The sequence below is a fragment of the Kitasatospora sp. NPDC023118 genome (genome assembly GCF_055560875.1).
Genome location: NZ_JBVHHW010000020.1, coordinates 1 through 54,619, shown reverse-complemented (window position 1 = coordinate 54,619; position 54,619 = coordinate 1). Strand labels below are relative to the sequence as shown.

At 72.4% G+C, this 54,619-nt stretch carries 52 protein-coding genes and 2 pseudogenes (1 of these 54 cut by a window edge); 22 read left to right on the top strand and 32 right to left on the bottom strand.

Annotated features, from left to right (window positions below):
- The 8 genes in view from ACZ3UD_RS25215 to ACZ3UD_RS25180 are tightly spaced (at most 48 nt apart) and all read right to left on the bottom strand, a layout consistent with a single transcriptional unit that may run on beyond the window.
- A protein-coding gene (locus ACZ3UD_RS25215) for a hypothetical protein (protein WP_465591883.1) crosses the window boundary here: on the bottom strand, positions 1–1,707 show its 5' portion. Its footprint begins 21 nt before the window's first position; 1,707 of the gene's 1,728 nt are visible here — the first part of the coding sequence; it begins with the start codon at positions 1,705–1,707; its stop codon lies beyond the left edge, outside the window.
- Positions 1,704–2,075, bottom strand: coding sequence for a hypothetical protein (locus ACZ3UD_RS25210; protein WP_465591880.1), 372 nt, complete (start codon positions 2,073–2,075; stop codon positions 1,704–1,706). Before ACZ3UD_RS25210 ends, ACZ3UD_RS25215 begins: the two co-directional genes overlap by 4 nt.
- A 12-nt stretch (positions 2,076–2,087) precedes the next feature.
- Positions 2,088–2,594, bottom strand: coding sequence for a hypothetical protein (locus ACZ3UD_RS25205; protein WP_465591877.1), 507 nt, complete (start codon positions 2,592–2,594; stop codon positions 2,088–2,090).
- Positions 2,591–2,866: a hypothetical protein gene (locus ACZ3UD_RS25200; protein ID WP_465591874.1), complete on the bottom strand. Its 276-nt coding sequence runs from the start codon at positions 2,864–2,866 to the stop codon at positions 2,591–2,593. Before ACZ3UD_RS25200 ends, ACZ3UD_RS25205 begins: the two co-directional genes overlap by 4 nt.
- Positions 2,867–2,869: 3 nt before the next feature.
- Positions 2,870–3,262: a hypothetical protein gene (locus ACZ3UD_RS25195; protein ID WP_465591871.1), complete on the bottom strand. Its 393-nt coding sequence runs from the start codon at positions 3,260–3,262 to the stop codon at positions 2,870–2,872.
- Between the two features lie 43 nt (positions 3,263–3,305).
- A complete protein-coding gene (locus ACZ3UD_RS25190) occupies positions 3,306–4,445 on the bottom strand; it encodes a hypothetical protein (protein WP_465591868.1) in 1,140 nt (379 codons plus the stop codon).
- A 48-nt stretch (positions 4,446–4,493) separates the two neighbouring features.
- A complete protein-coding gene (locus ACZ3UD_RS25185; RefSeq protein WP_465591865.1) occupies positions 4,494–4,706 on the bottom strand; it encodes a hypothetical protein in 213 nt (70 codons plus the stop codon).
- Between the two features lie 20 nt (positions 4,707–4,726).
- Entirely contained in the window at positions 4,727–5,539 is an 813-nt protein-coding gene (locus ACZ3UD_RS25180) for a hypothetical protein (RefSeq protein ID WP_465591862.1), read from the bottom strand.
- A 273-nt stretch (positions 5,540–5,812) separates the two neighbouring features.
- Here ACZ3UD_RS25180 and ACZ3UD_RS25175 point away from each other — a divergent pair, with 273 nt between their 5' ends.
- Together ACZ3UD_RS25175 and ACZ3UD_RS25170 are read left to right on the top strand one after the other, a co-directional pair.
- Positions 5,813–6,025 (top strand): hypothetical protein, encoded by a 213-nt coding sequence (locus ACZ3UD_RS25175; RefSeq protein ID WP_465591859.1) that lies wholly within the window; start codon positions 5,813–5,815, stop codon positions 6,023–6,025.
- A 160-nt stretch (positions 6,026–6,185) separates the two neighbouring features.
- Positions 6,186–6,689 carry an LURP-one-related/scramblase family protein gene (locus tag ACZ3UD_RS25170; RefSeq protein WP_465591856.1) on the top strand — a complete coding sequence of 168 codons (504 nt, stop codon included), beginning with the start codon at positions 6,186–6,188 and terminating at the stop codon, positions 6,687–6,689.
- Positions 6,690–6,747: 58 nt separating this feature from the next.
- On the opposite strand, the gene ACZ3UD_RS25165 is transcribed toward ACZ3UD_RS25170, so the two are convergent.
- Positions 6,748–8,439, bottom strand: a complete 1,692-nt coding sequence (locus tag ACZ3UD_RS25165; protein ID WP_465591853.1) for a PLP-dependent aminotransferase family protein — start codon at positions 8,437–8,439, stop codon at positions 6,748–6,750.
- Between the two features lie 161 nt (positions 8,440–8,600).
- On the opposite strand from ACZ3UD_RS25165, the gene ACZ3UD_RS25160 reads away from it, so the two are divergent.
- Positions 8,601–9,092 (top strand): Lrp/AsnC family transcriptional regulator, encoded by a 492-nt coding sequence (locus ACZ3UD_RS25160; RefSeq protein ID WP_387627240.1) that lies wholly within the window; start codon positions 8,601–8,603, stop codon positions 9,090–9,092.
- A gap of 22 nt (positions 9,093–9,114) precedes the next feature.
- On the opposite strand, the gene ACZ3UD_RS25155 is transcribed toward ACZ3UD_RS25160, so the two are convergent.
- Positions 9,115–9,771 (bottom strand): TetR/AcrR family transcriptional regulator, encoded by a 657-nt coding sequence (locus ACZ3UD_RS25155; RefSeq protein WP_465591850.1) that lies wholly within the window; start codon positions 9,769–9,771, stop codon positions 9,115–9,117.
- 91 nt (positions 9,772–9,862) lie between these two features.
- Between ACZ3UD_RS25155 and ACZ3UD_RS25150 the strand changes: the two genes are divergently transcribed.
- From ACZ3UD_RS25150 to lanL, 3 genes are all read left to right on the top strand, one after another.
- A complete protein-coding gene (locus tag ACZ3UD_RS25150) occupies positions 9,863–10,498 on the top strand; it encodes an NAD(P)-dependent oxidoreductase (protein WP_465591847.1) in 636 nt (211 codons plus the stop codon).
- 212 nt (positions 10,499–10,710) lie between these two features.
- Positions 10,711–10,878, top strand: coding sequence for an SflA family class IV lanthipeptide (locus tag ACZ3UD_RS25145; RefSeq protein ID WP_402948820.1), 168 nt, complete (start codon positions 10,711–10,713; stop codon positions 10,876–10,878).
- A 2-nt stretch (positions 10,879–10,880) separates the two neighbouring features.
- Complete coding sequence (lanL, locus tag ACZ3UD_RS25140) at positions 10,881–13,391, top strand: class IV lanthionine synthetase LanL (protein WP_465591842.1); 2,511 nt, start codon at positions 10,881–10,883, stop codon at positions 13,389–13,391.
- Between the two features lie 44 nt (positions 13,392–13,435).
- Here the strand turns inward: lanL and ACZ3UD_RS25135 are convergent, their stop codons facing one another.
- A complete protein-coding gene (locus ACZ3UD_RS25135; protein ID WP_465591838.1) occupies positions 13,436–13,687 on the bottom strand; it encodes a hypothetical protein in 252 nt (83 codons plus the stop codon).
- A gap of 325 nt (positions 13,688–14,012) precedes the next feature.
- On the opposite strand from ACZ3UD_RS25135, the gene ACZ3UD_RS25130 reads away from it, so the two are divergent.
- The 3 genes from ACZ3UD_RS25130 to ACZ3UD_RS25120 all read left to right on the top strand — a co-directional run bounded on the left by ACZ3UD_RS25130 (position 14,013) and on the right by ACZ3UD_RS25120 (position 16,138).
- Positions 14,013–14,660 (top strand): isochorismatase family protein, encoded by a 648-nt coding sequence (locus tag ACZ3UD_RS25130; protein ID WP_465591835.1) that lies wholly within the window; start codon positions 14,013–14,015, stop codon positions 14,658–14,660.
- Positions 14,661–14,700: 40 nt separating this feature from the next.
- The gene (locus tag ACZ3UD_RS25125; RefSeq protein ID WP_465591832.1) at positions 14,701–15,606 is read left to right on the top strand and encodes an LLM class flavin-dependent oxidoreductase; all 906 of its coding nucleotides are present in this window, start codon (positions 14,701–14,703) and stop codon (positions 15,604–15,606) included.
- Between the two features lie 73 nt (positions 15,607–15,679).
- Entirely contained in the window at positions 15,680–16,138 is a 459-nt protein-coding gene (locus tag ACZ3UD_RS25120; RefSeq protein ID WP_465591829.1) for a MarR family winged helix-turn-helix transcriptional regulator, read from the top strand.
- A gap of 85 nt (positions 16,139–16,223) precedes the next feature.
- Here ACZ3UD_RS25120 and ACZ3UD_RS25115 read toward each other — a convergent pair whose 3' ends face one another.
- From ACZ3UD_RS25115 to ACZ3UD_RS25090, 6 genes are all read right to left on the bottom strand, one after another.
- Complete coding sequence (locus tag ACZ3UD_RS25115) at positions 16,224–18,038, bottom strand: alkaline phosphatase family protein (RefSeq protein WP_465591826.1); 1,815 nt, start codon at positions 18,036–18,038, stop codon at positions 16,224–16,226.
- Positions 18,039–18,305: 267 nt separating this feature from the next.
- On the bottom strand, positions 18,306–19,064 hold the full coding sequence (locus tag ACZ3UD_RS25110) for a DeoR/GlpR family DNA-binding transcription regulator (protein WP_465591823.1): 759 nt from the start codon (positions 19,062–19,064) through the stop codon (positions 18,306–18,308).
- A gap of 121 nt (positions 19,065–19,185) precedes the next feature.
- A complete protein-coding gene (locus tag ACZ3UD_RS25105; RefSeq protein WP_465591821.1) occupies positions 19,186–20,088 on the bottom strand; it encodes an SIS domain-containing protein in 903 nt (300 codons plus the stop codon).
- A gap of 279 nt (positions 20,089–20,367) precedes the next feature.
- Complete coding sequence (locus ACZ3UD_RS25100) at positions 20,368–20,562, bottom strand: hypothetical protein (protein WP_465591819.1); 195 nt, start codon at positions 20,560–20,562, stop codon at positions 20,368–20,370.
- Between the two features lie 52 nt (positions 20,563–20,614).
- A complete protein-coding gene (locus ACZ3UD_RS25095; RefSeq protein ID WP_465591816.1) occupies positions 20,615–22,858 on the bottom strand; it encodes an RICIN domain-containing protein in 2,244 nt (747 codons plus the stop codon).
- A gap of 73 nt (positions 22,859–22,931) precedes the next feature.
- A complete protein-coding gene (locus ACZ3UD_RS25090) occupies positions 22,932–25,538 on the bottom strand; it encodes a glycoside hydrolase family 31 protein (RefSeq protein WP_465592058.1) in 2,607 nt (868 codons plus the stop codon).
- 281 nt (positions 25,539–25,819) lie between these two features.
- On the opposite strand from ACZ3UD_RS25090, the gene ACZ3UD_RS25085 reads away from it, so the two are divergent.
- From ACZ3UD_RS25085 to ACZ3UD_RS25075, 3 genes are read left to right on the top strand one after another with little or no spacing between them, the layout of a single operon-like run.
- Complete coding sequence (locus tag ACZ3UD_RS25085; protein ID WP_465591813.1) at positions 25,820–27,079, top strand: extracellular solute-binding protein; 1,260 nt, start codon at positions 25,820–25,822, stop codon at positions 27,077–27,079.
- A gap of 32 nt (positions 27,080–27,111) precedes the next feature.
- Complete coding sequence (locus ACZ3UD_RS25080; RefSeq protein WP_465591810.1) at positions 27,112–28,017, top strand: carbohydrate ABC transporter permease; 906 nt, start codon at positions 27,112–27,114, stop codon at positions 28,015–28,017.
- Positions 28,018–28,037: 20 nt separating this feature from the next.
- A complete protein-coding gene (locus ACZ3UD_RS25075; protein WP_465591806.1) occupies positions 28,038–28,859 on the top strand; it encodes a carbohydrate ABC transporter permease in 822 nt (273 codons plus the stop codon).
- Between the two features lie 64 nt (positions 28,860–28,923).
- Here ACZ3UD_RS25075 and ACZ3UD_RS25070 read toward each other — a convergent pair whose 3' ends face one another.
- Positions 28,924–29,082 (bottom strand): hypothetical protein, encoded by a 159-nt coding sequence (locus tag ACZ3UD_RS25070; protein ID WP_465591803.1) that lies wholly within the window; start codon positions 29,080–29,082, stop codon positions 28,924–28,926.
- 134 nt (positions 29,083–29,216) lie between these two features.
- On the opposite strand from ACZ3UD_RS25070, the gene ACZ3UD_RS25065 reads away from it, so the two are divergent.
- A complete protein-coding gene (locus ACZ3UD_RS25065; RefSeq protein WP_465591800.1) occupies positions 29,217–29,594 on the top strand; it encodes a 2-dehydropantoate 2-reductase N-terminal domain-containing protein in 378 nt (125 codons plus the stop codon).
- A 54-nt stretch (positions 29,595–29,648) separates the two neighbouring features.
- Here the strand turns inward: ACZ3UD_RS25065 and ACZ3UD_RS25060 are convergent, their stop codons facing one another.
- Positions 29,649–31,196 carry a long-chain-fatty-acid--CoA ligase gene (locus ACZ3UD_RS25060; RefSeq protein WP_465591797.1) on the bottom strand — a complete coding sequence of 516 codons (1,548 nt, stop codon included), beginning with the start codon at positions 31,194–31,196 and terminating at the stop codon, positions 29,649–29,651.
- A gap of 190 nt (positions 31,197–31,386) precedes the next feature.
- The gene (locus tag ACZ3UD_RS25055; protein ID WP_465591795.1) at positions 31,387–32,520 is read right to left on the bottom strand and encodes an FAD-dependent oxidoreductase; all 1,134 of its coding nucleotides are present in this window, start codon (positions 32,518–32,520) and stop codon (positions 31,387–31,389) included.
- 165 nt (positions 32,521–32,685) lie between these two features.
- On the opposite strand from ACZ3UD_RS25055, the gene ACZ3UD_RS25050 reads away from it, so the two are divergent.
- Positions 32,686–33,216, top strand: coding sequence for a GNAT family N-acetyltransferase (locus ACZ3UD_RS25050; RefSeq protein ID WP_465591792.1), 531 nt, complete (start codon positions 32,686–32,688; stop codon positions 33,214–33,216).
- A gap of 155 nt (positions 33,217–33,371) precedes the next feature.
- Here the strand turns inward: ACZ3UD_RS25050 and ACZ3UD_RS25045 are convergent, their stop codons facing one another.
- On the bottom strand, positions 33,372–34,100 hold the full coding sequence (locus ACZ3UD_RS25045; protein WP_465591789.1) for a dienelactone hydrolase family protein: 729 nt from the start codon (positions 34,098–34,100) through the stop codon (positions 33,372–33,374).
- Between the two features lie 283 nt (positions 34,101–34,383).
- Between ACZ3UD_RS25045 and ACZ3UD_RS25040 the strand changes: the two genes are divergently transcribed.
- The gene (locus ACZ3UD_RS25040; RefSeq protein WP_465591786.1) at positions 34,384–35,322 is read left to right on the top strand and encodes a hypothetical protein; all 939 of its coding nucleotides are present in this window, start codon (positions 34,384–34,386) and stop codon (positions 35,320–35,322) included.
- A gap of 116 nt (positions 35,323–35,438) precedes the next feature.
- On the opposite strand, the gene ACZ3UD_RS25035 is transcribed toward ACZ3UD_RS25040, so the two are convergent.
- Complete coding sequence (locus tag ACZ3UD_RS25035; RefSeq protein WP_465591783.1) at positions 35,439–36,080, bottom strand: TetR/AcrR family transcriptional regulator; 642 nt, start codon at positions 36,078–36,080, stop codon at positions 35,439–35,441.
- 108 nt (positions 36,081–36,188) lie between these two features.
- On the opposite strand from ACZ3UD_RS25035, the gene ACZ3UD_RS25030 reads away from it, so the two are divergent.
- The 3 genes from ACZ3UD_RS25030 (at position 36,189) to ACZ3UD_RS25020 (ending at position 38,385) form a co-directional block, all read left to right on the top strand.
- Entirely contained in the window at positions 36,189–37,229 is a 1,041-nt protein-coding gene (locus tag ACZ3UD_RS25030; protein ID WP_465591780.1) for a zinc-binding dehydrogenase, read from the top strand.
- Between the two features lie 222 nt (positions 37,230–37,451).
- Positions 37,452–37,916: a hypothetical protein gene (locus ACZ3UD_RS25025; protein WP_465591777.1), complete on the top strand. Its 465-nt coding sequence runs from the start codon at positions 37,452–37,454 to the stop codon at positions 37,914–37,916.
- 43 nt (positions 37,917–37,959) lie between these two features.
- Positions 37,960–38,385 carry a DUF6343 family protein gene (locus tag ACZ3UD_RS25020; RefSeq protein ID WP_465591775.1) on the top strand — a complete coding sequence of 142 codons (426 nt, stop codon included), beginning with the start codon at positions 37,960–37,962 and terminating at the stop codon, positions 38,383–38,385.
- Positions 38,386–38,495: 110 nt separating this feature from the next.
- On the opposite strand, the gene ACZ3UD_RS25015 is transcribed toward ACZ3UD_RS25020, so the two are convergent.
- The 4 genes from ACZ3UD_RS25015 to ACZ3UD_RS25000 all read right to left on the bottom strand — a co-directional run bounded on the left by ACZ3UD_RS25015 (position 38,496) and on the right by ACZ3UD_RS25000 (position 46,040).
- Positions 38,496–38,744, bottom strand: coding sequence for a hypothetical protein (locus tag ACZ3UD_RS25015; RefSeq protein ID WP_465591771.1), 249 nt, complete (start codon positions 38,742–38,744; stop codon positions 38,496–38,498).
- A gap of 860 nt (positions 38,745–39,604) precedes the next feature.
- The gene (locus ACZ3UD_RS25010) at positions 39,605–41,863 is read right to left on the bottom strand and encodes a SpoIIE family protein phosphatase (protein WP_465591768.1); all 2,259 of its coding nucleotides are present in this window, start codon (positions 41,861–41,863) and stop codon (positions 39,605–39,607) included.
- Between the two features lie 19 nt (positions 41,864–41,882).
- Positions 41,883–45,458 carry a HAMP domain-containing protein gene (locus ACZ3UD_RS25005; RefSeq protein WP_465591765.1) on the bottom strand — a complete coding sequence of 1,192 codons (3,576 nt, stop codon included), beginning with the start codon at positions 45,456–45,458 and terminating at the stop codon, positions 41,883–41,885.
- A gap of 192 nt (positions 45,459–45,650) precedes the next feature.
- Positions 45,651–46,040, bottom strand: a complete 390-nt coding sequence (locus ACZ3UD_RS25000; RefSeq protein WP_465591762.1) for an STAS domain-containing protein — start codon at positions 46,038–46,040, stop codon at positions 45,651–45,653.
- A gap of 263 nt (positions 46,041–46,303) precedes the next feature.
- Here ACZ3UD_RS25000 and ACZ3UD_RS24995 point away from each other — a divergent pair, with 263 nt between their 5' ends.
- Positions 46,304–47,062, top strand: coding sequence for a maleylpyruvate isomerase family mycothiol-dependent enzyme (locus ACZ3UD_RS24995; protein WP_465591759.1), 759 nt, complete (start codon positions 46,304–46,306; stop codon positions 47,060–47,062).
- Between the two features lie 28 nt (positions 47,063–47,090).
- Here ACZ3UD_RS24995 and ACZ3UD_RS24990 read toward each other — a convergent pair whose 3' ends face one another.
- The 4 genes and pseudogenes from ACZ3UD_RS24990 to ACZ3UD_RS24975 form a co-directional block, all read right to left on the bottom strand.
- Positions 47,091–48,356, bottom strand: a complete 1,266-nt coding sequence (locus ACZ3UD_RS24990; RefSeq protein WP_465591756.1) for an NAD(P)/FAD-dependent oxidoreductase — start codon at positions 48,354–48,356, stop codon at positions 47,091–47,093.
- Positions 48,357–48,510: 154 nt separating this feature from the next.
- Positions 48,511–49,302: an inositol monophosphatase family protein gene (locus tag ACZ3UD_RS24985; protein ID WP_465591753.1), complete on the bottom strand. Its 792-nt coding sequence runs from the start codon at positions 49,300–49,302 to the stop codon at positions 48,511–48,513.
- A gap of 71 nt (positions 49,303–49,373) precedes the next feature.
- Complete coding sequence (locus ACZ3UD_RS24980; protein WP_465592055.1) at positions 49,374–50,252, bottom strand: alpha/beta fold hydrolase; 879 nt, start codon at positions 50,250–50,252, stop codon at positions 49,374–49,376.
- An 87-nt stretch (positions 50,253–50,339) separates the two neighbouring features.
- Positions 50,340–50,561: pseudogene (locus ACZ3UD_RS24975) on the bottom strand (RICIN domain-containing protein); the annotation flags it as partial.
- On the opposite strand from ACZ3UD_RS24975, the pseudogene ACZ3UD_RS24970 reads away from it, so the two are divergent.
- Positions 50,536–50,619: pseudogene (locus ACZ3UD_RS24970) on the top strand (hypothetical protein); the annotation flags it as partial. The pseudogenes ACZ3UD_RS24975 and ACZ3UD_RS24970 sit on opposite strands and share 26 nt — an antisense overlap.
- A gap of 420 nt (positions 50,620–51,039) precedes the next feature.
- On the opposite strand, the gene ACZ3UD_RS24965 reads toward ACZ3UD_RS24970, so the two are convergent.
- Positions 51,040–51,252 (bottom strand): cold-shock protein, encoded by a 213-nt coding sequence (locus ACZ3UD_RS24965; protein ID WP_465591750.1) that lies wholly within the window; start codon positions 51,250–51,252, stop codon positions 51,040–51,042.
- Between the two features lie 434 nt (positions 51,253–51,686).
- Positions 51,687–52,880 (bottom strand): TIGR03364 family FAD-dependent oxidoreductase, encoded by a 1,194-nt coding sequence (locus ACZ3UD_RS24960; RefSeq protein ID WP_465591747.1) that lies wholly within the window; start codon positions 52,878–52,880, stop codon positions 51,687–51,689.
- A 162-nt stretch (positions 52,881–53,042) separates the two neighbouring features.
- Here ACZ3UD_RS24960 and ACZ3UD_RS24955 point away from each other — a divergent pair, with 162 nt between their 5' ends.
- The gene (locus ACZ3UD_RS24955; protein WP_465591745.1) at positions 53,043–53,804 is read left to right on the top strand and encodes a GntR family transcriptional regulator; all 762 of its coding nucleotides are present in this window, start codon (positions 53,043–53,045) and stop codon (positions 53,802–53,804) included.
- 4 nt (positions 53,805–53,808) lie between these two features.
- Positions 53,809–54,498: a phosphonatase-like hydrolase gene (locus tag ACZ3UD_RS24950; RefSeq protein ID WP_465591742.1), complete on the top strand. Its 690-nt coding sequence runs from the start codon at positions 53,809–53,811 to the stop codon at positions 54,496–54,498.
- Positions 54,499–54,619 lie beyond the last annotated feature (121 nt).

Below are 54,619 nucleotides of genomic sequence, written 5' to 3'. Positions count from 1 at the left end.
GCCGTCGAGGGCGAGGTTCACCTGGCCGTTGCTGAGTTTGAGTGAGGCGGAGGCGGCCGTGGTGATCGTGACGTTGCCGTCCTTGTCCACGGTGATCGTCGTCCCGCTCTGGTGCTCGATGGTGAGGGTGCTGTCCGACGGGGGCGTCGGCCGGGTGCCGAGGTCAGGCAGCTTGTCGGCGCCGACCTGCAGGTGCAGGCCCGCCGCCTGCACCACCCGGTGGCCGGTGGCGTCGGTCAGGTCGTTGGCGCCCTTGCCGGTCGGCAGGCCGTCCGGGCCGAGCTGGGTGGGCAGGGCGAGCCAGTAGTCGCCGACGTTGTTGGGCGGATGGGCCTGGGCGGGGTTGTCCGGCCAGACGAAGCCGGTCACCACCGCGTCGTTGACCAGGCCGCGGTTGTGTGCCAGGACGGCCCGCATCTTCGGGTAGACCGGGGTGATCAGCCCGCAGTTGTGGAACGCGAAGGGCGAGGCGATGGGCTTGTTGTGCAGGTCCACCGTGGTGTCGACCGGGGCGGCGACGCTGGGCGCGACCACCTCGGCCGCGGGCGACTGCCCGTAGTGGAGCGAGGCCAGGTGCTTGCCGTCCTTGCCCGGGGTGTAGTCGCTGATCTCGCCGACGTCGATCGCCGGGCGTTCGCGCTGCTGACGCTCCACCACGTCCCGCACGCGGTCCACCGCACCCTGGACGCCGCCGCCGAGCTGCGCGCGCTCGCCTCGTTCGGCCACCACCAGTCCCACCTCGGCGGTGTAGCCGGCCCGGGTGGCGAAGTGGTGGGTGACGGCGGTGATCCGCAGAGTCTGCTGGGGGATGCCGTTGACCCCGGTGACCGAGACGACCTGGCCGACCCGCAGACCGGGGTGCCCCAGGGCCACCAGGCGAATCGCCGCCCGCATCGGCACGCTCTGGGAGGTGGGCGAGGTCGGGTCCTGCCCCGGGACCGGTGCGCTCGGGGCCGAGCGAGCGCCGGCGTCCTCGGTGCGGCTCTGGTCGAGCGAGACCAGGTTCCGGTCCGGGTCGAAGACGACCGGCGCGCGGTCGCCCGGGTCTCCGACGGCAGGGCCGAGGTAGACCGTCTTGTCCCGGACCACGAGCGGGACGTCCGCCTTGGCCGCCATGGCCCGCAGGACGTCCAGGGCCGAGCCGCCGGCGGTGGTGAAGTCCCTCAGCTTGCCGGTCAGCGCGGAGCCCGCGGCCAGTTGTACGCCGGCCTGCGCGGCGACGGTCCGCGCGAACTCGGTGGCGTCGGTGGCCGGGGCGGTGCTCTTGGCGATCGCCGTACGGCGCAGCAGGTACCCGCCCTCCTCCTGACCGGTGATCACGGTACGGGAGGAACCGTCCTGGCCGACGCTGCTGTTGATCGCGGTGAGCCGCCCCTGCAGGACCGGCTTGGAGCCGAGGGTGGTGGCGGGCTCGTCGAAGTACCCGAGGTGGATCAGGACCTTCAGCGGGGTTGTCACCACCTTCGCCCGGATCAGCTCCACCGTCGGGTCCGGCAGGTTGACCAGGGTGAGCTCGAAGGTGTCGGCGGAAGCGCCCTCCGACATGGTGACCGTGATGTCCGCGTCCAGGATGAGCGAGCCGCTCAGCGCATCGTTGGAGACGGTCACCGGGAGTCCGGCGCCGACCAGGGAGGCAGCCGCCGAGAGCAGGCCGCCAGAGGGCTGGAGCTCGCCGATCACGACCTTGTACCAGATGACCAGGCTCAATTCAATGCCACCCCGCCCACCACCTCGGAACCGAAATCCCCGACCCCGTTGAGGTTCTGCCGGGCCACCCGCATGGTCGGGAAGGTCAGCGAGAGCTCGGCGGCACGGTACTCAACGCCTGGGACGAGCTTGCGGCGCAGGATCGTCCGCGGCCCCGAGGGCTCCTCCCGGGCGATCCGCAGCACCAGGAACGCGCCGGCCGTCGGCAGGTCCAGCACGGCGCCACCCGGCGAGGCGAGGAGGACGTCCTCGGCGACGTTCACATACAGGTGGAACTGGTAGATACCGGAGCCAAGTTGGAGGCGGAACGCCTGCGGGAAGCCCTCGGCGGGCTCGATCGGCAGCCGGAGATAGCTCGGCGTTGCCACGCATCCCTCCAGCTACATCGGGCCTGACGGCGTTCGGGGAATCGGGTTGGGCGGCGGGCCGCTGGGGAGCGCGGCCGTCTCCACGGCCAAGGCGAGGTCGGCGAGTTCCCCGACCACGGCGGTGATCGCCGACCTCGGCACCTGCTGCAGGGTCAGGCTGACGTCGAGGGCCTCCCGCTTCTGCACGTTCTGGGTGAACCGCAGGTCGGTGATCTGCATGTCCAGGCTGATGGTGAAGCCGGACACCACCGGGATGCCGGCCGCGGCCAGCAGCGGCGCCGCGGTGGAGACCAGCAGGCGCGAGGTCAGCGCCATGACCTCCAGGGCCTTCTTCTGCAACAGGCGCTTCGGCCCGATCAGCATCGCCTCGATGCCGATGGTCTTGGTGGTGGGCTGGGTGAGCTGGGAGAAGCGGCCGCCTGCGATCCGCTCGACCCGGTAGCCCTCGCTGATCGTCATCGACTGCACGTAGAGCAGCGGCACCGCGCCGACCAGCACGGGAACGTTTGCCCCGTTCACAGTCGGCTCGTCAGCTCACGCTCGAACTCGCCGAAGACGTACGTCGCGACCTGCTGGACGTGGTCGTCGCTGAGCTCGCCGACCACCCGAACCTCCACCGGGAAGTGGAAGTTGACCACCGTCCCGCCGTCACCGGCGGGCGACAGCACCGCCTCGGCGGACGCCGCCGGGACGACGTACTCGCCCTCGTGCACCAGCGCGATCCCGGTCCGTTCGACCCGCCCGCCGCCGTCGAAGGCCGGCAACGCGACCAGTTCCTCCTCATCGCCCACGGATCACGCCTCCAGCCCCACGGTGAGCGCCAGGCAGTTGAAGCTGGCCTGGGGAACACCCTCGATGACGACGTTGCTGGGGCTGGCCGAGGTGACGATGCAGCGGGCGAACTTGATCGACTTGAAGGCCCAGTCGGTGCCCTTCTTCTCGGCCACCGCGATCGAGAACTCCTGCCCGTTGGTGGCCATTTCGGTCAGGTCCACGACCGCGGAGGCCACCGCCGGCACGCCCATGGTGAAGCTGAAGGTCATCGGCTGCCGGACGTACCCGACGTTGTCCGCCTCGATGCTGTGGATCACGGTGTGGGGCACGTTGAACGTCGGGGTGAAGGTCGAGATCGGCGTGATGGTGGCGTCGCCGAGCTTGACCTCCAGCCTGGTGTTCCAGTCGGCCATGGGTGCTCTCCTCCTCTGCGTCCTGTTCTTGGTCCGCCGCGAACTACTGGAACTTGAGCGTGATGTTGAGTCGGTGCACCGCGGCGGCGTACTCGACCGAGACCAGGGCCGCCACCACCCGCTGGGCGTGGGCGTTGTTGATCTGGAACCCCTCCGAGGCCGTCAGGGTCGCCGGGTCCTTGTCCAGCAGACGCAGCAGCGGCATGTCGATGCTGTACGAGTCGAGCACTTCGGCCTGCTGCAGCGGATCCAGCACCGACTCCATCTGCCCGATCAGGGCGCGCAGTCCGGACCTGCTGATCCGGAGGTTGCCGATCGTCTTGATCATCTGCGCCTTGAGCCGGAAGGAGACGTCGTCGACCGTCCGCACGCTGTCGATGAACTTCTTCTTGCCGGGGGCGCTGCTGCCGGTGTACCCCTCACCGAGGTAGACCCCCTGACCAGGGATCAGCGACGGGGATGTGAGCCAGTTGACGCCGTGGCCGGCCGGGCCGCCGGTCTCGGCCTCGTCGCCGTTGAGGGTCTGGATCTCCGTCGGGGTGAACGGCGGGCTGGTGATCAGGACCTGCTTCAGCAGCATCGAGACGTGCGGCGGGTAGCCGGCGATCGTGCCGGCCACTGCGGCGGCGGCGTCCTCGTCGCTCTTGTGCGCGATGTACACCATCCGGTCGGTGGCCAGCGCCCCGGAGACGATCGTCGGATCGGCGGACGCCTTGGTCAGCATGGCCACGCCCATCCGCTCCTTGCCGTCACCGCCGGTCTGGGATACCGAGTCCACATGGGCGGCGAGCTTCGCGATCGGTCCCGTGGTCGTCCCGGTGGCACCGGACGTCGCGTCCAGCGGCAGGTTGGCGAGCACCACGAGCTGGACGTCGAGGCCGGCCACCGCGGTGAGGGCCGCGTCGTAGTCCGGGCTGGTGGAGTCGACCCGCACGCCCCACACCGTGCTGGGGCCGGGCGACTGCGCGAACGCGAGGCCGATCGACGTGCCGAGGTCACCGGGGGCTCGCCGGCTGGCCTCGCCCGGATCGGTGAACACGACCGGCACCCCGATGGTCAGCAGATCCGCCGGAGGTGTCGTCGGGGCGGTGACCTTGCCGATCACGGCGATGTCGCCGAACGCCCGGGTGACCGGCGCGAACAGGTCGATCTGGGGGGTGACTCTGATGTACCTGACGGCCATCCGCCGCCTCCGTTCTGTCGGGCCTGACTCAGGGGGACTTCGGCCGCCTCAGTGGAACTTCGCCCGCAACTTCTCCTGCAGGGCGCGCAACTCGCTCGGGGACAGCTCCGTCGGCGCCGCCGCGGCCTCGGGGACCCCGGCCGCCTCCAGCGATCCGGACGGCTCGGGTACCGCGGACGGCTCGACGGCGCCCTGGGGTTCCTCCGGCCGTGCGTCAAGGGGCGAGGCGCCGGGTTTGGACATGTCGCCGGGGGCTGACATCGGGACTCCTCCGGTCGTGGCTAGGGTGTCGGGAAGAAGAGGCTGAGGACGTCCTCACGGGCGAACAGCTTCGTCACGTCGCCCGTGGTCGGATCGGACGCCGCTCCGGGCTTCGGCAGGACCACCGCCACCGCGTACGGCGCGTTGGCCTCGCCCAGGACGGACGGCCGGGCGGGACTCAGGAGATGACTCGTCGCCGCGCGGAGTTCCTTGGCGGCCCGCAGCCCCGCGACCAGGTCGAGGGAGTCCATGACCAGGACGGCGACCGAGATGTCGACGCCGTACGCATTCGCCGGATCGGCTGGATCGAAAGCCGGCGGCGCGCGCAGCCGGATCTCGGCAACCAGGTCTTCGTAGGCGTCACGGAGGTCCTCGACCGTCACCAGCCGATGACGTTTCATGAATTCATCGAGGTCGAGGAAAGGGACCTGGGCGCGGAAATCATCCAGCGTGCCGATGTTGTCGACCAGACGCGTCACCATCGACTCCACACCACCCGGGTCGACCTCGGCGACCAGGTCGACCCGAATGCGGGCGAGGATGTCGACCCAGATCGGATCCCGGGCGACGGTGAGTCTCAGATCCGTCCGCGTGTGGCTCGGCACGATCCCGCTCAGATCACCGTCAACGCGCCGGGGCGGGAAGAACGGGACCTGGAGCGCGACGTCGCTGACCGAGAAGCCCTGAATTCTGTCGATTCTGGCGAAATCGAGATCGTTGACCGCGCTGACCAGCGTCTGAATTCCCGTGGTGTCGCCCTGCGGGGCGAGCGCGGACTTGAGGGTGTCGGCATTGCCCAGGGCGAGCAGAACCGTATCGGAAAACTTGACCATTCCCTCCCCTTTCTCCTGCCGTCCGGAACCGGTCGGACATTCGAGGACGGATCCAAGTTAAGCAGAGTCAAGGATGCGCACAAGCCATTTAATGGCGGGTGTCGCGGCGCGCGAAAATGGGATTAATTCATCGTCATTTATGCGACGCCCTCTATGTCACTATCGGCCGCGCTGGACCCGGCGCTCCCCCGTTGCACGGAGAACCGCCCGCACGGCCCGCGAACGGACCCTCCCGACTCGCGGCCATCCCTGTCGTGTGCTGCTGTGAAACACATGATCACTTCACCGCTGGCCCGTCTGGCCGTCCCGCTCACCGCCGCCGTCCTCGTCCTCGCCGGCTCCACGCCCGCCCGGGCGCTCCCCCACGACGTCACCGCCGAACAGTGCCAGGCGGCCGGGGGCACCGTGCAGGGCGGCGGCTACTGCGTGGGCGCCGTCGGTGAGGACGAGTGGGGGGCGGACATCGACGGGCAGGGCATCGCCTAGCTCCACGTCACCTGGCTCCACGTCACCGTGGTGTAGGGGGAATGTCGCGGACCGGTAAAAGCACCACCCCCTGCCCCTCCCCCTCGCTGACCAGCCGCTACGCTCTGGGCCGCGCCCGGCCGCAAGGCCGGCGGAGACGATCTACCACGGGGGAACCACTGTGCGCTACCTGGTCCGCGACCGCATGTTCGCCTTCCACGAGGAGGCCTGGATCGAGACGGAGCACCGGGAGAAGCTCTACCGCGTCAACCGGAAGTTCTTCCGGCTGCGCCGCACCTTCGCCCTGGTCGACACCCGCGGCGAGCACGTCGCGAGCATCGTCCGCAAGGCCTTCACGATCCACCACACCCTGCTAATCAAGCAGGACGGCCAGCTGGCCGCCAAGATCAGCAAGAAGATGTTCACGCTCCTCGGCGACCGCTTCAAGGTCCGCCTCCGGGACGGCCGCCGACTGAAGGTCAACGGCAACCTCTGGGACCGCGAATTCGACATCCAGCACGAGGGCACCACCCTGGCCCACATATCCCGCCGCTGGTTCACCGTCCGCGACGCCTACGCCGTGGACGTCCTCAACCAGCAGGACGCGCTCCTGCTGGTCATCCTCGCGGTCTGCGTCGACCACGTCCTCCAGGACGCCAAGGGCGACCAGCTCACCAACCTCTGAGCGCCGGAAGCCCCCGGCCGAGGGGGGCTCCAGCCGGCCAGGGGGCTCCGACAGCCGCCTACCGCCCCAGGATCGCCGGGTCCTCGGCGAGTTCGGCCAGCAGGGCGTCCAGCTTGGCCCGGTCGACCGAGGGCATCACGAAGACGTGCACGTAGCTGCGCCGGGTGGCCTCGTCGCCCGGGACCATTAGCACGTCCTGCGAGGACAGCGACCACTTGGCCACCAGCTCGGGGCTCGGCTTGCGGAACCGAACGGTGACGGCGCCCGGGGTGCGGGCCGGCCAGAGCTCGACGCCGAGCTCCCGCTCCATGGCGACCAAGCGCCGCTCCAGGTAGGCGGCCAGTTCCTGGGCCTCGCGGATCCGCTCCACCTGGTCCCGGTAGGAGTAGCGGGACAGGTGGTCCCAGAGGATCAGCGGCGAGAAGCCGTTGCGGGAGCCGGCGAAGGTGGTGTCCGGCGCGCCGATGTAGTCCGGCTGGGACGGCGGCGAGATCTGGTACTTCACCTTGGTCATGTAGATGCCGCACGGCCACGGCGCACCGGCCCACTTGTGCCCGCTCATCGCGATCGAGGAGACCATGTCGACCTCGCCGTGCTCGGCGGTGGGCAGCCGCAGGCCGAAGTCGAACTCGGACAGCTCCACCTCCGGGGTCCAGCCGTACGTCCCCGGCTCCTCCGCTGCCAGCCGCAGGAACGGCGCGTAGCCGGCGCCGAGCGCGCCGTCCACATGGATCCAGAAGCCGCGGCGCAGGTCGACCAGCGGTTCCCCCGTCTTCGGGTCGGTGCCGTAGACCACCTCGCGCCGGACCAGGCCGTACCGCTCGAAGATCGGCAGCAGCCGCTCGCAGACCTCGCGGACGTTGTCGTGGGCGCCCTTGAAGGTGCTGCCGAGGTTGAGGTTGACGAAGATCGGGTGGCCCTTGGCGGCGAAGAACTCGACCAGCACCGCGAGGGCGTCGACGTCTATCTCCCCGGGGCCGTCCCAGGACAGCCCGGACGGGCCCGGGCGGGACGGGACCTCGGTGGGCCAGCTGCGCAGGCCGGTCACCGGGTCGGTCAGCGGGCACTCGTCGGCGTACTTCTCCAGGCCGACGGCGTGGAAGGTCTCCACGCCCAGGACGGCGACGGCCTTGGCGAAGGAGTAGTGGGTGTCCTCGGAGTAGAAGGCCACCGGGTGGTGGGCGTTCGGGTTCCGCCGGTCGGGGTCGGCCTTGACGTAGCGCACGGCGTCGAAGGGGGCGGCCGGCGGCTGGATCAGCGCCTTGCCGCTCAGGTAGTCGCGGGCGTTCCAGAGGGCGTACATGTTGCCCTCGGTCGAGCCCATGGACAGCATGTAGCCCCAGTAGGACTCCGGGTCGGCCGGGTCGTGCGGGCGCTCGGCGTGCCAGAGCTCGGCGTAGTAGTCGAGGACGGCCCGCTCGACGACCTTGGTGTTGGGCTTGTAGCCGCCGCTCTGGAACGGGTCGCCGAGGTTGTTGATGTTGTTCGGCATGAACCGGGCCAGGTCCAGCGCGGTGCCCTGCATGTCCTGGGTGGCCTGGTAGCCGACCAGGTGCTTGCGCTTGCGGGTCAGGTACTCGTCCACGGCGTCGAGCGCGCGCAGCCGCTGCGCGTCGTCCAGGCCGCCCACGGGGAGCGCGAAGTCACGGCCGTCCAGCTCCGGGTCGGGGCCGACGGCGGTCTGGGCTACCGTCGGGACTGCGCTCGGGGCTGCGGTCGGCGCAAGGGCGGCGGACGCGGTCGGGCTCATGGGCGGGCGCTCCGGGGGGTTGCTGCGGACGGCGACGGACGTTCGTGGCCAGCGGCAAGGATGGAACTTTCCAGACCTTCGGGGAAGCTCCTCCGAAGAACATTCGGTCCGACCCCGATCAGGTTTGCGAATCTGCGGAACGGGCTGGAATCCTGGCAGGCATGCCGAACAATCCGCAGGCCCGGCGAGCGCCCCTCGACGACGTCGACCGGGCGATCATCCGCGCCCTGGCCGACAACGCCCGACTCCCGAACAACGCCCTGGCGGCCGCCGTCGGCATCGCCCCGTCCACCTGCCTGGCCCGCGTCCGCGCGCTCCAGGAGCGCGGCATCATCCGCGCCTTCCGCGCCGAACTCGACCCCGCCGCGATCGGGCTGCCGCTCCAGGCGATGATCTCGGTCCGACTGCGCGCCCACACCCGCGAGCAGAACGAGAGCTTCCGCGGCACCGCCCCCGACCTGCCCGGTGTCCTGGCGGTCTTCCACATGGCCGGCTCCGACGACTACCTGCTCCACGTCGGCGTGGCCAGCCCCGAGGCGCTGCGCGACTTCGTGGTCGACCACCTCACCACCCATCCGGCCGTCGCCCAGACCCGGACCAACCTGATCTTCGAACAGATACCGGGCCGCCGCTACCTCGCCCCCGGGCACTGACCGCTCAGACCGCCTCGTGGGCTCAGGCCTCCGGCGCCTCGATGCCGCCGAGCAGGGCCCGGACGGTCGCGCTAGCGAACTCCGCCAGGGCGACGGGCCGCAGGGCCTCGGCGGGGCCCTCGCCCGCGTAGAAGACCTCCAGGAAGGCGCGGTGGAAGCAGGCGCCGATCAGCAGCATCGCGGCGGCGTCCGGATCGACGGCGACTGAGACCCGCCCCAGCCGCTGTTCGGCGCGCAGGTAGTCGGCCAGGCGTGAACTGACCTGGTGCGGACCGGCGTTGTCGAGCTTGCGGCGGTGCGCGGCGAGCAGCTCGGGGCTGGCGAGCAGCCCGCCGGCCATTGGGAACGACTGCCGGTAGAACGGCACGGCGACCTCGACCACCGCCTCCAGGTGCTCGCGCACCGTGCCCGCCCCGGCCCGGTCGGGCAGTTCGGCGACGGCGGCGGCCAGGCGCGGGGCGCGTTCGCGCAGCACGCGGACGAAGATCTCCTCCTTGTCCCGGAAGTGCTTGTACAGCGCCGCCTCCGAGCAGCCGGCCTCCCGGGCGATCTCCTTGGTGGTGGCCCGGACCAGCCCCACCGTGCCGATCAGCCGGGCGGCGGCGTCCAGCACCCGCGCCCGGGTCAGCGCGCCCCCGGTCAACGGCTCGGTCCCCTGGTGCGTCCCCTCGTTCGTCATGGGCACCAGCCTATCTTGACAGGTGGGTGAGCGCTCACTCACCATCGGGAGAAGAAGAAAGTGAGCACTCACCCACCCCCTGGGAGGGGTCATGGATCTCGCTGTTCTGGGCGCCACCGGCGGCATCGGCCGCCACCTGGTCACCCTCGCCCTCGCCGACGGGCACCACGTCACGGCCGCGGTCCGCGACCCGGTCCGACTGCCCGTCCACCACGACCGCCTGACCGTGGTCAGGGCCGACGCCCTCGACCCCGCCTCGCTGAGACCGGTGATCGAGGGCGCCGACGCCGTCCTCTCCGGCATCGGCCAGGCCGGCCGGACCGACCCCCTCCGGCCCGCCTCGACCTCCGCCCGCGCGGCGGCCACCGCCATGGCGGCCGTCGGGGTGCGCCGCATCCTCGTGGTCAGCGCCGCACCGCTCAACCGTTCCGGAGCCGGGCAGTCCCTCCTCGCCGCGAAGGTGTTCGGCCCCCTGCTCTGGGCCGCCCTCCGGGACGTGTACACCGACCTGGAGGCGATGGAGCGCGTGCTGCGCGAGAGCGGCCTGGACTGGACGGCCGTCCGGCCCCCGCGGCTGACCAACCGGCCCGGCCGGGGCCACTACCGGCACGCCGTCGAATCCGGACCGGCCGGCTCCACCATCCCCCGCGCCGACGTGGCGCGGGCCATGCTGGACCTGGTCACCGACCCGGCGAGCTTCCGGCACGCGGTCGGCGTCAGCTCCTGACCCCGACGGCGTGCCACCGGACGCGATTCCACGATTCCTCCACGGATGTGTCCGGCAAGCGGAGTTGATGCGTCCTGCCCCCTTGTCAGGCGCACCGTTCCTCCCTACCTTCGTGGACCAGGAACCCGGCCCCATCGGGCCCACCGGTTCGCGGCGGCCGCGATCCGCGCCGTCGCCATCGCCAAAGGCACGACCAGACCTGGAGGCGCCACATGCCCGTTCCCCTGATCGACGAGATCCGCGATGCCGGCCCGCTGGTGGTCGACGACGAGGCCATCGTGTTCGAGGACGACGACCGCGGCGACCACGAGGCCACGGCCTGCCTGGCCGACCCGTGGGTGACGGCCACCACTCGCTTCGCCTGCGACTTCAACTCCTGACGGTGACCGGTTCCGTCGCCGGCCGCAGCGGATGGTCCGATGACACCTGGTCGTACCTGAACGATCCGCGGATGCCGGCGATGGAACACGGCTGGAAGCTGCACGTCTCGGCCCGCCCCGGCGAACTCGACGCCGCGCTCGGCCTCGTCCTGCCGGTACTGGCACGCCATGTCTGCCACGCGAAGTGGGCCAGGGATCCGGAGACCCTGCGGGCACTCAACTCCGGCGTGTCCAGCGCCGGTTCGGTCGGCAAGGCGATCACGGTCTACCCGGCGCCCGGCACCGTCGTCACGCTCGCCGAGGAACTCGTCGCCGTGCTGCGCGGCCGGGAGGGTCCGCAGATCGTCAGCGACCGCCGGGTCGACCCCGACTCCCCCGTCTACTACCGCTACGGGCCCTTCAGCGGCGACTACCGGACCGGCCGGAGCGGGCGGCTCGAATCCGTCATGACGGGCCCGGACGGACGGCTCTTCGACGGGCTGGCCGGCGCCTCCTACCGGTGCCCGCCCTGGGCCGAGGACCCCTTCGAGCACCGGGACCGCCCGCACGGCACCGCCGGACTCGGCGGTGGGCGCTACCGGGTCACCGGCGGCATCACCCGTAAGCCGCAGGGCAACGTCTACCGGGCGCTCGACCGGACCAGCGGCCTGCCGGTGGTCGTCAAGCAGGCCCGGGCCTTCGTGGCCGAGGACGAGTCCGGGGCGGACACCCGCGACCGGCTGCGCAACGAGCACGCCGTCCTCAGCGCGCTCCACGGCCTCGGCGGGGTGCCGCGCGCACTCGACTACTTCCGGCACCGCACGGACGAGTACCTGGTGATGACCAGCTGCGGCGACCGGGACCTGCGGCGGGTCGTCCAGCGGAACGGCCCGTACCGGGACGGCGCGCTCTCCGAGCTGGCCGCGCGGCTGCTCCGCGTCCTGGACGGCATCCACCGGCGGGGCGTGGTGGTCCGCGATCTGAAGCCCGACAACGTCGTGCTCGACGCCTCGGGACGCTGCCATCTGATCGACTTCGGGATCAGCGCGCTGAACGGGGCCGGCCCGGACGGGTCGACGCCCGGCTACAGCGGCCCGGTTCGGCGCGCGGCCGGCGCGGCCGAGCCCGCCGACGACTACTACGCCCTGGGCGCGACGCTGTGCTTCGCCGCCACCGGCATGGATCCGGTGATCGTCGACGCCGACACCGCCGTCAACCGGGACCGTACGCTGGCGGGGCTGGCCTGGGCGCTGCCCGGCGACGATCACCGTCAATTCCGGGCGGTGATCGGCGAGTTGATGAGCCTCGACCCGGCGGTGCGAACCGCCGGCGCCGAGCGGCTGCGCACCGGGGCACCCGCCGTCGTCCGGGCGCCCGGACGGCTCCGCTTCGACGACGGCCTGCTCGAGGAGATCATCGGGCACACGACCGCGTTCTGCGTCGAGGAGGCCTACCGGATCGCCGACCCCGTGGCCGCCGCACGCGCCGCCGTCCCGACGCCGATCGACGTCTACGGCGGCAGCTCCGGGCTCGGCCTGGAACTCCTCCACCACCTGCACCGGCCCGGGGTGCGCGACGCCGTCGAGGCGCTGGCGCACTGGACGGCGGGCCAGTCCAGGACCCTTTCACCAGGCTTCTACTCGGGCCGTACCGGCGTCGAGCTCTTCCTCACCGAGGCGCACCGCGCATCGGCGGCGAGCCCGCCGGCGCTGCCGGACCTGCCGGACCTGCCGGCCTCAGGGCCGGACGGCGGACCGCCGGAGGCGGACCTGATCGAGGGCGTCGCCGGGATCGGCATCGGCCGACTGCTGCTCGCCCGGCACGCCGGTGCGGGCGGCCACCACGCACTCGCCGACCGGCACCTCGCCGTGGCCGCCGAGTGCGACCGGATGCTGGCCTCCGGCACGGCCCGGCTGACGCCCGCGGGCGCCGACACGGTCGGCAGCGCCGCCCTGCGCGAGGGGCTGGCGCACGGCGCGGCGGGCGTGGCGTACTTCCTGTTCGAATACGGCAGCGCGACCGGCGATCCCGCCGCGCTCCGCCGGGCCCGGCAGGCCGTTGCCCGGCTCGCCGCCCTCACCCCGGGCATCCTCGCGGCGGCGAGCGCCCCGGGAGCGACCCGCCGCTACGGCTCGTGGTGCCGGGGCCTGGCCGGAATCGGGGCGGTGCTCGTCCGGGCCGCCGACCGCCTGGGCGAACCCGGGTACCTCGCCCTCGCCCAGCGGGCCGCGCGCGGCTGCGCCGAGCTGGCGCCCCGGATGCCGCTGGTCACCCAGTGCTGCGGGCTGTCCGGGGTCGGCGAGCTGCTGGCGGACGTGGCCACGGCGTCCGGGTCCGAGGAGTTCTGGGACGCCGCCGAGACCGTCGCGGCGATCATCCTGAGCCGCAGCGGCGGCGCCCCCGCCCGTCCGGTGTTCCCGGACACCGGCCTCACCCGCTCCAGCGCCACCTGGGCCGGTGGCTCGGCCGGGGTGCTCGCCTTCTTCCGACGGCTGCACGACCGGGGCGGGCGGCGGCTCGGCCTCATCGACTGACGTAAGCCGTCTGCTCCGGCTGGTCCCTGCGCTGGCGGGGACCGTCACCACTCCATGCCGCGCCTGGCGACGACCGCCATCGCCAGGGCCGCGGGCCGTTCGACCAGCAGGGCCATGGCCAGCGACACGTACCAGGCGCCGCCGCCCTCCGCCGTCATCCCGTCGAACCAGGCGTCGAGCAGCAGCAGCGTGGCGGTGGCGGCGCCGGCCAGGGCGACCAGGCGCGAGCGGCGGATCAGGAGCAGCGCGGTGGCGATCAGGCCGGTGCACTGGAGCAGGTCCATCCCGATCCACACGGTGGCCAGTTCCTGACCTCGGCCTGCCCGCGGGTGGTCGATCCGAGCACCAGGATCCACCCGAACAGCAGCGCCGCCACCACGACCAGCCCGCCGGCCACCGCCTTGCGCGGGCGCTCCGAGGTCGGGGCGTCCGCGCCGAGGCGGTCGAGCAGGGCGTGCAGCGGTCGGGGGCGCGTATCTGACGTTCCATGATCGGAAACCTACCGTCACCCAGCTCGGCACGCCCCCGACCCGACGCTTAGTCAAAATTCTTGACTGTCAAAGTCCGTGACTGCTTCACTTGGTCCGTCGCCACCGCGCCACACCTCACGGAGGAACCGCCATGCACAGCAACCAACTCGCCGGAACCAGCCGCTTCACCGAGAAGCTCACCGCGGACAACGCCGCCCTCCTGCTGGTCGACCACCAGATCGGCCTGTTCGCGGCCGTCCGCGACTACAGCGTCGCCGAGTTGAAGCACAACGTCGTCGCGCTGACCCGGGCCGCCCGGGTGCTGGGCGTGCCGATCGTGGCGACCACCACGGCGGCCGAGACCCTGTGGGGCCCGCTCGCGCCGGAGCTGGCCGCGGCGCTGCCGCCGGAGCTGGAGGTCATCGACCGCAGCACCGTGAACGCCTGGGACGAGCCGCGGGTGCGGGCGGCGGTCGAGGCCACCGGCCGCAAGAAGCTGATCATCGCGGGCATCTCCACCGAGGTCTGCCTCACCCTGCCCGCCCTGTCCGCCACCGCCGCGGGCTACGACGTGTACGGCGTGGTCGACGCCTCGGGCACCTTCAACGACACCAAGCGCACCACCGGCATCCTGCGCATGCAGCAGGCCGGGGTCATCGCCGTCGACTACGCCTCCGTGGCCGTCGAGATGCTCGCCGACAACGCCAGCCCGCTGGCCGGCCCGCTCTACGAAGCCGTCGGCATGGACTTCGGCATCCTCAACGGCCAGCTCCGCGAGGCCTACCGCAAGCAGTCCTGAGACCGCCGACCACGACAAGGACCGCGACTAGGACATCACCGTGCACCCACTGCAGTTCGGCTTCTCCCTGCTGCCGACCCCCGACCTCCCCGCCCACCTGGAACTGGTCGCCGCCGCCGAGGAAGGCGGCCTGGACCTGGTCGGAATCCAGGACCACCCGTACGTGCCCGCGTTCCTCGACACCTTCAGCCTGATCGGGACCTTGCTCGCCCGCACCGACCGGCTCCGGTTCTTCCCCGACGTGGCGAGCCTCCCACTGCGCCCGGCGGCGATGCTCGCCAAGGCCGCCGCCTCGCTGGACCTGCTCTCCGGCGGCCGCTTCGAACTCGCCCTCGGCTCCGGCGGGTACTGGGACGGGATCGCCGCCATGGGCGTGCCCCGGCTCGCCCCCGGCCAGGCCGCCGACGCCCTTGAGGAGGCGGTCGCCGTGCTGCGCGCCCTGTGGCAGCCCGGGGAGAAGGTCCGCATCGAGGGTGCCTTCCACCGCGTCGACGGGGTCGCGGCCGGTCCCGCCCCCGCTCACCCCATCGGCATCTGGATCGGCGCCCAGGGCCCGCGCGCCCAGCGCCTCACCGGTCGCGCCGGGGACGGCTGGGCGGCCCCGATCGCCTCCTACCTGCCCTACGAGCGCTGGGCGGGCGCAAACACCACCATCGACAAGGCCGCCGAGGAGGCCGGTCGCGCCCCTGGCGACATCGTCCGGATCGCCCAGATCGTCGGCACCGTCACCGACCGGCCCGGCGGTTCGGAGGCCGAGGCCCGCACCGGCGCGGCCCCGGTGCACGGCACCGCCGACGAGTGGGCGGCCCTGCTCGCCCGCCTCGCCCGCGAACAGCCGTTCCGCACCTTCGTGTTCTGGCCCGAGCACGCCGACCTTGACCAGCTCACCCGCTTCGCCCACCAGGTCGTCCCGGCCACCCGGGCGCTCCTCGCCGCCACCCCTTGAGATCCCCCCACCGGCCGGGCGATATCGTGAACGCCGACCACGGTGACCAGTGCGGATTCGAGGAGCGGCCGCGATGCAGGGACACGACCCCGTCCGCGGGCAGGACCTCGGCATGCTGATCTCCGTCGTCTTCCGCGGCCTGCAGGACGAACTCTGGCGCGCCCTGGCCCTCGAGGGCTTCGCCGACCTCAACCCGCGGCACGGCGCCGTCCTGGCCCAGCTGCGGCCCGAGGGCGTGCGCCCCAGCGAGCTGTCCCGACGCGCGGGCGTGCACAAGCAGATCATCGGCAACATGGTCGACGAGCTCGAAGCCCTCGGCTACGTCGAACGCCGCCCCGACCCGGCCGACCGTCGCGCGAAGCTCGTCGTCCCCACCGAGCGCGGCACCGCCGAGATCGCCTCCGCCCACCGCATCCTCGCCTCGTTGGAAGCCGACTACTCCGACGGCATCGGCCCCGAGGAGTTCGCCCGGTTCAAGCGGAGCCTGGCCCGGATCGCCGACTTCCAGCGCCGGCCCGCCGCCGAGCGCTGAGGAGCCCGCGTACGACGGCCCGGTGCCGTGGGTCCGATCGGAACCCACCGCACCGGGCCGTCGGTCATTCGCCGCGGCGGTCTCGTCAGCCGACGGTCAGCCGGAACGGCCCGGCCAGCACCGAGTAGCCGTCGTTGGCCAGGTAGTACGCGTCGTAGCCGCCCGCACCGTTCAGCTTGCCGGTGGAGAGGGTGACGGCGCCGCTCTGGTTCGGCGTGTAGGACCACGTCAGCGCGGAGCGGGAGCCGGGGGTGACGCCCGCCGGGTAGACGCCGACCCAGTTCTTCGGGCCGGCCTGGGCGGTGGTCGGCAGGCTGTAGCGCAGGGTGACGTTGCCGCCGTTGGCTACCGCGTTGAGGTCGCCGGTCAGCGTCGGGCCGGTGGCCGTGGAGGGGGCGAAGGCGGCGTTCAGCGGCGTGGCGTAGGTGTCGTTGCCGGTCAGCCCGGGCAGGCCGAGGGCGGACTCGATGGTGCGGCCGATGCCGTAGTGGTCGTAGTGCAGCGGGCTGCTGGTGCCGGCCGGGACGGTGCCCCGCGAGCCGACGAGGACGGTGGCGAGGTGGTTGTAGCCCTCGCTCTCGCTCTCGTCCCAGGTCAGGATGAGCAGCGAGCGCTGCTTGGTCCAGGCCGGGGAGGACAGCACCGGGGCGAGGGTCTGCTGAAGCCAGCCGTCCTGGGTCTTCAGGCTGGTGGCGCTGCCATTGCCGGAGGCCTCGCCGTCGTAGTAGTCGTCGGCGGCGATCCAGGAGAAGTTCGGCGTGGTGGCCGCCGACTGCAGGTCGGTGGTCAGCTGGGAGGTGTCGAACAGATGCGCCGCGCAGCGGGCCGGATTGCCGCTGATGTCGGTGTAGTTGATGAACGGAGCGTCGTCGGGCATGTAGTAGCTGTCGTAGTTCTTGTTGGTGTTGCAGGGCGTGCCCATGCCCTGCTCGTAGGCCTTCCAGGTCTTGCCGGCGTCCTCGATGGTGTCACCGAGGTGGCGCTGCGGGGAGTTGATGTTGGGCCAGTAGGTGGCGCCCTTGGTGTAGGTGTCTCCGCCGGCGACGGCGAGGTAGTTCTCGTCGCTCGGGTGGTAGACGCCGTGGGAGTCGGTGAGGGTGGCGCCCTGGGACATCAGGCTGTGGATGTACGGCGTGTCCGTCGGGTCGTTCATGATCTGGGAGTAGTCGGTGTTCTCCATCATGACCGTGAACACGTGGTCGTAGCCCGGCACAGCGGACGCGGGCGGGGTCAGCGGCGCGGGCGCGGTGACCGGGGTGTCGAGGGTGAGCGATAGGTTGTCCAGGTAGCCGGTCTCGTTCGAGGTGGACAGGAACTGCACCTCGACCTGGATCGACCGGGTCCCGGCCGGGACGGCTCCGGTGGCGCTGCGGGAGAGGAACTTGGTGCTCAGGCCCCGGTCGGTGGCGGAGACGGTGGGCAGCTTGGCGGTGGCGCCGAGCGGGGCGCCGCCCGCGTCCCGGAAGTGCAGGCTGACCGCGACGTAGCCGCCGTAGGTGGTCCAACCGCCCAGCCAGCCCGCGAGGTTGTAGTGCACCCCGCCGCCGTCGATCGCGGTGGCCGCCGAGGAGACGTCGACGGTCTGCGACATCGCGCCGTCGCCGAAGTTACCCGGGCCGAAGAAGGCCTTGCCGGGGGTCTGGCCGTCGTTCGGCAGGCCGAAGGAGCCCACCGAGTGGCACATCACGTTGATGCCGCCGGCCTGGACCGTCCAGCCGGGAACGGTGCTGGCGGCGCTCCAGTCGTTGGTGCAGTAACCGCCGGTCTCCGCGTCGCCGTTGACGATCAGGTTGCCGCTGCCGCCCGCCGCACTGGCGGCGGTGGGGGCGGCGACGACCAGCGCGCCGAGGAGGGGAAGGGTGGCGAGCAGCCCGCCGAGGGGGCTCCAGCGCAGTCGCATGGGGGGTACCTCGTCCTGTTGGTGAGGGTGAGTGCCATGGCTGTTCACCATGAGCGGGACATAAGTACCGGTCGACGCTGTCCGGCGGAAGAACGCCGGTCGAACTTGACCAGACAACTTTGCGCTCGCCCATGGCCGTTCGCGCCCGGAGGAGTTGTCCGCACCCCCATCCCCGGCCGGAGCGGGCCGCCGCCCGGCTCCGGGACGCCGAGGTGCCACGGCAGTGGGGCAGCGGGCGGTGAGACGGTGAGACGGTGAGGCGCCCGCTCAGGCCTTGAGCACCCGCACGCTGGTGTCGGCGATGGCCCGCTCCTGCTCGTCGGAGATCCCGGAGTCGGTCACCAGGTCGTGGACCTCGGCGAGCGGGCAGATCGAGGCGAAGGTGACCCGGCCGACCTTGGTCCGGTCGGCGAGCACGACCGTACGGGCGCTGCTGCGCAGGAAGGCGCGGTCGGTCTGGGCCTCCATCTCGTCGTGGGTGGTGCAGCCCTGCTCGGCGGTCAGGCCGTCCACGCCGATGAAGGCGAGGTCGAGGTGGTAGCGCTGGAGCATGCTGTCCGCGGCCGGGCCGACCAGTTCGTAGCTGGCCGAGCGGGCGATGCCGCCGATCACGACCAGGCGGATCTCCGGACGCACGATCAGCTCGGCCGCGATGTTGACGGCGTTGGTGACCACGGTGACCCTGCCCCGCTCGGCCAGCACCCGGGCCAGTTCGGTGGCGGTGGTCCCGCCGGTCAGGCCGACCACGGCACCGTCCGGCACCAGTTCGGCGGCCACCCGGGCGATCCGGCGCTTCTCCTCCTGCTGCTTCTCGCTGCGGTGCCGCAGCGGGAGTTCGAGGTTCACCGCCCCGGTGACCGCGCCGCCCCGGGTGCGGTGCAGGAGCCCCTGATCGTGCAGTTCCTGGAGGTCGCGACGGACCGTCGCGCCCGACACCCCCAGCAGATCGGCGAGCGCGTGCACGTCGACACTGCCCACCTCCGCGATGTGGGACAGGATCCGGGCGGCGCGATCAGCTTTGAGCATGGACGGAGTGTAGCCCCGGCCAAAGATGATTGAACTTGCCGTGTTCACTCGAAGCCGGGCCGCCGGGGTGACGACGGCGCCGGTTGCGGCCCGGGGCATCAGCGGCTCCCGATCGCGGCCGTCACGGCTTGGCCAGCACGATCGAGCGGGTCAGGTTGCGCGGCTGGTCGGGGTCCAGGCCGGCCGCCGTGGCCAGCCGCACCGCGAGGCGCTGGGCGCGCACCAGGTCGGCCAGCGGGTCGAGCGTGCTCACCGAGGTGACGGCGCCGGTGGCCCGGACCTGTTCCAGCAGCCCGGTCGGCGGTTCACCGAAGAACCAGACCACCCGGCCCGGGGCGGCGATGCTGATCGGGCCGTGCCGGTACTCCATCGCGGGGTAGGACTCGGTCCAGGCGCTGGCGGCCTCCCGGAGCTTGAGCGCCGCCTCGTTGGCCAGACCGACCGTCCAGCCGGCGCCGAGGAAGGTGAACTGGCCCGCCGCGGCGGCTCCTTCGGGCAGCGGCTCGGCCAGCGCCCGCTCGGCCTGCTCGGGCAGGTCGGCCGGGGCGAGGCCGAGGTGGCCGCGCAGCAGGGCGAGCGCCGTGGTGGCGAAGCGGGTCTGCACCACCGACCTCTCGTCCGCGAACTCCAGGTCCACCACGGCGTCCGCGGCCGTGGCGATCGGGGTGTCCGGGGCGCCGGTGAGGGCCGTGCCCGGGATCCGCCCGGCGCTCCCGAGCCCGGCGCTCCCGGACCTGGCGCGTTCGAGCGCGGCGAGCACCTCGGTCGTCGTCCCGGAGCGGCTGATGGCGACCAGCCGGTCGTAACCGCGGGCGGCCGGGAACTCGGAGGCCGCGAAGGCGTCCGTCTCCCCCAGGCCCGCAGCCTCGCGCAGTGCGGCGTACGCCTGCGCGATGTACAGGGAGGTGCCGCAGCCCACCACGGCCACCCGCTCGCCGGGATCCGGAAGCCCGGCGGGCTTCAGGCTCAGGGCCCGGCGCCAGGACTCCGGCTGACTGGCGATCTCCTGCTCGACGTGGCTCATGACGCTCCTTAGAGTGCGCAAACCTGCGCATCTGATGCTTATTTATGAGCAATACGACTATTTTTTACTACAACTACCCAGGACTGATCAGTGCTGCACACCCTGCCGCAGCCTTCGGTCACCGCCAGTCGACGAGCAGCCGGCCCCGGTGCGGCGGTGGTCATGCGTGGGTCACCCCTCCGTGGACCAGTGAGGGTGCGGGCGGCCCCGCACCCGTGGGGGTGGTGCGGGACCGCCGGGGGGCGGGTGTCAGCGTGCCGGACCGCCGGGGGCAGGGCGTCAGCCCGCGACGGACAGGCCCTGCTGCTTCAGGACGGCCACCGTCCTGCCCTGCGCGTCGGCCGGCACCTCCGGCAGGGTGGCGCCGCCGGTGCCCGCCTTGCCGAGGCCGTCGCCGAGGTCCGATGCGCGATTAACGGTGGCTGAGCCGGTTCGGCGGGCGGGATGTCTTCGGTCACCGGTCGAATGAGGCATCCCGAGGACGCGGGGCCCGCGGAAGCGGTTCCACGGCCCCGCGCCCGGTTCATCAGCCGATCGCCCAGTGCTGGAGCGCCGAGCCGGTGTCGGGCTGCTGGGTGACCAGCGCGCCGTCACCGGTCGAGGCCGTGGTCAGCAGCAGGCCGCTCTTCCGCGAGGCGAGCGTGTAGCCGCCCGGCACCTGGGTGGCGGTCCACCGCTGGTTGGCGCCGCCCGTGCAGGCCCACTGGATCACCTTCGCGCCGGCCGTGGTCGAACCGCCGCTGACGTCCAGGCAGAGCTTCGACTCGCCGTTGGCGATCTGGTAACTGCCGTCCTCCTGCCGGGTGAAGACCCAGTTCTGGTTCGGTCCGCCGTTCGGCCGCCAGGTGATCAGCTGGGTGCCCCGGCTGGTGGAGTGGCCCGGGTCGTCCAGTGCCTGGCCGGCGGCCGTCACCGTGCGGGTGCCGTCGAACGGAGCCGCTCCGGTGGCCGTGAGCGTCAGGGTCTGCTCGGCGGCGGTGCGCCCGCCGCCGACGGCGCTGCCGCTGGTGTCGGTCCAACTCCGGTTCGGGGTGGTCTCGGTGAGCCTGCCGGTGGCCGCGGAGAGGCCGAGCACGAGCCCGCTGTAGCGGTTCACGATCCGCAGCGCGCCGGTCGCGGCGCCGTCGGCCGCCTTGCCGGGGACGAGGAACCACTGCTGGCCGACGCTCGGGCCGCCCGCCGCGGCCGCGCCGACGGTGGGCCGGGTACCCCAGGAACGGCCACTGCGCGCCGAGGAGTTGACGCCGAGCAGCTGTCCGGTGCCGGTGTTGGCGATCCGGTAGGAGCCGTCGCCGTTCGGCGCGAAGGTCCAGGACTCCAACGCGGATCCGGTCGCCGCCGGAAGGGAGGTGGTGTCAGAGCCGCCCTGGACCTGGGCGAGCACCCGGCCGTCGGCGTTGGCGATCCGGTAGGACCGGCTCACGTCGACGGGGGGCGTCAAGGGCGTGGCGGGGTCGATGGTGACGTTCACGTACTCGCCGGAGGAGCCGCCGGAGCAGCCGAACGCGCAGTAGCTGCGGAAGGTCCGACCGACGATCGCGGAGCTGGTCCGGTTGGCGCCGTCGAGGAACCAGCGGTACCAGGAGGCGGTGTGGTAGCCGCCGGTGTCGCCGAGCGGGAACCACTTCTGGGTGGCGAGGTCCGCGGTGGCGTAGTACTGCTGGGGCGCGTTGCCGCTCTGGTCGACGGCCTGCGGCTCGCCGATGTACAGCCCGAGGTGGGCGTCGTAGGTGACGTCCATGACGAACAGCGGCGAGGTCGGCGGCATCGTCCCGGCCGCGATCTGCTGGGCCGCCGTGCCCTGGTTGGCCGGGTCGTACTCGTCCGCGGCCGGGGTGTAGCCGGTGCTGTCGGCGGAGTCGACCGGCACCAGGTTGCTCTCCCGTCCGCCGGCGCCGGGCTCGGACCAGGAGCCGTCGTACCACTTCTGCCAGGAGCCGGGCGCCATCTTCGCGGAGATCGGTGCGCGGGCCACGTGCGAGTAGAAGGCCTTCCAGCCGCCGCTCTTGTCGACGACCCGGGAGCCGTAGAAGACGTAGAAGTACCCGGAGGCGGTGTCCGTCAGCAGCCGCTGGTCGCCGTCGCCGTAGTAGTACGTCTCGTTGGGGAACTGGCCGGTGTCGCCGCGCTCGGTGCTGTACGGCGAGGTGATGGCGTGGTCCTTGATCGTCCAGGTCCGGCCCTGGTCGGTGGAGACCGCGTAGTCGATGGCGTCGTAGTGGAGCCCGTCGCCGAAGGGCTGCGGGGTGAACTCGTTGTGCACCAGCCCGTACCAGTCGCCGGTGTCCGGGTCGACCCAGACGCCGGACAGGTCGCAGTAGTTCTTCTGCGCGTACCCGCTGCCGCCCCCGGCGGAGGTCGCCTCGCGCCCGGTGGGGCTGTTGTCGCAGCGGGCGGTGGTGTCGTTGTTCCGGTCGGTGGGGTCGGCCGGGTTGACGGCGTCGCTCACGGCGACGGACCGGGTGGCGGTGTCGAAGTCGGTGCCGGTGAAGAAGTCCCAGTAGCGCGGGTCGGTCTTGCCGTAGAGCGCGGCGGACTGCTGGAACCAGAAGCCGCCGTCCTTGTCGAGGTACGGGACGGCCGGGGTGTCGGTCGGGTGGGTGTACGGGACGGGCGCCCCGACGGTGACGGTGTAGGCCGCGCCGGCGGGGTCGGCCGACGGCGAGGCCGTGGCGGGCAGGGCGGCGGAGGCGGGGGCCAGCAGGGCGAGCGCCGCCGTCAGCGCGGCGGCGAGTCTTCGGGGGGCGCGCCGGGGTGGGCGAGGGAACACGTGCTCCTCCAGGGGTGGTCGAGCGAACGGGGACGGGGGCACCGGCCCCCGTCCCCGTGTGACGTGGGCGGGGTCAGCCGGCGATGGGGCCGGCGCCGGCCAGCTGCAGCGAGAAGGCGCTGCCGGTGGACTGCTGCGGCGTCTTCACGTGCACCACACTGGTGGCCGCGTCGTACCACCAGCCGGAGCCGGCCGTGTCCAGCTCCGCCTGGGAGTCGAAGCCGTCCAGCGCCCGGTGGTCGAGCAGCACCGCGCCGGGCCCGGCGCCGGTGTGCACGGTGAACTCGTAGGCGCGGGCGGCCGGTTTGCCGGTGTAGTCGCCGACGCTCGGCCCGACCTCGACGGTGGTCATGCCGTGGCCCCGACCCACCGAACGGACCGTGACGTCCTGGGTGGCGGACGCGCCCTGCTCATGGCCGCGGGTGGTGCCGTCGTCCTCGTACAGGGTGTAGGAGGACGAGCCCTGGGCGTAGATGTCGTAGTCGAGCCGGGTGGTGTCGCGGGTCTGCCAGGAGAGCGTGCCCTGGGGCCACATCGGCACGACGGCACCGGCCCGGACGAACAGGGGCAGGGTGTCCAGCGGCGCCTGGTAGCCGTTGAGCGTGGTCGGCCCCTGGTAGGTCTTGCCCGTCCAGTAGTCCACCCAGGTGCCCTCGGGCAGGTAGATGCCGTTGCGGGTGGCGGAGTCGTCGTAGACCGGGGCGACCAGGAAGTCCTTGCCGCTCAGGAACTCGTACTTGGCCGCGTCACCCCAGGTGTTGGGGTCGTCCGGGTACTCCAGGACCAGCGGCCGCACCGCGCCGACGCCGCTCTGGTGGGCCTGGGCGGCGAGCGTGTACAGGTAGGGCAGCAGCCGCTCCTTCAGCTGCAGGTAGCGCCGGTTGATCGAGGTGTACGGTTCGCCGGCGCGCCAGGGCTGCTTGTCGGTGGCGGCCCAGCCGTCCATGGTCATGATGGTCGGGATGAAGGTCTTCCACTCCAGGTCCCGGGTCTCCACCTTGGGGTCGCTGCCGAAGATGCCGCCCACGTCCCCGGTGTCGTAGGCGATGCCGGACATGGTGGCCCCGGCGTAGGTGGGGATCTGCCAGCGGACGTAGTCGTACGTGCCCTTCTGGTCGCCGCTCCACAGCACGCCGCAGCGCTGGGCGCCGGCCCAGGAGACCGGCAGCCAGACGAAGCCGCGGGCGTCGCTGTTCTGCCGGATGCCGTCGTACGCCTTCTGGCAGCCGTCGAGGGCGAACTTGTAGCCGGGACCGACCCAGGCGACGTCCAGCTTGCGCACCCGGACCCCGGCCTTGACCTCCTCGTTCTGGTTGGGCAGGCCGGTCGAGGTCCACAGGCCCAGCTGGGCGTGCTGGTCGCGCAGCCCCTGGCCGGTCTGCTGGAGGTTCTCGTAGCCGCAGCCGTAGCCGTCGTTGACCAGCATCCAGCCCAGCGGGTCCTGGTTGGCGGTGTAGCCGTCGGCGACCTTGAGGGCGTCCAGGGTGTGCCGCTCGCCGCGGTTGGCGTTGTGCAGGTAGCAGTCGGAGTCGCCCGGTTCCAGGCCGTAGACCGGCGGCATGAAGGGCTTGCCGACCAGGTCGGTGTAGGCGCTGATGACCTTCTTCAAGTCCGGGCCGTAGAAGTAGTAGCCGTCGAAGCGGCGTTCGCGCTCGGCGGTGGTGACCGGGTCGCCGAAGGTGTAGGTGCCGGGGGCGTAGGTGTGCCGGAAGACGCCGTAGCCGGCCGAGGAGAGGTAGAAGGGCTGGGAGTTGTTGAAGCCGCCCTCGTTCCAGTTGTAGTCGTTGGCGGCGTGGACGGTCCGGCCGCGGTGCGAGAACGAGCCGTTCTGCTCGCCGGCGCCGTAGAACTGCTCCTGCGGTCCGCGGGCCAGGGTCTGGGCCGTCGCGTCCTGGGTCCAGGTCAGGCCGCGGGTCTCCTGCCAGACGGGCTTGCTGTCGTCCTCGGCGTACAGCGCGAAGCGCAGCGGGTGCTTGTAGGCGCGCAGCGTCAGGTGCTCGGAGCTGATCGCCCAGTAGTCGCCCTCGTCGCTCTGCCGGACGGTCTTCAGTACGGGCGGGGCTGTCGCGATCATCTCCCCAACGGGCGGGGCGGTGAAGGTGCCGTCCGGGGCGAACTGCAGGCGGAAGGTGTCCTCGGTGGTGAAGTCGACCCGGGCCTTGGCGGCGCCGGCCTGGATCAGGTAGCCGTCGCCGTCGCGGGCGATGCCGGTGGCGTCGCCGACCGTAGTGGGCTGGGTCAGCAGGGCGGTGGCCGTGTAGGAGGAGTTGGTGACGCTGTAGGGCACGACCAGGACCTGGTAGGTCCCGGAGGCGTCGGGGATCACGGCGGTGGCGGGGTCGGCGCCCGAGGAGTCCTCGGCGACCTTCCGGCCGGCGCTGTCGTAGACGTAGAGGTCGAACTCCATGGCCGGGTCGGGCCAACTGATGGAGACCGGGACGCCGCCGTCGGGGTTGTCCTTCCAGTACCCGGCGGGGACGTCGACGGTGAGGTTGAAGCGGTCGCAGACCTTGCCCTGCGGGTCCGCGGCGGCGCTCGGGCAGTGCTTGGGATCGGGCACCGAGCCGCTCGGATAGGTCGGGGACTGCCAGGTGACGGTCCGGTGGGCGGTCGAGAGCGCGCCGCTCGGGGGTGTCGCGGCGTGGACGACGGGGGCGGTGCCGAGCAGGCCGCACAGCATGGCGACCACGGCGACCAGGATGCTTCGGGGGCGTGGTGGGCGTAAGCGCCTGACGATGAGCATGGGCATGCCACCATTCGAGGAGGGTCAGGGCGGTGTGCGGCGCAGGACCCTACCAGTTCACTTCTGCTCACTCAATGGTTAAGCATGCGCATTGCTGGGCAAAGAGCTGTCCGAACATGCTTGGTACTGAAGTGAATTACACAGCTTCACACAGCACGAAGGTTCCCCGACACCGGGGCCGGCCGGCGCCGACCCCCTTCCGCAAAGGCGGCAGTGAGATGAAGCGCCCCCTCCTCGCCCTGTGCGCCGTCACCGTGGCCGCCGCGCTCGCCGTCTCGGCGTGCAGCAAGGGCTCCGGTTCCGGCTCCACCTCGGCCGACGGCGCCACCGTGATCAGGTTCGTCGCGGCCGACTACGGTTCCAACGGCCAGAACCCCACCCAGGCGTACTGGCAGGCCGTCATCTCCGCCTTCGAACAGCACAATCCCGGGATCAAGGTCCAACTCCAGGTGATCAACTGGAACGACCTCGACACCCAGGTCAAGACCATGGTCCAGAACGGCAATCAGCCGGACATCCTGCAGACCGGCGGCTACGCCGACTACGCCAAGAACGGCATGCTCTACCCCGCGGGCGACGTCCTCTCCCCTGCCACCGCGGCCGACCTCGTCCCCGCCCTCGCCAAGGCCGGCGTCCAGGACGGCACCCAGTACGGCGTCCCCTTCGTCTCCAGCGCCCGGATGTTCCTGATCAACAACGCCCTGTTCCGCAAGGCCGGCCTCGACCCCGCCCACCCGCCGAAGACCTGGGCCGACGTCACCACCGCCGCGACCGCCCTCAAGAAGGCCGGGGTGGACGTGCCGCTCGGCATACCGCTGGGCAAGGAGGAGGCCCAGGGCGAGTCCTTCATCTGGATGCTCGGCAACCACGGCGGCTACCAGGACGCGAACGGCAAGTACACCATCGACTCCCCCGCCAACATCGCCACCTTCACCCAGCTCAAGTCCTGGGTCGACGCCGGCCTAACCGAGCAGAGCCCCGCCTCGGTCAACCGCACCGACCTCACCAAGGACTTCGCCTCCGGCAAGGTCGGCATGCTCAACGGCTTCCCCGGCCAACTCGCGGACGTCAGGAACATGGACGTCACCTGGGCTCCGATGCCCGGCAAGGACGGCCCCTCCCCCGCCACCCTGGGCGTCGCGGACTGGGTCATGGCGTTCAAGAAGGGCGGCCACAAGGACCAGATCAAGGCCTTCCTCGACTTCGCCTACGGCAAGGACAACACGGTGAAGTTCACCAAGGAGTACAACCTGCTGCCGGTGACGAACTCCGCGCTGACCGCCCTGCGGTCCGACCCCGAGGAGGCCGCGCTCCAGCCCTTCCTCAACATCCTGCCCACGGCCGCCTTCTACCCGCTCAGCGACCCGACCTGGCCCGGCGTCTCCGCCCAGGTCAAGACCCAGATCGGCGCCGCCGTCACCGACCCGGGAAAGGCGCTGAGCGCCCTCCAGCAGGCCGCCGCCCAGGCCGGACAGTGACGACGATCAGCCGGCACCAGGACGTCGACACCGTGCCGATTCCCCCCGCCTCCGCCCGGCGCCGGTCGCTGCTGCGCCGGCTGGGTCCGCTGCCCTGGATCGGACCGGCCGTCCTGCTGATCCTCGCCGTGGTGGTCTGGCCGGTCGTCGAGATGGTCCGCACCTCGCTGCGGCGCGTCGACACGACCGGCACCGACCACGGCACGGCCGGTCTGCTCAAGTACCGCAAGCTGTTCGCCGACCCCCGCCTGCCCGACGTGCTCGGCTGGACGGTGGTGTGGACCGTCACCGTGGTCGGTCTGACCATGCTGATCTCGCTGGCGCTGGCCCAGCTGTTCAACCAGAACTTCCCCGGCCGCCGGCTCACCCGCTGGGCGCTGATCGCGCCCTGGGCCGCCTCGGTGCTGATGACGGCGATCGGCTTCCGCTGGATGCTCGACCAGGTCGCCGGGGTGTTCAACCGCCTGCTGCTGGACCTCGGCCTGATCGACCGCCCGCAGGCCTGGCTCGGCGACGCCGCGCACGCCAAACCCTGGCTGGTGCTCGTCGCCGTCTTCGTCTCGCTGCCGTTCACCACCTACACCCTGCTGGCCGGACTGCAGGCCGTGCCCGCCGAGGTGTACGAGGCGGCCCGGGTCGACGGCGCGTCGCGCGCGCAGACCTACCGGCGGATCACCCTGCCGCTGCTGCGCCCGGCGTTCCTGGTCGCCCTGGTGGTCAACCTGATCAACGTCTTCAACTCCTTCCCGGTCATCTGGGGCATGACCCAGGGCGGCCCCAACACCGACACCGCCACCACCACCGTGTTCATGTACACGCTGCGGAGCTACGACGTGGCGGAGTCGGCGGCGATGTCGGTGGTCAACTTCGCCGTCGTGATCGTCATGGTGCTGCTGTTCCTCAGGGTCAGCCGCTGGAACCAGGAGAGCAGCCGATGAACCGCCCGGGAACGCGGCCGATGAAACGGCCCGCCGCACGCACCGTCCTGCTCACCGCCACGGCCTGGGCGCTGGCCGCGCTCTTCCTGCTGCCCTACCTGGAGATGGTGGTCACCGCCGGACGCCCCGCCGATGAACTGCGCGACAGCGGCTACCTGCCCCGGCACCTCGACTGGTCCTCGTTCACCAAGGTGTGGTCCGACACCACGCTCGCCCAGAACCTCCAGATCACCCTGGTGGTGGCGCTCGGCTCCACCCTCCTGGTGCTGGCGGTCGCGCTGCCCGCCGCGTACCACACCGCCCGGGTCGACTTCCGCGGCCGCAGGGCCTTCCTGCTACTGGTCCTGGTCACCCAGATGTTCCAGCCCACCGCGCTCCAGGTCGGGCTGTACCGCGAGTTCTTCACGCTCGACCTGCTGGACACCGTCCTGGTGCTGGTCCTCGCCAACGCCGCGTTCAACCTCGCCTTCGCGGTGTGGATCCTCAGCGCCTACATCGCCGCGATCCCGGTCGAGTTGGAGGAGGCCGCGCAGATCGACGGGAACGGACGGCTCGGCGCCCTGTTCCGCGTCACCCTGCCGCTCGCGATGCCGGGCGTGGTGACGGCGGTGATCTTCACCTTCATCGCGGCCTGGAACGAGTTCGTCATGGGCCTCACCCTGACCACCTCCACCGACCGCCAGCCCCTCACCGTCGGCATCAACAACATGATCGGCGCCTACAGCGTCCAGTGGAACTACGTCTTCGCCGCCTCCGTCGTGGCGATCGTGCCGGTGATCGTCCTCTTCGCCGCGATCGAACGCCATGTCGTCTCGGGCCTCACGGCGGGATCGGTCAAGTAGGGGCCCCGCCCACAGTGATCACCATGTCGTCCACCGGCCCGACCGACCCGGCCGAGCCGACTCGTCAGGGCGTCCGGGAGTCCGTGGTGAGCGCCGTCAACAGCGGTTCCAGGAAACGCTGTTCGAGTCGGCCCGGAGGCAACTGGTCGGGTTCGACGTAGCTCTGGGCCAGGCCGCCCTCGCGGATCGCGATCAGCAGGCGGGCGAGTTCGTCGGCGTCCACGGTGAGGGTGCGGCCGGCCAGCTTCGATTCGAGCCACCTGGCCGGCTGGTTCCAGGCGCAGCCGCTGTTCGAGCAGATCAGCGCCAGCGACCCCGACCTGGTCGACTGACCGGGTCAGCACTGGGACGCCACGGATGAACCAGGAACCGCGGATCGCGGTCTTCGGAGCCGGCAGCATCGGCTGCCACCTCGGGGGCATGCTGGCCGCCGTCGCCGAGGCCATCCTGATCGGCCGGCCGGCCGCGATGGCGGCCGTCGAACGGGACGGGCTGACGCCGACCGGCCCCGGCGACGCCCGCCGCCGGGTACGGGAGCCGGCCACGGCCACCGACGCGGCCGGCGCCGAGGGGGCCGACTACGTGCTGGTGACCGTCAAGTCCGCCGTGACCTCGTCGCCGGGCTTGCCGCCGGCCAGCCCGATGGGGTCTCCCCGTCCGGGGACACCGACAACGTCTGCGCGCCTTCGCGCCGCGCACGGCCGAGACATTTTCGATCATGTCCGGGCAATCTAAATCACATGGGCAAGCCCCTTCAGAAGGCACACCGCACGAGCACGAGACGGCCCGTCACTTGAGTTCGCGCTTGAGGATCTTGCCGGTGGCCGTCATCGGCAGCCGCTCGACGATCTCCACGATGCGCGGGTACTTGTGACCGGCCATCTGCTCCCGGCCCCAGGCGATCAGTTCCTCGGGGGTGGCCTCGGCGCCGGGCTCCAGGATGACGAAGGCCTTGACCTCCTCGCCGTAACGGTCCTGGGGCACGCCGACGACGGCGGCCAGACTGATCGCGGGGTGGGTCATCAGCACCTCCTCGATCTCGCGTGGGTACACGTTGAAGCCGCCCCGGATGATCATGTCCTTGACCCGGTCGACGATGTAGTAGAAGCCGTCCTCGTCCCTCCGGGCCAGGTCACCGGTACGGAACCAGCCGTCCCTGATCGCCTCGGCGGTGGCCTCGGGCCGGTTGTAGTAGCCCTTCATCACGCCGTGGCCCTTGACCGCGAGTTCACCGACCGCGCCCGTGCCGGTGACCTCCGACCAGTCCGCGTTGATCAGCTTGACCGCCACGCCCCAGACCGGGACGCCGACCGAGCCGGGGCGCGGCTCGCGGTCCGGATCGGAGAAGGTCACCACCGGTGAGGTCTCGGAGAGGCCGTAGCCCTCCAGGATCCGGACGTGGAGCCGCTCCTTGACCCGGCTGATGATCTCCACCGGCAGCGGAGCGCCTCCGGAGACCCCGATCCGCAGGTTGCGGGCGATCCGGTCCACGTCGACGGCACCGGTGAGGGCGCGCAGCAGGCCCCACCACATGGTCGGGACACCGGCGAAGAAGGTGATCTCCTCGGTGCTCATCAGCCGCACGACCTGCTCCGCGTCGAAGCGCGGCATCAGATGGAGGGTGGCCGCCGTCGAGAAGCCGGTGTGCATCTGGATGGTGGCGCCGAAGGTGTGGAACAGCGGCAGGCACAGGACGTGGCTGTCGGTGGCCGGTGTGCTCCGGAACATCCGGTTGCACGCCATCACGTTCATCATCGTGTTGGCGTGGGAGAGTTCGGCGCCCTTGGGCTGGCCGGTGGTGCCCGAGGTGTAGAGGATGACGGCGGTGTCGGTCGCCTCGGTGGCGACCGGGTCGAAGACCGGGGGCTTCCCGGCGAGCGCCGCGCCCAGGGTCTCCGCGTCCCTGATCGGCGAGGGCGCGGCCGGATCGACGGTGATCAGGAAGAAGTCCTCGCAGGTGTCGACCTCGTTCCACGCCTTCCAGCCCTCTTCGCCGATGGCCAGGCCCGGCGTCCCCTCGTAGCAGAAGTAGGCCTCCACCTCGGCGTCGCGCAGGTGGTAGGCCACCTCCCGGGACTTGAGCAGGATGTTGAGCGGGACGACCACCGCGCCGGCCTTGAGGATGCCGTAGTAGACGATCGGGAACTGCGGCACGTTCGGACAGCTCAGCGCCACCCGGTCACCGGGCCGGATCCCGCGCTCCACCAGCAGGTTGGCGACCTGGTTCGCGGCCGCTTCGACCTCGGCGTAGGTGAGCCGCGTCGAACCGAGGACCAGGGCGTCGCGGTTCGGGTACGTGCGGGCGGAATCCTCAAGCAGGACCGACAGGTTCAGCATGGTGCCTTCCGAAGGTGTGGATCCGGGCCGGGCCGCGGGGGTGGCTCTCCTGCGGCCCGGCCCGGGGCGGGCGGGGGTCACACGTCGATGGACTCGCGTCATCATCGCCGCCGGGGTGGATCACGACCAGTAGTGGGCCGAAGATCGCACCCGCACGATCTTCGCCGCGGCTGCCGTGCCTTCGGGTCCGCTAGCGCGTCGGCGTGAAGTCCGGGAGTCGCTCCAGGCTCTCGGCGACGGCGGCGAAGCCGTAGTCGAGCATCCGCCGCTCGTACTCCTCGACGGCGGAGGGGAGTTCGGCCTCGCCCCGCTGGACGGCGGTGAGCGAGCGGGTGAGCAGCGCGGCGTCGCGCAGGGCCGTGTTGGCGCCCTGGCCGCCGCTCGGCGGCATCGGGTGGATCGCGTCCCCGAGCAGGGTGACCCGGCGGGTGCCGCCCCAGTACGGTACGGGCTTGGCGTAACGGACCGTCAGGGGCGAGCTGTTGACGACATCGGCGCCGCGTACCAGGTCGACGAGGTCGGGGTGCCAGCCGTCCAGCAGGGTGAGCAGTTGACCGCGAACGGCCTCCCAGCCCTCCGGCTCGGCCGGGACGGGGCCGGGGAGCATCACCACCCAGCGCAAGTAGCTCTCGGTGTCGGGGAGTCGGACGTCGGGCGCGAGCTCGGCGGCCGCGCGCTGCGGCGGCCGGCGGAACTCCATCCGGCCGAGCAGCAGGCTCACGCCGGGGCCGTGCACGACGGTGCCGAAGCCCGGCACCAGCGCGGCGAACCGCTCGGTGAGCGGGGTGCGCCCGAGGACGGCGTTGCCGGGGACGGTGACCACCTCGGCCGCGGGCAGCAGCCGGCGGCGCACCGCCGAGCCCACGCCGTCCGCGCCCACCAGCAGGTCGCCGACGGCGCTGCCGCCGTCGCCGAGGTGCGCCTCGACCGTGCCGTCCGCCCGTTCCTCGTAACCGACCACGGGCTTGCCGAACTCGACGCGGTCGCCGAGCCCGGCCAGCAGCAGCTGGCGCAGCACGTGCCGGTCAGTGGCGACCCCCTGGTCCACCGCCCCGAGCCTGCGGAGCTCCCGGAGCCGCTGGTCGAGCACCAGCCGCTCCCCCGCCATCGGCCCGGTGACGGCCTCCAGCAGCGTGTGCAGCCGCTCCGGCAGGCAGGCACGCAGAGCGGCCAGGCCGTGTCCGTTCAGGGCGATCCGGAAGCCCTGGTAGCGGCTGTGCGGGTCGTCCTCCCGTTCGAGGACGCGTACGTCGACGCCGGCCCCCAGCAGCCCGTGCGCGAGGCAGAGCCCGCCGATCCCGGCCCCGGCCACCAATACCCTCATCCTTGCTCTCCCCCTGCTCGGTAGGCGTCCAGTCTTTCGCACCCGCCTGGCCCCGGGTCAGTGATCTTTGTGGCCGGAACCACGTGACAACTGTCACCCCCGTCACCGCGAGCGGCCACAGGCCCGGCCCGACGGCAAGGCCCCCGCCTGTGCGAAAGTCGGATCATGTACTACGCGATACGCCGGATGACCACTGCGGAGCACCGGGAACTGCGCTCGATCAAGCTGGAGGCGCTGCTCGACTCGCCGACGGCCTTCGGCTCCTCCTACGACGACACCCTCGCTCTTCCCGACGATGCCTGGCAGCAGCAGGCCTCCGTCGAGGCCACCGCCGCGGAGTGCGCCACGTTCGTCGCCGTCGACAAGGCCGGGGACTGGGTCGGGATCGCCGGAGTCGGGCCGCTCCCGGACGTCCCCGACCACGTCCACATCCACTCGGTCTACGTCTCCCCCGAGTACCGCGGCCCCGCCGGCCCGGCCGCCGAGCTGATGCGCGAGTGCATCCGCCACGCCCGGGAGCACACCGACGTCCGCTGGTTGACGCTGGGCGTGCACGAGGACAACCGGCGGGCGCTGGCCTTCTACCGCAGGCTCGGCTTCACGGACACCGGCAAGACCGTCCCCTACCGCCTCAACCCCTCGGAGCGGCTGTTCATCCTGGGCTACCCGGACTTCCGGGCCCCGGGCCAGGCCTGACGCACGGTGGCGTGCTTGGGTTCGGTACACCGCTTGTCCATCGCCGTCCCCCGTCAACGAGTGCCGGGGCAGCGTAGCGCGCGCACGTGCCCGTGCCCGTGCCCATGGAGCGGAGCAGCTCGTTCCACCGCCGCTCCGCTCCGCGGGTCCCCGGCCTACAGGTGACGCGCCAGCGCCTCGTGCACCCGCCGCCAGGCGTCGGCCGTCGCGTCGGCGTCGTGGTCCTCCGGACGGTCGGCCGCGAAGCCGTGCCGGGCGCCCGGGTACGTGACCAGCTCGTGCTCGACCTTCGCCCCGGTCAGCCGCCGCTCGGCCTCCTGCCACTCCTCCTGCGGGAGGATGTGGTCCAGCTCGCCGCAGAAGCCCAGCAGGTACACGCCGTTGGCGGCGATCCGCTCGGCCGTCTCCAGCGGTGGCACCGGACCGACCAGCGGGAAGCCGGAGTTGAGCAGCCAGCCCGGGTAGAACACCGCGGCCAGCTCGAAGCGCAGCTCGGTGGCCGCGCGCACGGCGATGTGCCCGCCCATGCTCGTCCCGAGGAACGCCACCCCGTGCCCGTCGGCCATGCCCCGGGCCGCGGCCAGCGCCTCGGCGGCGTCGGCGACCAGTTCGTCGCGGTCCAGGGCACGCATCAGCACCAGGCCCGCCGCGCGCTCCTCGGCGCTGTACCCGAGCTCGGTGCGGCGGGCGCTGCGCCAGTAGAAGTCCGGCGCCACCACCACGTAGCCGCGGCCTGCCAACTCGGCGCAGACGCCCCGGAGGTACGCGTTGACCCCGTACAGCTCCGAGCAGACCACCACCGCGCCGCGCACCTCGCCCGCCGGGCGGTGCACATACGCCTCGATCCCGCCGGGCGTGCCCAGCTCCTGCCACTGACCCCTCATCGAAACCCCCGTCGATCGGCCGGAACGTGCCGCCGCGCATCATAGCGCCATCCGTCGGGCAGGCCCGACTCCGGCGGGCGGAGCACCCCCGACCCACGGGGCCCTTGGCTCCCCGGCTCCCCGGCTCCCCGAGCCCCCTGACAAGGACTTGGTATGACCACGGCAAAGGCTTCCCTCCGCCGTGTCCGGCATCTGGACCGAGCGGCGGCCGAGCTGATGAGGTGTCGGCGCTCAAACAACGCACGGACAAACCTCCCACACCCTCACACTCGGGAGCAGACGCATGCGCAAGCCGTTCAAGGCCGTCGCCCACACCCTCACCGCGCTGGCCCTGGCCGCTTTCGGCACCACCACGATGGCCACCGGAGCCTCGGCGCAACCCACCCCGGCCCCAGCCCACTTCGGGCTCAAGCCGCTTCACCCCGGCACCGCCCAGCGGTCGGCCGCGACCACCAGCAACACCCTGTCGGTGCGCTCCAGCGCCACCCAGGGCGTGGTGTCCCCCACCCCGAAGGTGTACCTGGTCTTCTGGGGCTCGCAGTGGTCATCCGACCCGGCCGGGGTCGCCCCGGACATGCAGAACATGTTCAAGGGCCTCTACGGCAGCCAGGACACCTGGGGCACCATCCTCAACCAGTACTGCGAGGGCGTCGCCAAGGGCACCACCACCTGCGGCACCAAGGGCGTCCACGTCCAGCACCCGGCCTCCTCCCCGCTGGCCGGCGTCTGGTTCGACAACTCCGCCGCCGCGCCCGCCAGCGCGACCGCCACCCAGATCGCCGCCGAGGCCGGCAAGGCCGCCGCCCACTTCGGCAACACCACCCAGGCGCCCAACCTCAACGCCCAGTACGTGGTCGTCTCCGCCACCGGCACCCACCCGGACGGCTTCCCCAACTCCGGCTTCTGCGCCTGGCACGACAAGACCAGCAGCTCCTACGGCACCCTGGCCTACACCAACCTGCCGTACATCCCCGACAACGGCGCCGGCGCTTGCACCACCTTCACCGACGGCCGCCTGCTCTCCGGCATCGAGTCCACCGAGACCCACGAGTACGCCGAGACCGTCACCGACTTCTGGCCCAGCATCGGCTGGAACGGCGGCGGCGGCGAGATCGGCGACGAGTGCGAGAACCTCGACGCCTACGTCACCCTGAGCACCGGCACCTTCGACCTCCAGGGCCTGTGGTCCAACAGCGCCAACAAGTGCGTCACGCACGGCTGATCGGGTTGAGCTGAAGCGCGGGTCCGAGCGGATCGGGCCCGCGCTTCCGTCGTCCCCGGGGCTGAGCGGCGGCGTGGACGGCGGCGGGGGGGGAGACGTGATCGCACCCGGCCCGCTCATTCGGCCTTGAGGTGCGCCAGCGCGGTGATGATCCGGCCCGCGATGTCCGGCGGCCACGGGAAGGCGACCGTCACGGCCCGCTGGTGCGCCAGCCCGTGCAGGCCCAGCCACAGTGCGACGGCGTCCGCGGGCACGTCGGAGCTGACGGCCCGGCCGGCGGTGACGCAGTCGTCCAGCGCCTCGGAGATCAGGCCCAGACACGCGTCGCCGAGGGTTTCCATGTCGTCGGCCGTCACGGAGGTGCCCTGCAGTGCGGGCATCCAGAGGCCGCCGAACATGGTGCGGTAGCGCTCGGGATGGTCCTGGGCGAATCCCAGGTAGGCGTGGCAGAGGGCGAACAGGCGCCGCCGGGGGTCCTCGCCGGCGGCGTCCACGGCGGCGCGCAGCTGCGCCTCCAGTTGCTCGAACGCCTGCTTCACCACGGCCAGCATGATGGCCGGCTGATCCGGGAAGTGGCGGTAGATCGAGGGAGCGGCGATCCCGACGCGGCGGGCGACGGACCGCAGCGTGATGGCACCTTCGTTGCCGGTCTCGTCCAGCAGTTCGACCGCTGCGGTCACGATCTCCTCGCGCAGCCTGGCGCCTTCCCCGCGACGGTTGCGGGGGCGGGTCGGTGTCGTGGTCGGCTCGTCGTCCATGACGTGAACTTACACCCGAGAACTTACGGGTACAAGGCTCTTGCGCGCCATAGAGTTACAGCTGTAACTTTACGATCGTAACCGCAGCCGCCCGAAACGGAGTACGTCATGAACGGCACCGCCGTCACCCACGCCACCGAGGTCGTCCTGCCGGGCGCCGTCGACGTGAGCGGCCTGCAGCTCCGCACCCGCGAGCTCCCGCTCCCCGCCGCGGGCCAGGTCGTGCTGCGGATGGACGCGACCGGCGTGTCCTTCGCCGAGCAGCAGATGCGCCGCGGCAAGTACTACGACCAGCCGCCCTTCCCCTTCGTGCCCGGGTACGACGTGGTCGGCACGGTGGTCACCGTCGGCCCGGGGGTGGACGCCGCGCTGATCGGGCGCCGCTTCGCCGCCGTCACCAAGACCGGTGCGTGGGCCAGCCTCCTGCTGCTCGACGCCGCGGACCTGGTGGCCGTGCCCGACGACGTGGCGGCGGCCGCCGCCGAGACCCTCCTGGTCAACGGGGTCACGGCCTGGCAGATGCTGCACCGGATCGCCGCGGTGGCAGAGGGCGGGACGATCGTGGTGCTCGGCGCCAACGGCGGCGTCGGGTCCACGCTCGTGCAGCTGGCCCGGCACGCCGGGATCACGGTGATCGGCACGGCCTCGACCCGGCACCACGAGACGGTGCGCGAGCTCGGCGCGACCCCGGTCGACTACCGCGACCCGGACGCGTACCGGCAGATCCGGGAGCTCGCGCCGCACGGCGTGGACGCGGTGTTCGACCACGTCGGCGGCGCCGGGCTGAAGGAGTCGTGGCGACTCCTGCGCCGCCGCGGGGTGCTGGTGTCCTACGGCACCGCCGCCACGAAGGACGAGGAGGGCAACTCACGGCTCCCGGTGCTGAAGCTGTTCGCCTGGCTGACGCTGTGGAACATCCTGCCCAACGGCAGGGCCGCGCACTTCTACAACTTCTGGGCGGGCAAGCGCCGCCGCCCGGACGCCTTCCGCACCCGACTGCGCGAGGACCTCACCCAGGTGCTGACGCTGCTGGCCGACGGCGTGCTCACCGCACAGGTCGCCGCCGAGTTCCCGCTGAGCGACGCCGCCGCGGCGCTCGCGCTGGCCGAATCCCGCACCGTCGCGGGCAAGGTCGTCATCGTCCCGTAGCCGCGCAGCGGCCCCCGACCGCACCCGTCCCACCGTGGGGGCCCTTCGCATGTCCGACGCGCGTCACTCGACTCCGTGGCGTCCCTGCCGGAGCTGCTGTCCCGACTCCGGCGGTGACGGGCCTCTGCCGCCCACGGCGCGCGGCACGGCTGAGGATGCGGCGGCCGGTGCACCGTGCGTACCTGGTCTTCGAACGGGTTGGAGCGATCGGCGGAGGAACCGATGGGCTTGCCGCTTTTCGCCGGTCATGTGCTGGTTCGCCTCGACGACGGCGCGCGCGAGGTCGCGGACGCCGTGCTCGACCTGCTCGAAGCCGTCTTCCCGACCCACACCGGACGCGGGCTCACCCGGATCGGCAACGTGTGGGACGTACCGCCCACCCTCACCTCGGAGGGCACCTGGACGGTGGCCGAGTCGCGGCCCGACGGCGCCTCGGCGATCCCCGTGCCGGGCCCTGCGGTGAGCGCCTCGCAGGCCTTCGACGTGCACAGCTTCACGCCAGTGGAGGGCCGGACCGTGCTGCCGGGCGAGATCACCGCGGAGCTGCTCGGCACCCCCGCGGACGTCGAGGCGATGCTGCGCACGATCGCCGGCCTCTGCTCGGCGCGCGAGGAGGGCCGGGAACGGCAGGGGCCGCAGCTGACGGTGCGGCTGCGGCTCGGGCATGCCGTCGCCGAACCCGGGTAGGCGCGCGGACGACAGGAACCGGATCGACCTTCGGGAGCCGCTCATGGCCGTCCAACGCAGACCGGGTATCCGGCACGGCACTCCGCGCCGGGCCGGCGAGGCGCACGACTTCCCGCACGCCCCGAGCGGCCCCGGCCGGACGACGCCGCAGCTGCGGCCCCAGGAAGGGGTGCGCCGGGGCACGGAGCCGGTGACCGCCCGCACCGATCTGGAGCTGCGGCGGCTGTTGTCGCGGATCTTCCTGGTGTTGTTCGCCTGCGGGACGGTGGCGTTCGCGGTGCTGGCCGCGGTGGCCGCGCCGGGCCCGGCACCGAACCGGGGCGTGTTCGCGGTCCTCGCCGCCGTGTGCGCGGCCTTCGTCGGGATCAGCGGGCTCGACCTCCTGGTGATCCGGCGCCGGCTGGCCGCCGGGCAGGGGCGCGGCCGGGTCAGGCCCGGAGCGCGGCGAGCCGACGGCGGGCCGGGCTGACGGCGGGCCGGGTTGAGGGAGCGGTCCCGGTGTGAGGCGTCCCGCCAGGGGTCGTCCTTGCGGAGCCGGTCGACGGTGGCCTGGGTCCGGCGCCGCGGGGTTCGGCGGCGTCAGGCCGGTTCCTCTTCCTCCGAGGGGCCCCGCCAGCCGGGTGCTTCCCGATCCTCCAGCTGCCGGCGCAGCCGGGACAGGGTGGCGGCGAGCATCCCCACCATCGCCGGGGAGATGAACCGGACCAGGGGCATGTCGAGTTCGATGATCGTGGCGCGCACGTAGCTGTAGGCGTGGGTCTCGCGGGCCAGGCCGCCCAGTCGCTGGAAGAGTGCGTCGCTGAGCTCGCGCGCCGCCGCCTTGCCCATCAACCCGCAGCTCCGCGGCGCTGGGGCGGGGCGGGGCGGGAGGTCGGACAGCGGGCGGGGCGGTGCGACCGCCTCCCGGTCGGCGAGGCGGACTCTGCTGGGGGGGTGGTCACGCGCTTCTCCTGCCCGTGCGGGCGGCACCCGGGGGTGCGGGAGCGGTCGGCCGGTACACCGGCCGCCATGTGGTCATCTACCCGCCGGGGGCCCGCGGACACCGCCGGCCCCTTCCCTCCGGGAGGCGCAGCTCGCACCAGACGGTCTCTCCGGGCCCCAGCGGTCGCCAGCCCCAGCGCAGGGCGAGCCGGTCGAGCAGGTACAGGCCGAGGCCCCCGCCTTCGTCGGGGCCGTGCGGGGGCCTGGGCAGCGGGGGCCTCGGGCTGGAGTCGCTGACCTCGATCCGCACCCGTCCGGGCCCTCTGACCAGCAACAGTGCGGCCGGGTTCCCCGGCGTGGCGGAGGGCGTTGCCGACGAGTTCGGAGACCAGCAGGACGGCGTCGGCGACCACGAAGGGGTCCGGCACCCCGGCCAGGAACTCGGCGGTGAAGGTGCGCGCCTCGGCGGCGACTCCGGCCCGCGCCGGGAGCGGCAGCCACCGTGCCCAGGGCAGGGTCGGGGGTGGTCGTGTGGTGGGGAACCGTGCCCCGGCCATGGTCGTGCGCCTCCCTCGCTCGCCCGGTCTTCATGTTCGCCGTGCGGTCCGTGAGCGGTGCGGTCCGTGAGCGCGGTGCCGTCTGTACCCGGTGCCCGCACAACTGCCGGATCCGGCTGCCGACGGCATCGTCGGGGATCCCTTCCATCCCACTGTCGGCCCTCACCGAGTCGCGCCTACCCGAGCCACCCGGTCCGACACGCCGGGCGGTCACCCGGTCTGGACGGCGATCAGACAGGTGTCGTCGTCGGTGTCGGCGGGGCTGAGTTCCAGCAGCCGGTCGAGGTAGCCCTCCAGGTCCGGGCCGGGGGCGCCGGCGTCGCGGATCAGCTGGTCGACGGACTCCTCGACCGGGCGGTCCCGGCGCTCGACCAGGCCGTCGGTGTACAGCAGTAGGACGTCCTCGGGGGCCAGCCGGGCGGTGCGTTCCTCGTACTGGGCGTCGTCCAGGGCGCCGAGCAGCACGCCGTGCGGCAGCGGCAGCACCTCGGCGCCGTCCGGGCCGAGCCGGATCGGCGGCAGGTGCCCGGCCCGGGCCCAGCGCAGCGCGCCGCCGACCGGGTCCAGCAGGACGCAGACGGCGGTGGCGGTGACCTGGCCGGGCTCGCGAAGGGCCACGGTGTTCGCCCACTCCAGCAGCTGGGCCGGGCCCGCCCCGGTGACGGCGAGGCCGCGCAGGGCGTGCCGCAGCGCCACCATTCCGGTGGCCGCGCCGACGCCGTGGCCGGCCACGTCGCCGACGGCCAGCAGCACCCGTTTGTCGGGAAGCGGCAGCACGTCGTACCAGTCGCCGCCGACCCGGTCGCGCTGGGCGGCCGGGCGGTAGCGCACGGCCGCGTGCAGGCCGGTGACGCCCAGCGGCGGCGGCGCGGCGGGCAGGATGGCCTGTTGCAGCCGCAGCGCCAGCCGGGCGCGCTCGGCCGACTCCTGCTCGCTGTCGGCCAGGCGGGCCCGGGTGGCGCCGAGCGCGACCTCGGTCCAGTGCTGGGCGGAGACGTCGTGGTAGGCGCCGCGGATCGCGGTGAGCCGGCCCGCGCTGTCGAGGACCGGTTCCGCGATCACCCGGGTGTGCCGGAGGGTGCCGTCCGGGCGGGCCAGCCGGAAGACCGCGGAGGAGGCCCGGTGCCCGTGCCGGACGGTGCTCACCAGGCGCCGTACGGCGGGGACGTCGTCCTGGTGGGCGTGCCCGACGAGCCCGGCCAGCGGCACGGGCGGGGTGCCGGGCGGCAGGCCGAACAGCTCGTACAGGCCGGCGCTCCACAGGATCCGGCCGCTCTGCGGGAACTCCTCGAAACCGGCGACCCTGGCCAGCCGCTGGGCGTGGCCGAGGAGAGCCGTCTGTTCGGCCTCGTCCGCCCGCTCGGACTCCAGCCGCCACCCGAGCAGCAGCCGGTCGCCCAGCGGGGCGGCGGCGAGCAGGACGGTGACGGGCAGGGCGCGTTCGCCCTCGCGGAAGACCAGCCGCATGCGTTCGGCGGGCAGTGGCGCGCCGGTCCGGTGCACCCGCGCCAGCCGTTCGAGCAGACCGCCACCGGCCGCGGTCGGGTAGCTCTCCAGCAGCGAGCTGCCCTCCAACGCCTCCGGGGGGCGGCCGAGCGGGTCCTCGAAGCGCGCGGCCGCCCGGACCACCGTGAAGTCGACCACCTGCCCGTCCCGCAGCACCGGCTCCAGCAGGAGCACGGGGGTGAGCAGCCCGTCCAGGAGATCGGCGGCGGCCTCGGGTGCGGCCGGGGCCGGCGGGGTGCCCAGCAGGGTCGCGCAGAGGTCTGCGAGGGCGTACAGCTGGCGGCGCTGAGAGGGACCGAGCGGGGCGGCGGGGGCGGCTTGCAGGACCTCCAGCGCGCCGCGCCGACGCCCGCCGTCGAGCAGCGGGAGGACGGCCCGGGCCGATCCGGCGCCGATCGACGGCGCCTCCGCACCGGGGTCGCCCGGCCACAGGTCCGCACCACCCGCGACGACCCGCTGGGCCGGGGTCGGGACTCCCGGCGGAACCCTGCTCCACGCGGCCGCGTCGTCCGCGGGCAGGCCGGCGTGCGCGGCCAGGGCCAGGGCGCCCCCGGGCAGCCGTTGCCACACGGCCACGGACCGGACGCCGAGCACCTCCCCCGTCTGCTCCAGGACGGCGTCGACGGCCTGCTGCAGGTCGGGAAGGGCGGCCAGGGCGGGTGTCACGGCGGGCCCGGAGTACGGGGCCCCGGCGAGCGGCTGGACGGTGTCGTCGGGGAGGGCAACGAGGTCGGCGGCCAGGGCCACCACCGGTACGCCCGCGTCCCGGGCGAGTCGGCCGAGGCGGGCGGCGGCCTCGGCGGGGAGCACCCCCAGGCGTTCGGCGAGGATGCCGGTGGCAAGGTCGACGGTGGAGCGCGTCCGGGCCTCCGCCCGCATCCGCTCGGCGTCCCGCTGGAGTCGGCGGACGGTCGCCGCGAGGGCCCGGGCGGTGCCGTCCGACGGCTCGTCCGCGCCGGTCATGAGGGGTCCAGCCGGTCGGTCATGAGGTGTCCAGCCAGTACCGGATCCGGTCGAGCAGGTGGGCGGTGTCGACCGGCTTGGTGATGTGGTCGTCGGCTCCGGCGGCGAGGCTCTTGTCGTGGTCCCCGGGCATGGCCTTGGCGGTGACGGCGATGACCGGCAGGCGGGCGAACCGCTCGTCGGCGCGGATGGCGGCGATCGCGGCGTAGCCGTCCAGGCCGGGCATCATCACGTCCATCAGGACGAGGTCGGTCTCCGGGTGGGCCCGCAGCAGGCCGAGTCCGGCGTCGCCGTCGGCGGCGTGCAGGACGGTCAGGCCGTACTGCTCCAGGGCCGCGGCGAGCGCGAAGACGTTGCGGACGTCGTCGTCGACGATCAGCGCGGTCCGTCCGGCGAGCGCCGCGTCCGTCTGCCCGGCGGCCGGGTCGGGGTGGGTGCGGCGGCCGCCCAGCAGGTGGACGACGCGTTCGCTCAGGTCGTCCAGACCGCGGGTGGTCTCCACCCCGGCGATCGAACCGGGCGTGTGGCCGGACCGGTACCCGAGGACCGGCGTGCCGTCCGCCAGGGCGTCCAGCAGTACGGGTGCGAGCTCGGCGGAGCCCACCAGATCGAGCACGGCGCAGCGGTACGGGCCCTCGCCCAGCGCGGCGCGCAGTTGCGCGGCGTCCCCGGCACTGGTCACCCGCGCGGCCGGGAGGAGGCTGCCCGGGGCGGCCACGGCAGCCCGGGTGAGCAGGGTGAGCAGGGCCGGTGCGTCGGGCTCGACGACCAGCACAGCGGGCTCGGTCTCGGCCGCGCCGTCCGGCCGTTCGGGCCCGGCGAGCGGCAGGTGGAGGGTGAAACGGCTGCCCTGCCCGGCGGTGGAGCGGACGGTGAGGGTGCCGCCGAGCAGCCGGGCGAGCTCCCGGCTGATCGACAGACCGAGGCCGGTGCCGCCGAAGCGCCGCGCGGTGGAGCCGTCGGCCTGTTGGAAGGCGCCGAAGACGGCATCCAGTTGGTCGGGGTCGATGCCGATGCCGGTGTCCTCGACGTGGAAGGCCACCGCCGCTTCCGCCCGGCCGAGTTCGGGCGGCAGGTTCGGGGCCTCGACGCGCTCGATCCGCAGTTCGACCCGCCCGGTGTCGGTGAACTTGACCGCGTTGGACAGCAGGTTGCGCAGCACCTGGCGCAGCCGCGCCTGGTCGGTGACGATCCGCTCCGGGACGCTCCGGTCGACGACCGTCTCGAAGGCCAGGCCCTTCTGGTCGGCCAGCGGCCGGAAGGCGGATTCGACGTACTCCAGCAACTCCCGTACGGGGAAGGGCTCGGGGGCCGTCTCCATCTTCCCGGCCTCGACCTTGGAGAGGTCGAGGATGTCGTTGATGAGCTGGAGTAGGTCGGTGCCGGCCGAGTGGATGACGCCTGCGTACTCGACCTGTTTGGGGGTGAGGTTGCCGCCGGAGTTCTGGGCGAGCAGTTGGGCGAGGACGAGCAGGCTGTTGAGCGGGGTGCGCAGTTCGTGGCTCATGTTGGCCAGGAACTCGGACTTGTACATCGAGGCGAGACTCAACTGCCGGGCGCGCTCTTCCAGTTCCTGGCGGGCCTGCTCGATCTCCAGGTTCTTGGCCTCGATGTCCCGGTTGCGCTGGGCGAGCAGGGCGGCCTTGTCCTCCAACTCCGCGTTGGAGCGCCGCAGTTCTTCCTGTCCGGCCTGCAACTCCTCGGACTGTGCCTGGAATTCGGCGGTGAGCCGACGGGATTCGGCGAGCAGTTCGTCGGTGCGGGCGTTGGCGAGCAGGGTGCCGATGTTGACGCCGCAGGCCTCGGCGAAGCGTTCCAGGAAGTCGCGGTGGACCTGGGTGAACGGGTGGACGGAGGCGAACTCCATGACGCCGAGCAGCCATTCCTCCAGCATGATGGGCAGGACGACGAGCGAGCGGGTCTCGACGGCTCCGGCGCCGGAGCCGATGACGGCGTAGCCGGGCGGCAGGTCGTCGACGGCGATGATCCGCCGGCTGCGGGCGGCCTGGCCGACCAGGGACTCCCCCAGCCGTACCCGGAGCTCCTGCCCGGCTGGGCGGCCGTAGGCGCTGATCAGGGCCAGCTCGGGGCCGCTCTCGCCCTCCTCGGCGAGGAAGAACGCGCCGTACTGGGCCCCGACCAGCGGGGTGAGCTCGTCGGTGATCATCTCGGCGACGGACTGGATGTCCCGCCGGGCCTGGATCGCGGCGGAGAACCGGGCCAGGTTGGTCTTCAGCCAGTCCTGTTCCTGGTTGGCCAGGGTGGTCTCGCGCAGCGACTCGACCATGGCGTTGATGTTGTCCTTGAGGTCGGCGACCTCGCCGGAGGCGTCCACGCTGATCGAGCGGGTCAGGTCGCCGGCCGCGACCGCGCTGGTGACCTCGGCGATCGCCCGGACCTGCCGGGTGAGGTTGCCGGCCAGCTCGTTGACGTTCTCGGTGAGGCGCTTCCAGGTGCCGGACACGCCCTCGACCCGGGCCTGGCCGCCGAGGCGCCCCTCGCTGCCGACCTCCAGCGCGACCCGGGTGACCTCGGCCGCGAAGGAACCCAGCTGGTCCACCATGGTGTTGATGGTCGTCTTCAGTTCCAGGATCTCCCCGCGCGCGTCCACGTCGATCTTGCGGGTGAGGTCGCCCTCGGCGACCGCCGTGGTCACCTGGGCGATATTGCGCACCTGGCTGGTCAGGTTGCCCGCCATGGAGTTGACGTGATCGGTGAGGTCCTTCCACGTCCCGGCGACGTTCGGCACCCGGGCCTGGCCGCCCAGGATGCCCTCGGTGCCGACCTCCCGGGCCACCCGGGTCACCTCGTCGGCGAAGGCCGACAGGGTGTCCACCATGGTGTTGATCGCGTCGGCGAGGGCCGCCACCTCGCCCTTCGCCTCCACGGTGATCTTCCGGGAGAGGTCGCCCCGGGCGACGGCCGTCGCCACCTCGGACATCGAGCGGACCTGGCCGGTGAGGTTGGAGGCCATCACGTTGACGTTGTCCGTGAGGTCCTTCCAGGTGCCGGAGACGCCCCGGACGGTGGCCTGCCCGCCCAGGTTCCCGGCCGTGCCGACCTCCCGGGCCACCCGGGTGACCTCGTCGGCGAAGGCGGACAGCTGGTCGACCATCGTGTTGATGGTCTCCTTCAGCTCCAGGATCTCCCCGCGCGCGTCCACCCGGATCTTCTGGGTGAGGTCGCCCTCGGCGACGGCGGTGGCGACCTGGGCGATGTTGCGCACCTGGCTGGTCAGGTTGCCCGCCATGGAGTTCACCGAGTCGGTCAGGTCGCGCCACGTCCCGGCGGCGCCCGCGAGGGTCGCCTGGCCGCCGAGCCGCCCCTCGGTGCCGACCTCGCGGGCCACCCTGGTCACCTCGTCGGTCACCCGGGCCAGCTGGTCGGCCATCCCGTTGAAGACCTCGGCGATCTCCCCGAGCACCCCCGGCTGGTCGGGGGTGAGCCGGGTCCGGAAGTCCCCGTCGCGCACGGCCGTGAGCCCGGCGAGCAGCTGCCGCAGGGCCTGCTCGGCCGGGTCGGCCGGGTCGGCCACTGGCGCGCCGGGTACGGGATCACCCTCGGCCGGCGCGCCGGGTACCGGATTCTCGTCCATCCTGTCCCACCGCCCGGATCCGTCACGGACGGCGTGCGCGCGGGGCGCGCGCCGACGCCAGGGGCGGTGGTACGCCGCCCTGCTCCCACTCTGCCACCGCACGCCGGGGCGTGCGAAAGCGCTGCGCGCTGCCGCGGCGCGGGCGCTCAATCGGGCCACGACCGATCGCGCCCGCGTTCAACCGCGCCGCGTTCAACCGGGCGGGGCGTCCCGGATCTGGAAGGCATCGGTGGCGCCGGTGAGTTCGAGCATCCGCAGCACCAGCGCCCGCGGGCGGGCCAGTTCGATCCGGCTGCCGTCGGCCGCCGCCCGGGCCTGGGCGCGCAGCAGGACGTTGAGCCCGGTGGAGTCGCAGAACTCCAGGCCAGCGCAGTCGACCACCACGACGGTGGCCGGCACGGCCAGCGCGGTGCCGAGGACCTCGTGCAGCCCGGCGACCGAGTCGAGGTCGAGTTCGCCGTACAGGGCGAGGACGGTCCCCTCGGCCCAGGGCGAGACCTCCACCGTGAACCTGCCGGGCGGCGCCTCGGGCGCGAGGTCCAGGTCCCCGGTCCACCGTGTGAGCGGTCTCCTCGGGGCCACGATGCTCTCCCTCCTCCAGCGGACCGCCCCCCTGAAGCGCGGCTGTCCACTGTGCAGCGTCCGAAACGCCCGGAGCGCGGGAAAGTCCGGGGCATCCGGCCCGGCCGGGTGGAACCGCCGGGGGCGCCCCGGAGATGCTTGACAAGCTCAACCTTTCAGGCCTAGCGTGCGTCCTCGACAATTGCTTCACCCCATGAAACATCGAGCGCGCAGACCGTGCCGAAGCGCCGCGAGACCCGCACGTACCCCCGGGAGACCACGTTATGACCCCGCTCGACCACGGCGCCGCCGTCGCCACCGAGACCACCCGCTTCGTCGCCGCCGTGCGGCAGGCCGACCCCGCCCTCCCGGTGCCGAGCTGCCCGGACTGGACCCTCGCCGACCTCATCCGTCACACCGGCAGCGTGCAGCGCTGGTTCACCGTCCTGCTGCGGCAGCGGATCCAGGAGCCGCCGCGCAGCCGCGACGTCGACCTGCGACTGCCCGATCGGCCCGAGGAGTACCCGGCCTGGCTGGCCGAGGCCGCCGAGCAGGCCGCCTCGACCTTCACCCAGACCGACCTCGCCGCGCCGATGTGGGCCTGGGGCGCCGACCAGCACGCCCGGTTCTGGGTGCGCCGGATGCTGTTCGAGACCCTCGTCCACCGCGTCGACGCCGAACTCGCGCTCGGCCTCTCCCCCGACATCGAGCCGGCCCTCGCGGCCGACGGTGTGGCCGAGTTCCTCACCAACCTGCCCTTCGCCGCCTTCTTCGCCCCCGGCACCGCCGAACTGCGCGGCGACGACCGGACCATCCGCTTCACCCGCACCGACGGCGACGGCGACTGGCTGGTGCGCCTGCGCCCCGACGGCTTCGGCCTCGACCCGGACGGCGCGGACGCGACCGCCGACGCCACCGTCCGGGCCACCGCCGCCGACCTGCTGCTCCTGCTGTACCGGCGCCTCGACCACACCGCCGAGCGCGTCGAGCTGTCCGGGGACGACGAACTGCTGGCGCTCTGGTTCGCCAACTCCGCCTTCTGACCGGCGGCCGGGCTCCGGGGCCCTTCGGTCAGCGCAGCGGATCGAAGGGCCCCAACTCGGCCGGGCGGTGCCCGGTCACGATCGCCTCGGCGAGCAGCTGCCCGGTGGCCGGGCCGAGGGTCATGCCCCACATGCCGTGTCCGCCGGCGGCGAAGACCCGTGGTGAGCGGGTGGCGCCGATCAGCGGCAGACCGTCCGGGGTGCAGGGTCGCGACCCGACCCACTCGTCCTGGCGCGCCTCCAGATCGGCGCCGCGCAGCATCGGCCGCGCGGCCTCGACGACGGCCCTGATGCGGCGGCGGTCCAGCGGCGCCCCCGGGCTGCGGAACTCCATCGTCCCGGCGACCCGCAGCCGCTCGCCCAGCGGCGTGCAGGCCACCCGCTGGGCCGGGAAGTACAGCGGGTCGGCGGGCAGGTGCTCAACCGGCACGCTGAAGCTGTAGCCTCGGCCGGCCTGTACGACGGCGCGGACGCCGAACCTGCGGCCGAGGTCACCCAGCCACGCGCCGCCGGCCAGCACCACCGCGTCGTACGGCTCGCGGGCGCTCCCGGCAGCGAACACGTCGACGCCACGGGAGCGGTCGCGGACGTCGGCGACGGCCGTACCCGTGCGGATGTCGCCGCCGCGCCCGCGCACCGAGTCGGCCAGGGCGAACACGAACCGCCCGGGGTCGAGGAAGCGCTGGCCGCGCAGCCGGACGGCCGCGCCGACCTCGCCGGACAACGCGGGCACCAGGGCGCGCGCCTCGTCACCGCTCAGCAGGTCGTACTCCAGCTTCTGGCCGGCCCCGTGGATGTGCCCGATCTCCTCGGTCAGCACCCGGCGCTCCCCGACGCCGCGGCAGGCGGCCAGGAAAGCCCCGGCCTCGACCGTCCTCGCCTCGACGCCGCCGGCGGCCAGGGCGTCGAAGCCTGCCAGGGCCCGGCGGTTGATCGGCAGCAGCGAGTCCATCGCACGCCGCCAGCGGCCGGCCGTGCTGTGCCGGACGAATCCCGCCAGGAACCTGAGCAGCCGAAGGTCCGCGCTCGGCGGCACGTAGACCGGCGAGGACGGACTGAACACCGCGCGCAGGCCGTACTTGAGCACGGCGGGTTCGGGCAGCGGCGTCGCCAGGCCCGGGGTCAGCCACCCCGCGTTGCCCCAGGACGCGCCCGCGGCCACCTGCCCGCGCTCGTACACGGTGACCTCGACCCCGAACTCCTGCAGGAACCAGGCGGTGGACAGGCCGATCATGCCGGCTCCGACGACGGCGACGCGTCGTGGCGGTGGGTCGGGCGCTGCGGAACGGGCCATCGGTTCGCTCCTTCTTCGGGCTGCACCGGCCTGCGGCTCCCGCAACGGGACGCGCTCTCCATGGTGGGCCGGGCCGCCGCCACCGTCCTGGTGGCGGGCGGCCGATTCCCACCCACCAGGTAGTGGGGCGCCTTCCGCGGTCGGGGGCGGGCGCTCAGCCGCGGACCATCGACATCAGCTGTTCGTGGGCCTCGCCGTCGGCCGCCACGACGAGCCCGCGGCCCGCCTCGCCGAGCGGGGCGCCGTCGATCCCGGTGACCACGCAGCCGGCCGCCCGGCACAGGGCGATCCCGGCGGCGAAGTGCACGCTCCCGGACAGGTCTCCGCCGTCGGTCACGTACGCGGCGCGCTTCCCCGCCGCGACCCAGGCCAGCGCGAGCGTCGTGGATACGACCCGCGGTCGGAACCCCGCGACGAAGCCGGGGTGGGCCAGCAGGTCCACCGCCCGGAACGTCTCCGCGTGGGGGAAGGGCGGGTCCAGGTTGACGTCCACGAGCCGGGTCGCGGCCGTGGGCTCCAGCCGGGCGTCGGCGCCCTCGCTCCGCACCCAGGCGGTCTCGCCGTCGGTGAAGAACACCTCGCCGCTGAACGGGTCGGCGACCGCCGCCGCACCGCCGCGCAGCGCCACGTTGACGGCCACCAGCATGCCGCCGACGGCGTAGTTGAGCGTGCCGCACAGGGGATCCACCAGCCACTGGCGCGCGGACTGCGCCGCCCCCTGCTGTCCGCCCTCCTCGCCCAGCACGGAGTCGTCGGGCCGAGCGGCTCGGATGACCCCGAGGATCGCCTGCTCGGCCTCGACGTCCGCAGCGGTGGCGAAGTCCCCCGCGCCCTTGTCGATCCGGGCGAGCCGCCGACCGTACATGCCGCGCACCACACCCGCACCGGCCTGGGCCGCCGCAATCGCGACACCGGAATCATCAAGGCCCTCATACGAGTTGATCATGTGTCGGAGGATAGCGGCACCGGGCACACGCTCACCACCGGTCTCGGCCGGGCAGCCCCAATCGGGCAGGCTCAATCGGGCAGTCCCAGGATCGCCTCGGCAAAGGCCTCCGGGGCCTCCTGCGGGACGTTGTGACCCACGCCGGGCAGGGTCCGCACCTCGCACGGGCCGGTGAAGCGCTCGGTGCTGGTCTGGTCGGCGGCGGGGATCACGCCATTCTCCTCGCCGGCCAGCACCACCGCGGGGGCCGCGATGGACGGCTGGCCGGCCAGTGCCTCCTCCAGCTCCTGGTAGCGCGGGTCACCTTCGACCAGGCCGTAGCGGTGGCGGTAGGAGTGGATCGCGACGTCCACGAAGTCCGGATTATGCAGACTGGCGGCCGAGGCGGCGAAGGCCTCCTGGGCGTGCGGCCAGGTCGGAGACCAGAGCCGCCAGAGCAGCTCGCACAGCTCCTCGCGGTTCTGCTCCAGACCCTGGCGACCCCGCTCGGAATGAAAGTAGTACTGATACCAAAGGTTGCGCTCCGCCTCCGGTGCGGCGGGCTCCATCGCGCGGGCGATGTCCTGGACGGTGTAGCCGCCCGCCGTGACCAGGCCGTGGATCCGCTCCGGCCACAGCGCCGCCGCCGCGCAGGCCGCGCGCCCGCCCCAGTCGTAGCCGGCGACCACGGCGCGCCGGATCCCCAGCGCGTCCATGAACTCCACCAGGTCCTGCGCGAGCGCGGCCTGCTGGCCGCTGCGCGGGGTGTAGTCGGCCAGGAACCTGGTCGGCCCATAGCCGCGAAGGTACGGCGTCAGCACCTCCCGGCCGGCCTCCGCGAGCAGCCGCGCCACCTCGTCGTAGGCCCGCACGTCATAGGGGAAACCGTGCAGCAGGATCACCGGAGCGTCGGACTTCCGGCGGCGCTCGCCGGTCCGGTGGTAGGCGATCTCCAGAACCGGTGTCGTCACCCGGTGCAGCTCATGTAGCGCGTGGGAACTCGCAGTCATCCGGCCATGCTCGCACGTCTGATTCGGACACGACGGACAGTGATGATTTTGCGCTGGTAGTACTCCTGCCTGCGGCCTCCATCGCGCGTCCTCGACCATACCGTTGGTGCGGTTGACCAGCCTGTAGTAGCCGTCGCCGAGATCGACGGCTTGCCACTGGAGGTTGGGGCTGTCGACCGGTGTCCACTGCTTGAGGTTCGAGCCGTCGGCGACGTTGCCACCACTGCCCAGGGCCAGACCGTCCGTGACGTTGATCAACCGGAAGTGGCGGTTCAGGACGGGGAGCCCGTGGCGCGACATCCCCGAGCGGCACGGGTCCTGGTCGACTGTCTGCAGCCGGTTCCAGGCGTGGGTCGCCGCCGGAACCTTCCAGACGCTGATGGACGCGATGATCCCCGAGGCGGCGGCTCGGGGGCAGATCGACCTCAGCCTGGTCGAGGGGCAGGCCGCCGACAGCCCCCCGCTTCATCCCCGTCCTGAAGAAGATCAAGGTCCGCGGCCCGGTCGGCCGTCCCCGCAGCTGCGACCACCGCTGGCTGGCGCTCCCCGAGGACCACTTCGGGCCCGCCTGGCAACCGGGCCGACGGCGTTTGGCACTCCCCGACGCCCTGGATCCCGGTGCACGGCCTCACCCGCGACGCCTGCCCCGGCCAGACCGGGGCAGGTCCGTCGAGCCGGGGCCCGAGTCGGCCGGGCTGAAGCCCCACCGCCGACCGTACCGGTCGCCTCAGCCCGGGCAGTCCCACAGCTACTCCACGATCTGGACCTTGTCGGCCTGCATCCCCTTCTGGCCCTGGACGGCCTCGAAGGTGACCTTCTGACCCTCGACCAGCGACTTGAAGCCGCCCCCCTCGATCGCACGGAAGTGCACGAACAGGTCAGGGCCCGACTCCGGGGTGATGAAGCCGTAGCCCTTCTCGTCGTTGAACCACTTCACGGTGCCGTTCTGGCGCTCTGCCATCTCTTCGTCCTTTGCGTTCGGGTCGCGCTGACCCCGAGATCCTCTCACGCAGGGAGTCGATTCCAGCACGGAAGGTGACGATTGCGGACCGGGCGCCGCCGTTGGAGGTGGCGTCACGGCCCGGCCCCCCGGGGCACCGCAAGGTTCAGCCGCTACCGCTGGCCGCTTGTATAGTCAAGTGCCCAGCCTGATGTGAATATGCCGTACTGACCTCCCCTGCATGCCGTGATCGTTCACGGCGGCCATGGGGAAGATCCAGCGCTGAGCCGCGGTATGTGGCGCGCCGTCAGGCCTGCCTTGGCTCCCCCTTCAGGACGGGGCGCAACCTTCAGGACGGGGCGCAACCCGAACGGGGCCGCCCGGTGGCCACCGGCCACCGGGCGGCCCCGGGCAAGAGGATCAGGGGATCAGGAGGCTCAGGCGGGCCCGGCAGGTCAGGCGGTCGGGGCGAGCGTGCCGTCGAAGGTGGCGGCCGCGAGGCCGAAGGACAGCGTCATGCCGATGCCCGAGGTGACCGAGATCGCCCGGACCCCCGGCGCCAGGTCGCGCACCAGTAGCGGGCCGCGGGGGCTGCTGGCGTAGACGCCCTGCCAGCGTTCGAGGATCCGCAGGCGCTCGACGCCCAGGACCTCGGCGACGGCCCCGATCAGCAGCTCGTAGGTGTGCTCGTCGATGAACGGCGGAGTGGTGGCGTCGTAGTGGTGCGAGTCGCCGACCAGCACGGTGCCGTCCGGGAGTCCGGTGAACATCACGTTGGCGCCGATCTCCAGCAGCTCCGCGCTGTGCCCGAGCACCTCCTCCCGCAGCCGGGCGGCCGAGGGGCGGGAGGTGAAGGCGTCGTAGCGGAGCATCGAGGTGGCCGTCAGCACCGCGGAGTCGGTGCGGAAACCGGCCGGGGCCTCGGCCCGTGCCATGGTGAGCCGGCAGCGCTGGACCTCGTGCTCCTCGGCGACGTCGGGGAACAGGTAGTCCAGGTCGTGGCCGACGCAGATCAGGATCCGGTCGCCGCGGACCGGGCCACGGGTGGTGTGCACCGTCCCGGATTCGACGCCGGTGACGGCGGTGCCCCACAGGATCCGGCCCTGCGGCTGCTCGGCCACCCAGCGGGCCAGGCCGGGCGCCGCCTCGCGGGGGTCCACCCGCAGGTCGGCGGGCAGCAGCGCGCCGCCCACCAGGTCGCCGGCCGCGCCGTCCGCGCGGCCCAGCAGCGCGGCCGTCTGCGCGGCGGTGCGCAGCTCGACGGCGTCGCCGCCGCGCTCGGCGCGCAGCTCCTCCAGGACGGCCGCCTCGGTCGCCGACCGGGCCACCACCAGGGTGCCGGCCTCCGCGGCCCAGATGCCGGCGGCCTCGGCGGCGCGCAGCCAGCCGGGCCGGGAACGCTGGGCGAGGGCGAGCAGTTCGCCGTCCTGGGCGCTGATGCAGCAGTGGCCGAAGTTGCGGACCGAGGCGCCGACGGGCTGCCGGTCGCGGTCGACGACGGTGACGGACAGCCCCTTGCTCAGCGCCTCGAAGGCGTGGGCCAGGCCGATGATGCCGGCCCCGACGATCACCACGTCGCTGCGGCCGGGCGCGCCGGGGGTGTGCGGACGGGATTCGGCGGGGGCGGTGGTGGGTGTGCTGCTGCTCATGGCTCCAGGTTCCGGGCTGTTCGGCGTCGACGTCAAGAGATGTATGTACAAGTTACCGTCTGTTCATTCGCTCGACGAACACCGGGGGCGAAAGGCCGTTCGGGGAAATCCGCAGGTGATCCCGCCTTGAGAAGTTCCGCTCCCGGGTGCCATAGTCAGCTTGTGAAGACAAGTGATGAGCTTCCTCTCCACCAGCGGCTCGGCGCAGAGTTCCAGCGCCGCATCGAGTCCGGCGAGTGGGCCGAGGGCCAGCCGGTGCCCAGCGAGTCGCAGCTCTGCGCCGAGTTCGGCACCTCCCGCGGCCCGGTCCGCCAGGCCCTGGCCATGCTGCGCCGTGAGGGCAGCCTGGTCGGCGGGCGTGGGAAACCGCCGGTCGCCCGCCGCTCGGCCCCCTCCCAGCCGTTCGGCACCTTCCTGTCCTTCACCCAGTGGGCCCGCAGCATCGGCCGCGAGCCCGGGCAGACGACCGTCGAGGTGGCCCGTCGCCGGGCGACCCCGGAGGCGGCGGCGCGGCTCGGCCTCACCGAGGGCGAACCGGTCGTCGAACTGGTCCGGCTACGGCTGCTGGACGGCGTTCCGGCCATGCTGGAGCGCTCCACCTTCGTCCACGAGGTCGGCCGGATCCTGTTCGACTTCGACCCGGACAGCGGTTCCGTCTACGAGGAGCTGCTGCGCCGCGAGGTCGACCTGCACCACGCCCGGCACACCATCGACGCCATCGCCGCCGAACCGGACGACGCCGAGCTCCTGAACGTCGCCGTCGGCGCCCCGCTGCTGCGCGTGCGGCGGCTCACCACGTCGAGCCAGGGCGTGCCGCTGGAGGACGCGGACGACCGCTACCTGCCCGCCATGGCCACCTTCACCATCGAGAACACCATCAACGGCCGTACCGTCATCGGCCGCTACCGCACCGAAGAGGACTGACACCGTGATCGAGCTCGCCGCCCTGGACATGGCCGGTACCACCATCAACGAGGCCGGTGCCGTCTACCGGGCCCTGCGCACCGCCGTCGAGCGCACCGGGGTGCCGGTCACCGAAGCCGACCTCCAGACCTGGATGGGCACCGACAAGCGCGAGGCCATCGCCGCCCTGGTCCGCCTCGGCGGCGGCACCCCGACCCCGGAACTCGTCGAGGACGGCTACGCGGCCTTCCGCGAGTTCCTGCGCGAGGCCTACCGGACCACTCCCCCGCAGGCCATCCCCGGTGTCGAGGAGGCCCTGGCCGAGCTGCGCCGACGCGGCATCAAGGTGGCCCTGACCACCGGCTTCAGCGACGACGTCGCGTACCCGCTGCTGGAGTCGCTCGGCTGGTCCGCCGGCGAGGGCGGCAACCTCGACGCGGTCGTCACCTCGGACGAGGTCCCGCGCGGGCGTCCGGCGCCGCACATGATCCACCGGGCGATGGAGAAGACCGGGGTCATCGACACCCGTCGGGTGCTGGCGGCCGGCGACACCGTCGTGGACGTCGAGGCCGGCGCCAACGCCGGGGCCGGTGTGGTGATCGGCGTCCTGACCGGGGAGCTCACCCGCGGAGACTTCGAGGGGCACCCGCAGACCCACGTACTGGACAGCGTCGCCGACATCCCGTCGCTGCCGGAGGCCCGGCCCGCCGTCTGATCCGACCGCCGCAGAAGCGGGGGCGGGGGGGGGGGCGCCCCCCCCCCCCCCCCCGCGGGGGTTGTAAGCCCCCCACCCACCCCCCCCGCCCAGCCCCCCCCCAACCCGCCCCCACCCCCCC

What these genes read in the sequence shown, in the direction of transcription:
- ACZ3UD_RS25050 (WP_465591792.1), top strand. Translation starts at nt 32,686, where the DNA reads ATGTACTACGCGATACGCCGGATGACCACTGCGGAGCACCGGGAACTG.
- ACZ3UD_RS25145 (WP_402948820.1), top strand. Translation starts at nt 10,711, where the DNA reads ATGCCCGTTCCCCTGATCGACGAGATCCGCGATGCCGGCCCGCTGGTG.
- ACZ3UD_RS25030 (WP_465591780.1), top strand. Translation starts at nt 36,189, where the DNA reads ATGAACGGCACCGCCGTCACCCACGCCACCGAGGTCGTCCTGCCGGGC.
- ACZ3UD_RS25010 (WP_465591768.1), bottom strand. Translation starts at nt 41,863, where the DNA reads ATGACCGGCGCGGACGAGCCGTCGGACGGCACCGCCCGGGCCCTCGCG.
- ACZ3UD_RS25040 (WP_465591786.1), top strand. Translation starts at nt 34,384, where the DNA reads ATGCGCAAGCCGTTCAAGGCCGTCGCCCACACCCTCACCGCGCTGGCC.
- ACZ3UD_RS24965 (WP_465591750.1), bottom strand. Translation starts at nt 51,252, where the DNA reads ATGGCAGAGCGCCAGAACGGCACCGTGAAGTGGTTCAACGACGAGAAG.
- ACZ3UD_RS25155 (WP_465591850.1), bottom strand. Translation starts at nt 9,771, where the DNA reads ATGACGAACGAGGGGACGCACCAGGGGACCGAGCCGTTGACCGGGGGC.
- ACZ3UD_RS25160 (WP_387627240.1), top strand. Translation starts at nt 8,601, where the DNA reads ATGCCGAACAATCCGCAGGCCCGGCGAGCGCCCCTCGACGACGTCGAC.
- ACZ3UD_RS25100 (WP_465591819.1), bottom strand. Translation starts at nt 20,562, where the DNA reads ATGCCTCATTCGACCGGTGACCGAAGACATCCCGCCCGCCGAACCGGC.
- ACZ3UD_RS25175 (WP_465591859.1), top strand. Translation starts at nt 5,813, where the DNA reads ATGATCACTTCACCGCTGGCCCGTCTGGCCGTCCCGCTCACCGCCGCC.
- ACZ3UD_RS25025 (WP_465591777.1), top strand. Translation starts at nt 37,452, where the DNA reads ATGGGCTTGCCGCTTTTCGCCGGTCATGTGCTGGTTCGCCTCGACGAC.
- ACZ3UD_RS25115 (WP_465591826.1), bottom strand. Translation starts at nt 18,038, where the DNA reads ATGCGACTGCGCTGGAGCCCCCTCGGCGGGCTGCTCGCCACCCTTCCC.
- ACZ3UD_RS25060 (WP_465591797.1), bottom strand. Translation starts at nt 31,196, where the DNA reads ATGCTGAACCTGTCGGTCCTGCTTGAGGATTCCGCCCGCACGTACCCG.
- ACZ3UD_RS25120 (WP_465591829.1), top strand. Translation starts at nt 15,680, where the DNA reads ATGCAGGGACACGACCCCGTCCGCGGGCAGGACCTCGGCATGCTGATC.
- ACZ3UD_RS25150 (WP_465591847.1), top strand. Translation starts at nt 9,863, where the DNA reads ATGGATCTCGCTGTTCTGGGCGCCACCGGCGGCATCGGCCGCCACCTG.
- ACZ3UD_RS25165 (WP_465591853.1), bottom strand. Translation starts at nt 8,439, where the DNA reads ATGAGCCCGACCGCGTCCGCCGCCCTTGCGCCGACCGCAGCCCCGAGC.
- ACZ3UD_RS25020 (WP_465591775.1), top strand. Translation starts at nt 37,960, where the DNA reads ATGGCCGTCCAACGCAGACCGGGTATCCGGCACGGCACTCCGCGCCGG.
- ACZ3UD_RS25055 (WP_465591795.1), bottom strand. Translation starts at nt 32,520, where the DNA reads ATGAGGGTATTGGTGGCCGGGGCCGGGATCGGCGGGCTCTGCCTCGCG.
- ACZ3UD_RS25105 (WP_465591821.1), bottom strand. Translation starts at nt 20,088, where the DNA reads ATGAGCCACGTCGAGCAGGAGATCGCCAGTCAGCCGGAGTCCTGGCGC.
- ACZ3UD_RS25190 (WP_465591868.1), bottom strand. Translation starts at nt 4,445, where the DNA reads ATGGCCGTCAGGTACATCAGAGTCACCCCCCAGATCGACCTGTTCGCG.
- ACZ3UD_RS25180 (WP_465591862.1), bottom strand. Translation starts at nt 5,539, where the DNA reads ATGGTCAAGTTTTCCGATACGGTTCTGCTCGCCCTGGGCAATGCCGAC.
- ACZ3UD_RS25075 (WP_465591806.1), top strand. Translation starts at nt 28,038, where the DNA reads ATGAAACGGCCCGCCGCACGCACCGTCCTGCTCACCGCCACGGCCTGG.
- ACZ3UD_RS25110 (WP_465591823.1), bottom strand. Translation starts at nt 19,064, where the DNA reads ATGCTCAAAGCTGATCGCGCCGCCCGGATCCTGTCCCACATCGCGGAG.
- ACZ3UD_RS25045 (WP_465591789.1), bottom strand. Translation starts at nt 34,100, where the DNA reads ATGAGGGGTCAGTGGCAGGAGCTGGGCACGCCCGGCGGGATCGAGGCG.
- ACZ3UD_RS24960 (WP_465591747.1), bottom strand. Translation starts at nt 52,880, where the DNA reads ATGAGCAGCAGCACACCCACCACCGCCCCCGCCGAATCCCGTCCGCAC.
- ACZ3UD_RS25015 (WP_465591771.1), bottom strand. Translation starts at nt 38,744, where the DNA reads ATGGGCAAGGCGGCGGCGCGCGAGCTCAGCGACGCACTCTTCCAGCGA.
- ACZ3UD_RS25090 (WP_465592058.1), bottom strand. Translation starts at nt 25,538, where the DNA reads ATGCTGTGCGGCCTGCTCGGCACCGCCCCCGTCGTCCACGCCGCGACA.
- ACZ3UD_RS25130 (WP_465591835.1), top strand. Translation starts at nt 14,013, where the DNA reads ATGCACAGCAACCAACTCGCCGGAACCAGCCGCTTCACCGAGAAGCTC.
- ACZ3UD_RS24985 (WP_465591753.1), bottom strand. Translation starts at nt 49,302, where the DNA reads ATGATCAACTCGTATGAGGGCCTTGATGATTCCGGTGTCGCGATTGCG.
- ACZ3UD_RS25065 (WP_465591800.1), top strand. Translation starts at nt 29,217, where the DNA reads ATGAACCAGGAACCGCGGATCGCGGTCTTCGGAGCCGGCAGCATCGGC.
- ACZ3UD_RS25195 (WP_465591871.1), bottom strand. Translation starts at nt 3,262, where the DNA reads ATGGCCGACTGGAACACCAGGCTGGAGGTCAAGCTCGGCGACGCCACC.
- ACZ3UD_RS24995 (WP_465591759.1), top strand. Translation starts at nt 46,304, where the DNA reads ATGACCCCGCTCGACCACGGCGCCGCCGTCGCCACCGAGACCACCCGC.
- ACZ3UD_RS25035 (WP_465591783.1), bottom strand. Translation starts at nt 36,080, where the DNA reads ATGGACGACGAGCCGACCACGACACCGACCCGCCCCCGCAACCGTCGC.
- ACZ3UD_RS25085 (WP_465591813.1), top strand. Translation starts at nt 25,820, where the DNA reads ATGAAGCGCCCCCTCCTCGCCCTGTGCGCCGTCACCGTGGCCGCCGCG.
- ACZ3UD_RS24990 (WP_465591756.1), bottom strand. Translation starts at nt 48,356, where the DNA reads ATGGCCCGTTCCGCAGCGCCCGACCCACCGCCACGACGCGTCGCCGTC.
- ACZ3UD_RS25185 (WP_465591865.1), bottom strand. Translation starts at nt 4,706, where the DNA reads ATGTCAGCCCCCGGCGACATGTCCAAACCCGGCGCCTCGCCCCTTGAC.
- ACZ3UD_RS25005 (WP_465591765.1), bottom strand. Translation starts at nt 45,458, where the DNA reads ATGGACGAGAATCCGGTACCCGGCGCGCCGGCCGAGGGTGATCCCGTA.